The 57,671-nt window shown below is 43.0% G+C and carries 45 protein-coding genes and 3 pseudogenes (2 of these 48 running past the window's edge); 35 read left to right on the top strand and 13 right to left on the bottom strand.

The window, feature by feature from the left end; translation table 11 throughout:
- The 5 genes from MHI01_RS26205 to MHI01_RS26225 all read left to right on the top strand — a co-directional run.
- On the top strand, window positions 1-292 hold the end of the coding sequence (locus MHI01_RS26205; protein WP_036617174.1) for a carbohydrate ABC transporter permease. 590 nt of this gene lie to the left of the window's left edge; only the last 292 of its 882 coding nucleotides appear in the window; its start codon lies beyond the left edge, outside the window; it ends in the stop codon at window positions 290-292.
- A gap of 55 nt (window positions 293-347) precedes the next feature.
- On the top strand, window positions 348-1,955 hold the full coding sequence (locus MHI01_RS26210) for an ABC transporter substrate-binding protein (RefSeq protein ID WP_340984448.1): 1,608 nt from the start codon (window positions 348-350) through the stop codon (window positions 1,953-1,955).
- Between the two features lie 25 nt (window positions 1,956-1,980).
- Complete coding sequence (locus MHI01_RS26215; RefSeq protein WP_340984449.1) at window positions 1,981-3,453, top strand: glycoside hydrolase family 32 protein; 1,473 nt, start codon at window positions 1,981-1,983, stop codon at window positions 3,451-3,453.
- 28 nt (window positions 3,454-3,481) lie between these two features.
- Window positions 3,482-4,381, top strand: a complete 900-nt coding sequence (locus tag MHI01_RS26220) for an ROK family protein (protein ID WP_340984910.1) — start codon at window positions 3,482-3,484, stop codon at window positions 4,379-4,381.
- A 244-nt stretch (window positions 4,382-4,625) separates the two neighbouring features.
- Window positions 4,626-5,069: a GNAT family N-acetyltransferase gene (locus MHI01_RS26225; protein WP_339283939.1), complete on the top strand. Its 444-nt coding sequence runs from the start codon at window positions 4,626-4,628 to the stop codon at window positions 5,067-5,069.
- 241 nt (window positions 5,070-5,310) lie between these two features.
- Here the strand turns inward: MHI01_RS26225 and MHI01_RS26230 are convergent, their stop codons facing one another.
- Both MHI01_RS26230 and MHI01_RS26235 read right to left on the bottom strand, forming a co-directional pair.
- On the bottom strand, window positions 5,311-6,561 hold the full coding sequence (locus tag MHI01_RS26230) for an MFS transporter (protein ID WP_340984451.1): 1,251 nt from the start codon (window positions 6,559-6,561) through the stop codon (window positions 5,311-5,313).
- A 56-nt stretch (window positions 6,562-6,617) separates the two neighbouring features.
- Window positions 6,618-7,457: an ArsR/SmtB family transcription factor gene (locus MHI01_RS26235; protein WP_340984452.1), complete on the bottom strand. Its 840-nt coding sequence runs from the start codon at window positions 7,455-7,457 to the stop codon at window positions 6,618-6,620.
- A 320-nt stretch (window positions 7,458-7,777) separates the two neighbouring features.
- Here MHI01_RS26235 and MHI01_RS26240 point away from each other — a divergent pair, with 320 nt between their 5' ends.
- From MHI01_RS26240 to MHI01_RS26320, 18 genes and pseudogenes are all read left to right on the top strand, one after another.
- Entirely contained in the window at window positions 7,778-8,974 is a 1,197-nt protein-coding gene (locus tag MHI01_RS26240) for an MFS transporter (RefSeq protein WP_340984453.1), read from the top strand.
- Complete coding sequence (locus MHI01_RS26245) at window positions 8,956-10,278, top strand: LLM class flavin-dependent oxidoreductase (RefSeq protein ID WP_340984454.1); 1,323 nt, start codon at window positions 8,956-8,958, stop codon at window positions 10,276-10,278. The genes MHI01_RS26240 and MHI01_RS26245 overlap by 19 nt, the downstream gene beginning before the upstream one ends.
- A gap of 146 nt (window positions 10,279-10,424) precedes the next feature.
- Window positions 10,425-11,252: a sugar phosphate isomerase/epimerase family protein gene (locus tag MHI01_RS26250; RefSeq protein WP_340984455.1), complete on the top strand. Its 828-nt coding sequence runs from the start codon at window positions 10,425-10,427 to the stop codon at window positions 11,250-11,252.
- Window positions 11,253-11,411: 159 nt separating this feature from the next.
- Window positions 11,412-13,550 (top strand): RCC1 domain-containing protein, encoded by a 2,139-nt coding sequence (locus MHI01_RS26255; RefSeq protein WP_340984456.1) that lies wholly within the window; start codon window positions 11,412-11,414, stop codon window positions 13,548-13,550.
- Window positions 13,551-14,573: 1,023 nt separating this feature from the next.
- Window positions 14,574-15,035: a helix-turn-helix transcriptional regulator gene (locus MHI01_RS26260; protein ID WP_340984458.1), complete on the top strand. Its 462-nt coding sequence runs from the start codon at window positions 14,574-14,576 to the stop codon at window positions 15,033-15,035.
- 301 nt (window positions 15,036-15,336) lie between these two features.
- Window positions 15,337-16,284, top strand: coding sequence for a helix-turn-helix transcriptional regulator (locus MHI01_RS26265; protein ID WP_340984459.1), 948 nt, complete (start codon window positions 15,337-15,339; stop codon window positions 16,282-16,284).
- A 67-nt stretch (window positions 16,285-16,351) separates the two neighbouring features.
- On the top strand, window positions 16,352-16,888 hold the full coding sequence (locus MHI01_RS26270) for a DinB family protein (protein WP_340984460.1): 537 nt from the start codon (window positions 16,352-16,354) through the stop codon (window positions 16,886-16,888).
- Between the two features lie 26 nt (window positions 16,889-16,914).
- Window positions 16,915-17,391 carry an EVE domain-containing protein gene (locus MHI01_RS26275; RefSeq protein ID WP_340984461.1) on the top strand — a complete coding sequence of 159 codons (477 nt, stop codon included), beginning with the start codon at window positions 16,915-16,917 and terminating at the stop codon, window positions 17,389-17,391.
- Window positions 17,392-18,149: 758 nt separating this feature from the next.
- On the top strand, window positions 18,150-18,890 hold the full coding sequence (locus MHI01_RS26280) for a hypothetical protein (RefSeq protein WP_340031025.1): 741 nt from the start codon (window positions 18,150-18,152) through the stop codon (window positions 18,888-18,890).
- 497 nt (window positions 18,891-19,387) lie between these two features.
- A complete protein-coding gene (locus MHI01_RS26285; protein ID WP_340984462.1) occupies window positions 19,388-19,981 on the top strand; it encodes a YdeI/OmpD-associated family protein in 594 nt (197 codons plus the stop codon).
- A gap of 280 nt (window positions 19,982-20,261) precedes the next feature.
- Window positions 20,262-20,891 carry a hypothetical protein gene (locus MHI01_RS26290; RefSeq protein ID WP_282320521.1) on the top strand — a complete coding sequence of 210 codons (630 nt, stop codon included), beginning with the start codon at window positions 20,262-20,264 and terminating at the stop codon, window positions 20,889-20,891.
- 154 nt (window positions 20,892-21,045) lie between these two features.
- Window positions 21,046-21,183, top strand: a pseudogene (locus tag MHI01_RS31035) (RHS repeat-associated core domain-containing protein); the annotation flags it as partial.
- Between the two features lie 12 nt (window positions 21,184-21,195).
- The gene (locus tag MHI01_RS26295; RefSeq protein ID WP_445744933.1) at window positions 21,196-21,750 is read left to right on the top strand and encodes a PGAP1-like alpha/beta domain-containing protein; all 555 of its coding nucleotides are present in this window, start codon (window positions 21,196-21,198) and stop codon (window positions 21,748-21,750) included.
- A gap of 32 nt (window positions 21,751-21,782) precedes the next feature.
- A complete protein-coding gene (locus tag MHI01_RS26300; RefSeq protein ID WP_340984463.1) occupies window positions 21,783-22,307 on the top strand; it encodes a hypothetical protein in 525 nt (174 codons plus the stop codon).
- A 129-nt stretch (window positions 22,308-22,436) separates the two neighbouring features.
- Window positions 22,437-22,559 (top strand): hypothetical protein, encoded by a 123-nt coding sequence (locus tag MHI01_RS31040; protein WP_445744912.1) that lies wholly within the window; start codon window positions 22,437-22,439, stop codon window positions 22,557-22,559.
- 199 nt (window positions 22,560-22,758) lie between these two features.
- Window positions 22,759-23,796, top strand: a complete 1,038-nt coding sequence (locus MHI01_RS26310; protein WP_036674363.1) for an ROK family protein — start codon at window positions 22,759-22,761, stop codon at window positions 23,794-23,796.
- Window positions 23,797-24,103: 307 nt separating this feature from the next.
- Window positions 24,104-25,303, top strand: a complete 1,200-nt coding sequence (locus MHI01_RS26315) for an MFS transporter (protein ID WP_340984912.1) — start codon at window positions 24,104-24,106, stop codon at window positions 25,301-25,303.
- Window positions 25,304-25,576: 273 nt separating this feature from the next.
- Window positions 25,577-26,596 carry a hypothetical protein gene (locus MHI01_RS26320; RefSeq protein WP_340984464.1) on the top strand — a complete coding sequence of 340 codons (1,020 nt, stop codon included), beginning with the start codon at window positions 25,577-25,579 and terminating at the stop codon, window positions 26,594-26,596.
- A 302-nt stretch (window positions 26,597-26,898) separates the two neighbouring features.
- Here the strand turns inward: MHI01_RS26320 and MHI01_RS26325 are convergent, their stop codons facing one another.
- On the bottom strand, window positions 26,899-27,504 hold the full coding sequence (locus MHI01_RS26325) for a DedA family protein (RefSeq protein WP_340984465.1): 606 nt from the start codon (window positions 27,502-27,504) through the stop codon (window positions 26,899-26,901).
- 288 nt (window positions 27,505-27,792) lie between these two features.
- On the opposite strand from MHI01_RS26325, the gene MHI01_RS26330 reads away from it, so the two are divergent.
- Together MHI01_RS26330 and MHI01_RS26335 are read left to right on the top strand one after the other, a co-directional pair.
- Window positions 27,793-30,960 carry a GNAT family N-acetyltransferase gene (locus MHI01_RS26330; protein ID WP_340984466.1) on the top strand — a complete coding sequence of 1,056 codons (3,168 nt, stop codon included), beginning with the start codon at window positions 27,793-27,795 and terminating at the stop codon, window positions 30,958-30,960.
- Window positions 30,947-31,825: an amidohydrolase family protein gene (locus MHI01_RS26335; protein ID WP_340984467.1), complete on the top strand. Its 879-nt coding sequence runs from the start codon at window positions 30,947-30,949 to the stop codon at window positions 31,823-31,825. The genes MHI01_RS26330 and MHI01_RS26335 overlap by 14 nt, the downstream gene beginning before the upstream one ends.
- A 177-nt stretch (window positions 31,826-32,002) precedes the next feature.
- Here MHI01_RS26335 and MHI01_RS26340 read toward each other — a convergent pair whose 3' ends face one another.
- On the bottom strand, window positions 32,003-32,959 hold the full coding sequence (locus MHI01_RS26340) for a phosphotransferase family protein (protein WP_339186193.1): 957 nt from the start codon (window positions 32,957-32,959) through the stop codon (window positions 32,003-32,005).
- 97 nt (window positions 32,960-33,056) lie between these two features.
- Here MHI01_RS26340 and MHI01_RS26345 point away from each other — a divergent pair, with 97 nt between their 5' ends.
- Window positions 33,057-34,220, top strand: coding sequence for an iron-containing alcohol dehydrogenase (locus MHI01_RS26345; RefSeq protein ID WP_340984468.1), 1,164 nt, complete (start codon window positions 33,057-33,059; stop codon window positions 34,218-34,220).
- 154 nt (window positions 34,221-34,374) lie between these two features.
- Here MHI01_RS26345 and MHI01_RS26350 read toward each other — a convergent pair whose 3' ends face one another.
- Complete coding sequence (locus MHI01_RS26350) at window positions 34,375-34,800, bottom strand: hypothetical protein (RefSeq protein WP_340934921.1); 426 nt, start codon at window positions 34,798-34,800, stop codon at window positions 34,375-34,377.
- Between the two features lie 276 nt (window positions 34,801-35,076).
- On the opposite strand from MHI01_RS26350, the gene MHI01_RS26355 reads away from it, so the two are divergent.
- On the top strand, window positions 35,077-37,134 hold the full coding sequence (locus MHI01_RS26355) for a methyl-accepting chemotaxis protein (protein WP_340984469.1): 2,058 nt from the start codon (window positions 35,077-35,079) through the stop codon (window positions 37,132-37,134).
- A gap of 100 nt (window positions 37,135-37,234) precedes the next feature.
- Here the strand turns inward: MHI01_RS26355 and MHI01_RS26360 are convergent, their stop codons facing one another.
- The 6 genes from MHI01_RS26360 to MHI01_RS26385 all read right to left on the bottom strand — a co-directional run bounded on the left by MHI01_RS26360 (window position 37,235) and on the right by MHI01_RS26385 (window position 43,847).
- Entirely contained in the window at window positions 37,235-37,621 is a 387-nt protein-coding gene (locus MHI01_RS26360; protein ID WP_340984470.1) for a RidA family protein, read from the bottom strand.
- Between the two features lie 19 nt (window positions 37,622-37,640).
- Window positions 37,641-39,017, bottom strand: coding sequence for an amidase (locus tag MHI01_RS26365; protein ID WP_340984471.1), 1,377 nt, complete (start codon window positions 39,015-39,017; stop codon window positions 37,641-37,643).
- A gap of 193 nt (window positions 39,018-39,210) precedes the next feature.
- Window positions 39,211-40,242: an ABC transporter substrate-binding protein gene (locus tag MHI01_RS26370; RefSeq protein WP_101314486.1), complete on the bottom strand. Its 1,032-nt coding sequence runs from the start codon at window positions 40,240-40,242 to the stop codon at window positions 39,211-39,213.
- 34 nt (window positions 40,243-40,276) lie between these two features.
- Window positions 40,277-41,149 carry an ABC transporter permease gene (locus MHI01_RS26375; protein ID WP_340984472.1) on the bottom strand — a complete coding sequence of 291 codons (873 nt, stop codon included), beginning with the start codon at window positions 41,147-41,149 and terminating at the stop codon, window positions 40,277-40,279.
- Window positions 41,149-41,925 carry an ABC transporter ATP-binding protein gene (locus MHI01_RS26380; protein ID WP_036617567.1) on the bottom strand — a complete coding sequence of 259 codons (777 nt, stop codon included), beginning with the start codon at window positions 41,923-41,925 and terminating at the stop codon, window positions 41,149-41,151. The genes MHI01_RS26375 and MHI01_RS26380 overlap by 1 nt, the downstream gene beginning before the upstream one ends.
- A gap of 242 nt (window positions 41,926-42,167) precedes the next feature.
- The gene (locus tag MHI01_RS26385; RefSeq protein WP_340984473.1) at window positions 42,168-43,847 is read right to left on the bottom strand and encodes a PucR family transcriptional regulator; all 1,680 of its coding nucleotides are present in this window, start codon (window positions 43,845-43,847) and stop codon (window positions 42,168-42,170) included.
- A 353-nt stretch (window positions 43,848-44,200) separates the two neighbouring features.
- Between MHI01_RS26385 and MHI01_RS26390 the strand changes: the two genes are divergently transcribed.
- Entirely contained in the window at window positions 44,201-45,223 is a 1,023-nt protein-coding gene (locus MHI01_RS26390) for a hypothetical protein (protein WP_340984474.1), read from the top strand.
- Window positions 45,224-45,293: 70 nt separating this feature from the next.
- Here MHI01_RS26390 and MHI01_RS26395 read toward each other — a convergent pair whose 3' ends face one another.
- Window positions 45,294-45,557 carry an acyl carrier protein gene (locus MHI01_RS26395; protein WP_340984476.1) on the bottom strand — a complete coding sequence of 88 codons (264 nt, stop codon included), beginning with the start codon at window positions 45,555-45,557 and terminating at the stop codon, window positions 45,294-45,296.
- Window positions 45,554-46,357, bottom strand: a complete 804-nt coding sequence (locus MHI01_RS26400; RefSeq protein ID WP_340984477.1) for a helix-turn-helix transcriptional regulator — start codon at window positions 46,355-46,357, stop codon at window positions 45,554-45,556. Before MHI01_RS26400 ends, MHI01_RS26395 begins: the two co-directional genes overlap by 4 nt.
- 326 nt (window positions 46,358-46,683) lie before the next feature.
- Here MHI01_RS26400 and MHI01_RS26405 point away from each other — a divergent pair, with 326 nt between their 5' ends.
- From MHI01_RS26405 to MHI01_RS31055, 7 genes and pseudogenes are all read left to right on the top strand, one after another.
- Complete coding sequence (locus MHI01_RS26405; protein WP_340984478.1) at window positions 46,684-51,135, top strand: amino acid adenylation domain-containing protein; 4,452 nt, start codon at window positions 46,684-46,686, stop codon at window positions 51,133-51,135.
- A gap of 30 nt (window positions 51,136-51,165) precedes the next feature.
- Window positions 51,166-52,635 carry a serine hydrolase domain-containing protein gene (locus tag MHI01_RS26410; protein ID WP_340984480.1) on the top strand — a complete coding sequence of 490 codons (1,470 nt, stop codon included), beginning with the start codon at window positions 51,166-51,168 and terminating at the stop codon, window positions 52,633-52,635.
- A gap of 38 nt (window positions 52,636-52,673) precedes the next feature.
- Complete coding sequence (locus tag MHI01_RS26415; RefSeq protein WP_340984482.1) at window positions 52,674-53,636, top strand: TauD/TfdA family dioxygenase; 963 nt, start codon at window positions 52,674-52,676, stop codon at window positions 53,634-53,636.
- 33 nt (window positions 53,637-53,669) lie between these two features.
- Window positions 53,670-54,713, top strand: a complete 1,044-nt coding sequence (gntD, locus tag MHI01_RS26420) for a guanitoxin biosynthesis L-enduracididine beta-hydroxylase GntD (RefSeq protein ID WP_340984484.1) — start codon at window positions 53,670-53,672, stop codon at window positions 54,711-54,713.
- Window positions 54,710-56,038 (top strand): annotated as a pseudogene (locus MHI01_RS31045) (condensation domain-containing protein); the annotation flags it as partial. The gene gntD and the pseudogene MHI01_RS31045, both read left to right, overlap by 4 nt.
- A gap of 93 nt (window positions 56,039-56,131) precedes the next feature.
- Window positions 56,132-56,680: pseudogene (locus MHI01_RS31050) on the top strand (AMP-binding protein); the annotation flags it as partial.
- A gap of 15 nt (window positions 56,681-56,695) precedes the next feature.
- Window positions 56,696-57,671: the 5' portion of a MupA/Atu3671 family FMN-dependent luciferase-like monooxygenase gene (locus MHI01_RS31055; protein WP_445744934.1), read on the top strand. The gene runs 1,400 nt beyond the window's last position; 976 of the gene's 2,376 nt are visible here — the first part of the coding sequence; the start codon lies at window positions 56,696-56,698; its stop codon lies beyond the right edge, outside the window.

Here is a 57,671-nt window from a genome sequence, read left to right on the forward strand (position 1 = left end):
TGTACTCGCACTTTATGCGTTCGTTGGGCAATGGAATTCCTATTTTGATGCAATGATCTATCTCGATAATCCGAACCTGCATCCGTTACAGCTCGTTCTGCGTTCCATTTTGATTCAGAATCAGGCTGCACCGGGCATGATCAGTGATCAGCTCGCGATGGCAGAACTGAAACGGCTCTCCGAGATGATTAAATACTCAGCGATTGTCATTTCGAGTCTGCCACTCATCATCATGTATCCGTTCTTCCAGAAGTATTTCGAAAAAGGTGTCATGGTCGGTTCCCTCAAATAGTGAACAGCCTGCGATACAGTAAGTTGATCCAATCCAACTCATGGAGGTCATTATTATGAAAAAAGTAAACAAATCCAGAAAAGCCGTTACAACGGCATCCATTTCCATGTTATCTGCAATGCTCTTTTTAACCGCCTGTGGCGGAGGTGGAGGCGGCGCGGCAAGTGAGGCGCAATCCCCTGATGGTAAGGTGACATTGAATTTTATAACACAGAGCTCTCCGCTGGCTCCCGCTGATCCAAACGACAAGCTGATTAACAAGCGACTCGAAGAGAAAACCAATGTGCATATCAACTGGAAGAACTATACGAGTGATGTGTTTGCAGAAAAAAGAAACCTGGCGGTTGCCAGCGGTGATTTGCCGGATGCCATTTTTGATGCAGGTTACGGGGATTATGATCTCCTGAAACTGGCGAAGGACGGGGCGATCATTCCACTTGAGGACATGATCGAACAACACATGCCCAATCTGAAAAAGGTGCTGGAGGAAGCTCCCGAATACAAGAGCATGATCACGGCTCCAGACGGACATATTTACTCATTCCCATGGATTGAAGAACTCGGAAGTGGCAAACAACGGATTCAGGCAGTGGATAACTTGCCCTGGATTAATGTGGAATGGTTGAACAAGCTTGGACTGAAGATGCCAACGACAACCGAAGAGCTGAAAGAAGTATTGATCGCGTTCAAAACTCAAGATCCAAACGGCAACGGTAAGGCCGACGAAATTCCGTTATCTTTCATTAACAAACCGGGCGGAGAAGATCTGACATTTCTCTTTGCGGCATTTGGACTCGGAGAGAACTGGGATCATACCGTGGTAACCAATGAAGGGAAAGTGGTCTTCACGGCAGCTGATGAAGGCTACAAGGAAGCGGTTAAATACATTCATGAGCTGGTTAAAGAAGGCCTCGTGGATGTCGAATCGTATCAGCAGGATTGGAACACGTATCTTGCGAAAGGCAAGGATAATAAGTACGGCATGTACTTCACATGGGATAAGGCTAACATTACAGGCATGAATGATACGTATGATGTTCTGCCTCCGGTTGCCGGGCCTAACGGAGAGGTCAATGTCACAAGAACAAACGGGATTGGGCTTGATCGTGGTCGCATGGTCATTACCAGCAGCAATAAAAACCTGGAATCCACAGCGAAGTGGGTAGACCAACTGTACGATCCGCTCCAATCTGTGCAGAACAACTGGGGTACCTATGGAGACGAGAGTCAGCAAAATATTTTTGAATTCGATGAAGCCAAAGGGATGCTGAAACATCTTCCGCTGGAGGGCTCTGCACCAGTTGAACTCAGACAAAAAACCAGTATCGCCGGACCATTGGCCATACTCGACAGTTATTATGACAAATACACAACCAAACCGGAAGATGCGGCTTGGCGGATGGAACTTCTCGACAAGGTTATGGTTCCACATATGAAAGCGGAGAACGTATATCCAAGTGTGTTCTTCTCCATTGATGAACTGGATCGCTTGTCCACGATTGAGACCGATCTCTTCGCCTACGTGTTACGTCTGCGTACAGAATGGTATCAGAATGGGAAAATAGATCAGGAATGGGATGCTTATTTGAAAGAGCTGGATCGCCTTGGATTGCAAGAATGGCTACAGATTAAACAAGCGGGATATGACCGTAATAACAAATAAAGAAAAGTACGGAGGAGAAACCATAATGTCGACAATTCTTAAACAAGATTACAGAAATGAATACCATTTTTCACCAAAAGAGAAGTGGATGAACGACCCAAACGGCATGGTGTTTTTCAATGGGGAGTATCACTTGTTCTATCAGCATCACCCACATGGAACTACATGGGGCCCCATGCATTGGGGCCATGCAGTGAGCAGGGACCTGATCTCCTGGGAGGAACTACCAATAGCTTTACTCCCCGATGAGAATGGCACTATATTCTCGGGAAGTGCCGTAGTGGATTGGAATAATACGACCGGATTCTTTGAGGGTGAGCCAGGATTGGTTGCTATTTTCACCCATCATCTTGAAGTTAAAAACCAAGATGCCATACAAACCCAGAGTCTGGCGTATAGCAAAGACAACGGCAGAACCTGGACTAAGTACGAGGGTAATCCGGTATTAAAGCATGAGTCCTTTGTTGATTTCCGTGATCCCAAAGTGTTCTGGCATGAGCAGACCAAGGAGTGGGTTATGATTATCGCTTGTGGTCAAACGGTATGTCTGTATCGTTCTCCCAATCTGAAGGATTGGACGCTAGGAAGTGAATTTGGAGCCGGGATTGGTTCACACGATGGCGTGTGGGAATGCCCCGACCTGTTCCCGCTTGCAGTAGATGGAGATTCAGGGCAGGAGAAATGGGTGATGCTCGTTAGCATCGGTGCAGATCCTGCTTTTATTGAAGGCTCAAGAACACAATATTTTACCGGAGATTTTGATGGAACTACATTTGTCCCAGACGAGGCATCCCAGACGATTCGCTGGATTGATTATGGTCGGGATAACTACGCAGGAGTTAGTTGGTCTGACGTTCCTGAGGAAGATGGAAGACGCCTCATTATCGGCTGGATGAGCAACTGGATGTATGCCAACCAGACGCCAACCAATGATTACCGTGGAGCAATGACCATTGCCCGGGAGTTGACACTGGAGACAAGAGCGGGAGAAGTTATATTGATTCAACGTCCTGCACGTGAACTTGAGCAAGCCCGTACGCCAGTATTGTCCCTACAGGATGCTTCGATTCAGCAAGTGAGTGAGCAGTTGAACGCATTGCAACTCGTGAACTATGAGATCCATGCAGAGTGGGCTCAGGATCAGACGTTCCATTTTGCACTAAGAAGCGGCGCAGATCACGAAACGGTCGTTGGTGTAGACTCGATCCGAAGTGAAGTGTACGTTGATCGTAGTCGATCGGGCATCGGCAATTTTCATGAACTTTTCCTGAGCCGTCATACAGCTGAGTTAAAAGAAGTGAACGGAAATCAAAGTTTGCGTATCTTTGTAGATCATTCATCTGTGGAGGTATTTGCAAATGATGGTCAGGCGGTTATTACGGATCTGATCTATCCGGATGCGGATTGCCAAGGCATCTCTGCTCATGCGGAAAATACAGATCTGGTCTTCTCTTCACTTCATATCTATGAGATATCATCAACCAAGGCTAAAGGTTAATTGTAATGAAGGAAAGGAGCCCAGAATGATGCGCATTGGAGCCATAGAAGCGGGCGGAACAAAGTTTGTATGTGGTGTAGGGAATGAACATGGACAGATTGAAGATCGGATCAGCTTTCCAACAGAACATCCGGAGACCACTCTTGCCAAGGTGATCGACTATTTCAGGGATAAAGATGTGGAAGCCATAGGGGTCGGCTCCTTTGGTCCGATTGATCTGCAACCGGATAGTCCCACCTATGGTTATATTACGACCACACCTAAGCCTGGGTGGGGAAACTGTAATGTGGTTGGAACCTTGAAGCATGAATTTTCGGTTCCTTTTGGATGGGATACGGATGTGAATGCTGCCGCGCTCGGTGAAGTGACGTGGGGAGCGGCGGAAGGACTGGACAACTGTGTATATTACACGATTGGTACAGGCGTTGGTGTTGGACTTGTGGCAGGGGGCCAACGAGTACACGGATTGTTACATCCCGAGGGTGGACATATTCGGACAAGACGCCATCCAGACGATCACTTTGCCGGATTATGCCCGTATCATGGCGATTGTCTGGAGGGGATGGCTGCAGGACCAGCCATTGAAGCTCGCTGGCAGATCCCTGGCAGTGAACTGCCGGCAGATCATCTGGCGTGGGAGATCGAATCCTTTTACATTGCGGAGTCGATTACTACGGCCATCTTGCTTCATTCGCCGCAGAAGATCATCTTGGGCGGTGGAGTGATGCAGCAAGATCATCTGTTTCCTATGATCCGGGAGCAGGTAGTGCGGAATCTCAATGGTTATGTAAATGCTGCCCCAATCACGCAACATATCGACCAATATATTGTGCAGCCCGGATTGGGCCAGCATGCAGGCCTATGTGGTGCGTTAGCACTGGGTCTGGAAGCATTACAACATGCGGCACAAGCTTCACATGTTTCATAGTTTTCTATAATAATCTACATCCCAGAAGGGATGGCTGCAGGTTCGCTTATTGGTATAAGCAAGACTGCACCGTCCTTTGTGGGCTTTTTTATTTTTTTGAGGAGTTCAGTATGTTTGAAAAATATAGTGCGTTCTAAAATCCGATGTTGCTCAAGTGAGCTGCCAAAGGTATGATTTTTAGTGTTCTATAGTGCGATATGACATTCAAAAATTAACGTGTCTCCACTGGAAAGGAATTCAACAAATGAACCCAATAACAATGCGTCAAGCTGTACAGGCAGACCAAGAGCAACTCGCTGATTTGCGAGCCTTGGTATTATACGATGATCTAACCAGACTGGGAAGGTACGATGATGTGAAGGTGCGTGAACGTTTCCGGAATACATTCAATCCTGCCCAGACACAGATTATTGAAGTGGAGGGTTCAATGGTAGGTTGTGTAGCGTTAAAGCCCAAGGCTGAGGCATATCTATTGGAACATTTCTACATACATCCCGATTATCAAGGCCTGAGAATAGGAACTCAGGTACTGAACATGCTGCTGGAACAGGATGAAGTTCAGGGGAAATGTGTTATTTTAAATGTTTTGCAGGGAAGCCCTGCTCGTCGATTGTATGAACGATTTGGATTTATATTGGACAGTGAAGATGAGGTCGATGTATTTATGTCGGTCCAAGTGCCGGAATAGTATGATTACCATACGTAATCAAGTTCACTTCATATTTACACGTTAATGGAGAGTATAGAAAAAAATATTAAGAAGCGAAGAGTTGGCTTTTATCTCACAATTACCTATGTCGGGATACCGATCCCGCATGTTTGGAAAGTGGGGATAGATGTTGTATCACGGCATGTTTGAAGTAAACTGCTATCGTTGTCACACGTCAAAAGCGTCGTTCCAATAAAAAGGGACGGCGCCTTTAGTGTTATTAACTACTTGTAATATGAACTTTATTGGATGGCTTATGTAGTAGAGTATCGAGGTCACCATTCAAATCTTTCAGATTCGGGAGAAATGAAGCAGCTATCGAACAGATGAAAGGAAGAAGACCTAAAGACAGAAAGAGGAAGGGAAGGCCAAAGACTTCTGCAACCACTGCACCTGCAAAAGCGCCTACGGGTTGTAACCCTCCACCAATCAGAAAACGGATCGAATTAACCCGGCCTTGTAGAGAACTGGGCACAAGCGTACCGTGTAACGAAGAGCTTAGAGAACCGAAGAAAGGTCCGGCTGCTCCTGCAGCACATAAGGCAATAAGTGCAAATGGGTAACTCGGAAATAGTCCCAACAAAGCGTTGAAAAGCCCAATCACAGCTAAACTGCACAGCATGACCGTGCGTCGTCTCTTGATTTCACCCATCCACGAGATAATAGCTAGTCCTGCTAGTGTGCCAAATGCAGAAGCGGTGGTCAGAGTGCCCATGGCGGCGGCATCCCGGTGCAGCACTTCGCGGACAAAAGGAATCATCATGGTCCAGATGGCTACAGAGGACATATTGCTGATCGAAACCATTACCATAATCGAGAGCATGGCTGGGAATCGCCGATAAAAAGAGAAACCCTCTCCAATATCTCGGATATAAGCTTTGAGAGAAAAAGATGCTTGAGCTGCTGGTTTCTGCATTGTGGGCAGATAGAGCAGTGCGGTGATGGCTGCAATGTAGCAAATAGCGTTGATGCCAAGTGTTGGTAACGCTCCGGATGCAGCCGTTAGAGCTCCGGCAAAGGCAGGTCCCAGCAAGGCAGCGGCATTTCGACAACCATCGATCACTGCGAATGCCCGCAGAAGTTTGTGTTCGCCAGCTACACCTGGTACAACAGCCATGGCCGTTGGCATGAAGAGGGCGGAGCAGGCTCCGCTGAGTGCTGCGGCGAGAAACAGGTGCCAAAGTTGTAATTGGCCCGCAATACCCATACTCAGTGGCAACAAAAGAGCCAACAGTCGTACTGCAGCCAATCCGGCCATGAACCGTCCACGATGCAGTCTGTCGGACAACGGTGATCCAAGTAGCCGGAAGACTACTTCAGGAATGCTGAAGCTTAGTGCCATAGCACCCATGGCTAGCTTAGAGGCAGTTAATTCATAAACAAGCCATTCCATGGCCAAAAGACCAAACACATCACCTAGAGAACTAAGAGTAACAGTAGCCAATAAACCGTAGTAACTTCGCTTCAGCATTAAGGTTCCTCCATATGATAGAATAGTGCAATTTGTGGAGAAGGAAATGCTTGAACTCAACCTTCAATATAAGCTCCAATCTGCCGTGGAAGGTTGTTTAGAGCTTCCAAGCGCAGGCTATATTCGGTGTTTTTGTAATCATAATGCACGATAATTAGCCCGGCTGCTCGCAAGGCTATTAGATGGTAATGCACCGTGCTCTTGGACAGTCCAACCTCACGGACAATTTCAGTGAAGGTCAGCTGTTTACCAGCCAGTAGTCTTAAGATGAACAGTCTGTTTTCATCGGACAGTGCCCGGGTTAGACGCAGTAACCCAGGGTCTGGTCGTCCCGGTTCTGTTGGAAGAATATCGCAAGAATAATTAGTGAAGATCATCTCGTCAAAGATCACTGAGGTGACAAATGGACGTGCATGATATTGAGGGATGAGGATTATTTTTTTTAGCGTATGGTTGGGATATATCCTCATGCCCTGTGTAGCTTGTTCATAGACCTCTTGGTCATTCGTCCCGTTCAGACTGGAACGTCTCGATTCAGCTTCCAAAGAGAGTCCCTCAATAATTGCCGGATTGATGTGCCCAAAATACTGAGTATCCCATTCTCGGAGCACTTCGGATGTCCGACTGCGCAATTCGGACAGATTGGAGGGGACAGATAACTTGAAGCGAGCGGCGATGTCATACAATTGTCCTGAGGACAACTCTTCAAGCCAATTCAAAAAGCCATTCACCGAACGTTCCCCTGAACAGCTCCATATATATGGCGCAAGGCTGAAATTGTCTGTGGCTTTCATCGTATCTCGCATTTGTTGAAGTTTGGCTGGAGAGAATCGATCCTGTACATCACGAACCCACCGTTTCCCGGCATCCAGGTTAGTATGATTTTGTTTACTCATAAAAGCGCTCAGGGTGCTTACACATTCATAAATTGGCGCAAAATCAACTTCTACTGTGTAGTTCATAAGAGTATAGTTCCTTTCTGGATTAGTTCTATATTTATAGAACAAGTAATTAGTTTTATATTATACGAACCTATTTGTTGTTTCAACATAAATTTTCCATGTTCGTACCAAATATCCTCATTCCACAAAACCCATTCATTTAATTCTTGAATGGGTCTATTGAACTTTTCTATTATACTTTCTGATGACGTTACCCTAATATGGATAATAACCTACTTTTTATATAGGAATTATATAGTATGGAGAATGCCAAGATGCCACAATGGAAGCGAAATCTGTATATTCTGTGGTTCGGCCTGTTTTTCAATCATATGGCGTACTCGCTGTCCGTTCCGTTCTTTCCTATATTTCTGCAAAATGATCTTGGTATACAGAGCGGTCTGGAGGCTTGGTCCGGTATTTCGATCTCCATCAGCTTTCTGATCAGCGGATTATGCGCACCCTTCTGGGGATCACTGGCTGATCAATATGGCAGCAAACTGATGCTAGTCCGTTCCGGAGTAGGGCTAGGCATTGCACATCTGGCTAACTTCTTTGTGTATGATCCGTATACGTTTATCGCGGTGAGGGTCTTTCAGGGACTCATGGCTGGTTTTTATCCCGCCTCGATTACACTGATTGGCACCAATACTCCGGATAAACAGGTGGGTTATGCACTTGGCGTGATCTCCACGGCCAGCGCTGCGGGCGGGATTCTTGGTCCTCTTGCCGGTGGTGTGTTGAGTCACTGGATCGGACTGCGGGGATGTTTCATTGCATCCGCTGTCATTACATTACTCGCGGCACTGATGGTCCTCGGTGTTAAGGAGTCACGACAAGCTCGTACGATAGTACCAACAAGGATCATAGGGGATTTGAAAAGAGCGGCTTCCACGCCGGGTTTGATTCGAATCTACAGTTTGATTCTCCTAGTCTCGACCTCCGTGCTCATCATCGAACCGGTGCTGACGCTCTATGTGGTCCAGATTGGTGGAGATGTTGGCAGTGCAACACTTAGTGCAGGGATTGTCTTCTCGGCGATTGGTGTGGCAACGGTCATTATGGGGCCGCGATGGGGGAAGATTGGTGGAAGGATCGGATACGAGAAAACCCTGTTTATTGGTCTGATTGGCGGCGGAATTGGCAGTCTGCTGCAAATGACAGCAAATAATCTGATTTATTTTGGCAGCCTGCGATTTGTTTATGGTTTGTTCTTTGCCGCAGTCTATCCCGCGCTTAATGCGCTGATCATCAAGTATGCTGATCACGATTTTCGTGGGAGGGCTGTCAGTTTGAGCCAGACGGCGAGTCAGTTCGGTATTGTACTTGGACCGTTAATCGGTGGTTTTCTCGGTGGATGGATCGGCATTCCGTTTATTTTTCTCTTCACAGGAATTGTATTACTTGGAGCGGCTTGGGCAGTGTCATCACCACAACATAGGGAGGAATATATATGTCGCAACGACAATTGAAGTTGGGAGCTAATCTGAACGGAGTGGGTAACAGCATTTCCTTTTGGCGTCACCCGGATATTCCCATTAACGCGAGCGTTAGTCTGGAGTTCTACAAGAAGCAGGTGCGTATCGCGGAAAAAGGGAAGTTTGATCTGCTCTTTATTGCAGATGGTCTCTTCATCAACGAGAAGTCCAATCCTCATTTTCTCAATCGCTTCGAACCTTTGACGCTTCTGTCCGCACTCGCCGGGGTAACTTCCCACATCGGGCTGGTTGCTACATTATCTACTTCCTATAGTGAACCCTTCACGGTTGCGCGGCAATTTGCCTCGTTGGATCAATTAAGCGGTGGGAGAGCCGGATGGAATGTGGTTACTTCACCTCTGGAAGGTTCGGCACTGAACTTTGGCAAAGGCGAACATCCGAACCATGCGCTACGCTACGAAATTGCGGAAGAACATCTAAATGTGGTCAAAGGACTTTGGGATTCCTGGGAGGACGATGCCTTTGTCGGAGACAAAGAACAGGGCGTATTCTTCGATCCTGCCAAGCTACATACGCTAAATCACAAGGGAGCGTACTTCTCGGTACAGGGTCCGCTTAATGTGGGGCGTTCGAAGCAGGGTCATCCGGTCATTTTCCAAGCGGGCTCATCTGAATCTGGTAAAGATCTGGCCGCCCGATCGGCGGATGCCGTGTACACAGGACATGAGACGTTGGAGGAAGCAAGGGAGTTCTACCGGGATGTGAAGGCAAGAGCGGTGGCATATGGACGTCAGGGAGCGGATATCCTGATCTTCCCTGGCATCGGTCCCATTGTGGGTAGAACAGCGGAAGAGGCTGAGCAGAAATATCAGGAAATTGCCGAACTGGTGAGTATTGATCAGGCGCTGAATTATCTGGGACGTTACTTCGATCATTACGACTTCTCCCAGTTCCCGCTGGACGAACCTTTTCCCGAGATTGGGGAGATCGGTAGCAACAGTTTCCGCAGTACAACAGACAAGATCAAGCAACAGGCACGGGAACAGGGGCTGACCTTGCGCCAAGTGGCATTGCTGGCATCTACCCCGCGTACATCGTTTATTGGTACACCGGATCAGATCGCAGATCAGATTCAGGAATGGTTTGAAGGTGAAGCGGCAGACGGATTCAATGTTCGTACCGTGGTGCCCAATGGCTTGGAAGATTTTGTGGAGTTAGTTGTTCCGGTTCTGCAAGAACGAGGGCTGTTCCGTACGGAGTATGAACATGAGACGCTTCGGGAGAATCTGGGTCTTAAGATCCCGCGTAATCGATATACATTAGAGCGTGTGAGATAGAGAAGCTAGAGCAGTAATGACGTTAATATAACGTTGTTGCGGCTCTTTTTTGATGGTTTCTTTTTCGGAGAGTACTGCTATTATAAAATGACAAAGAAAATGATACACAAGTTGCAATTCCAGACGAGTCACAGGAGGAGATTGGGATGATTAAAGGGTTAACGAATGCGGGACTGGGCAATATCGAGTCTGATGAACAATATATCATAGATGCGGCTAAGCACGGATTCGGATCTGTAGATTTGAATCCGCTCTCATTGATTGAAACGTATGGCAAAGAACAGGCACAACATCTGCTGGAAAGCAATAAGGTGATCATCGGTTCATCGGGTCTGACGGTAGAGTGGCGGACGACAGATGAGCAATTTCGTGAGGGGTTGCAATCTTTGGTCGCTATGGCAGAAGCTTCTGCTTCGCTGGACTGTTACAGCTGTTGCACGTATATTTTACCCTCAACGGATCAACCGGCAGCGCAATTTATGGCAGCGGCTACGAAACGCTTGAGACTCTGCGCAGATATCTTGGATACTTACGGGATTAAGTTAGGGCTGGAGTTTGTTGGTTGCCATCACTTGCGGACGCAATGGAAGAACCCGTTTATCTGGCGTGTGGAGGATACCCTGGACTGGATCGAAACGATCCATGCGCCAAATGTTGGCCTGCTCGTAGATTCCTATCACTGGCATACGAATGGTTTGCCGATGGAAGATCTTTTGAAGTTGAAGAAAGAGCAGATTGTTCATGTGCATATCAACGATGCCTATGATTTGCCGATCGAGGAATTACTGGATTATGAGCGTTTGTATCCCGGCGAAGGGGTCATTGATCTGGGTGGATTTCTGAGAAATCTGCAGGCGATTGGCTACAATGGTGTGGTGGCTCAGGAAGTACTGGCCCCGGCATCGAATCTTGGTACGAATGAACTATTTGCCAAGTCGAAGGCTGGGTTCGATCAGGTGTTTGCCACACTTTAGTGTTAACAACTTCTGTTATCAGTGCACAAGCCATTCATATGTGTGCTGAATGACTTTTTGTTACTTTTGTAGGGGTGACAGAAATTTATGGATAGTAAAAATTACCTAGGACTGCTAGACTTGCATTATTAGTAATTTAGTACATATAAGGAGGGTATAATGAAAAAGTTTTTAAAGGTTTGGTTAGTCTTAGTTCTAATTATTCTCACTGCAGCACCATCGTACACCCATGCAGCAACCTCTACTAATAAAATTCCAAAACTCCAAAAAATCAGCTCATCGTCGGGTACTCAAGTGCTAACAGAAGAAGGAATTTTGATATCATGGGGTGGTTTTGGTAGTGACGAAGGTAGCAAGACGAACTATGCACAATACGTGTTACAAGGAATTAGTCATATTGTAGACGTTTCTGTAGTGTACGGAGTGGCTATTGTGGTGACCCAGGACGGAACGGTATGGAAAGGAAGGGGAGTCGGGGAACTAACAGAGTATACTAAGGTGTATTCAGGAGATAAAACTCACTTCAGTGAAGATGAGAAGATTGTGCAAGTGGAGGCTACTCAAAATTATATCTATGCATTACGAAAAGATGGGCAGGTTCTGGCCTGGAAAAATTCGTATTCTGAACCAGCGTTACCCACACTTATCCCTGGACTAGATCAGGTTAAAGATATCTTCGGGTCGTATTTCATTCGACAAGACGGTACGGTGTGGCATGTTATGCCTGGAACTTCTGTAGCAAGACAATACATAACAATAACGGATGTCAAAAAGGTAGATCAGTATGGATCTGTGTTCCTTAAAGAAGATGGCACTGTATGGACCAAGAGCGGGGACTCTGCTGTACAAATACAGCAGCTACCCAAAATTATGGACATCTCGAATTCATCTGATGCGAGTTTTGCTTTGGATGAATCTGGAAATATGTATGGTTGGGGGGACAATCGAACAGGTACATTAGGAGATGGGACAGCCAATCAAGCCACGGTCCCCAAGATTATCCTCAAGAATGTACGTCTGGTAAGTGAAGCAGACGGTGGACACATGGTTGTTCAAAAAGAGGATCTAAGTGTATGGGCTTGGGGATTTAATTATAGAGGTGGCCTTGGAATGGAGCTGCCCAACAAAAAGAAGAACTCACCTATCCCTGTTAAGGTTCCATTTCAGTGGCCAACTCTCAATGTATGGGATCAAAGCGTTCGTTTGAATTTAAATGGTAAAAATCTCTACTTTACGTCGAACAAACCTTATCTAACGATAAAACAGGAAGTTATGATCCCGTCGCTCGCTTTTGCCAAACAAGCAAAATGGGCTGCTTCTATCTCCAACGGTAAATTAAACATGAACGATTCTACCCATTCGTTATCTGTGACCAAAAGCAGTATGGTCGATGGCAAAGGGAATGTCCTTTCGTCAAATACCTCAGCGCAGTTCCGAAATGGGGAAGTCTATGTCCCCCTAAGGGTACTTTCTGAAGCATTCAATCTAACATTCAATTACTACTCATTCGACAGATCATATGGGATATATACTGCAGATTTTACTCAAAAGGATAATCTGGATGACTACGGTAAACTAATTAGAACAAAAGCTTTGCCTGCTAAAGCGTCAAAATATCCTTATGTTCTCGCGGGTATCCCTAATCAGTATTATGAGAAAGAATTTCCTAAGGCGAATTCTCTCAAAGGTTTGTCTTTGAATGCAGCGCAGCTCTACCGGTCAAAAGCCGTGGGACTTCCCATTGAGTTAACCAGTGATGACTTTGGGCGTTATGCCAATCATATTTCAAAGTACTATGAGCTATTGCTGAATACAGATTACCGCACCATCAATATGAATTGGGCACCAGCATTGGAAAGCCATGCTGGTGGTTCTACCAGCAAGATGGGTGATAAGACAGCCAGAGAGCTTCAGATGGAAGGGTATGTGAAATGGATTAAGAACAAGAAAGTGATTATTCAGGGAGATGTTCGTCCTGAACCAAGTATGGTGACATATCGTAATGGGGTATTGTATATGCGTACCTATATTCAATATGAGATTGTGCATGCCAATGCACCGAATGATTTGAAGCTTCGTAAGGATCGTGTTGTACAACTCATTTCTGCTCCTAAAGACAAGAAAATTGTAGGTAGCTATGCGATGTATATAGATGTTCCTTTAACTTCGGACCCTGTATTTAGCAATGGGAGTGCATGGGGCTCTTGGTCGAGTGGCTTGAAAGTGGACACGAGGTATAACGACATTATAAAAACGCCTTGGGAGAGTGTGTTCACGTTAACTATGTCTCCTGATTGATGAAGCATTAATTTCTAAGATTCTACAAGTACCTACGGACCCAGGACAACATTATCTTGGATGTTTCGTAGGTATTTCTCAATAACAGATACAAGTGGGAATCGCAAAGTTAACGGCTAAGGTAAGTGATAGGTGATTTATAGTTTCCAAGGGAGGTGTGGGAACTTATATCGGAAACCCTGTTGGTTTTCTTTTCTCACATATATCCAAGGTGGTGGGACAGGGGTGCCTAGTGCTTTATACAAGATCGTTCCTTCATCGCTTACGGAATATACTTCGATACTATTCTGTATATCCTCCCACTTAACCTTACCTTGGTAAGACAGTGTCTGCCCTTGAACGACAACATGAGGTGCACCTGAAATGACTCTCTGCGTTATGTTGAGAACTCCAACCTTTTCTGAGGACAACATCACCCATTCACTTATGAAAAGTATGATAATCAAAATGACTATGCTCACAATCCATCGCTTTTTTCTCATTTTGTGACCTCCACTACCTAGGGATCATTCCCTCGTAGTTACTGTCTTTTAATGACGTAATCTCGTCAGAGGATGTTATCATCAGCAGTAAGATATTGTACGTTTAACCATAGCGTAATATCCTTTCCTTTTCCATGATAATGTACCATTAATCCACGAGCAAAACTCGAAATGGCTGACAAATGATGAAGGCCATTATGCGAAGGGATTTCTGATCTTATTACTTGTCTCAATCTTTTTGATAAGCATGAAAACTCAGTATCAATAACTAGGTATAATAGAGTGGAGTAATTTTGTTGTTGTAACTTTAACATTGCCGTTGGTTTCCTGTTTTTGTATGGGAACCCAGCGGCAATGTTATTTTAGGAAAGCAAAACGTGTATGTATTGTGTAATAGTATGGATTAATCCTTAAAAGGCACCCAAAGAGTTGAGGAATTTTAGAAAAATAGAATTCTATTTTTCTAAAATTCCTTTATATGGACCCTATATTTGGTTTTAATTAACTTAGAAGTAAACAACAAAACAATGGTGGTGAGCAAATGACGAAGAATATATTGAGTGAAAAGTTAAAACAGTATCGTGAACAAAAAGAAATCACACAACAGGAACTTGCAGAGTTATTAGATGTTAGCGATAAATCCATCTCAAAATGGGAATTAGGAAATGGATATCCAAGCAAAAAAAACATGATGAAAATTGCTGATCTACTTGATGTTTCTTTGGAGGTTATGTTAATTGAGGAGAAGCAAGAGGAAAATAAATTCAAAAAAAGTTTGAAATATGGATTATTTAGTTACTGCATTATATTTGCCGTGACAATATTGATTAAAGGGTGGAGAGAGCAAGAGCGCTATCAAGATTTGTGGAGTGAGAATTTAAGTGAAGTGGTTAAATTAGTATTTATTACGTTCGGGCAAAACATATTTACTGCGTTAATTCCATCTATGATAATTGGTTTAGTTTTTTATTTTTATATCATTCCACGACAGGAAGTTGATTAAATGGATTGATGTTGAAAATGTAAGTGTAGTTGCAATCAATTGAGTAAAAGCAAGAGCTATCCGGGATAGGGGTGGCCTTGCTTTTATTTAAGGTTTAAATTAAGTAAGACAAGTAAATTGGGGTAAGTGGTTCTATATAATCCTTTGTAAACCAGAACAATCGACGGTTGGTACGCTCAAGGAGAAGGAGTCAACTTTTTATGACCGTATATCCAGATGGGATGATAAGGAACTGGAGCGTTTCACCACCATGTTAGGGTAGTTTAACGGTTTGGATGATGAAACGATGGGGGCTTAGAGAATGAACAAAACGGAGCGGCAGCTTGCGATTACGCTTGAATTGCAGCGAAGAAAGATGTTACGAGCAGAAGATTTAGCAGCTCAATTTGAGACAAGTGTACGTACGATATATCGAGATATTCAGGCATTAAGCGAAGCTGGCGTTCCGATCATGGGTGCTCCGGGTCATGGGTATTCTCTCATGGAAGGATATTTTCTGCCCCCGGTAAGCTTCACCGCAGAAGAAGCCGTATCCCTGCTCATGGGAGCTGATTTTATCGAACAGAGAATGGATACAGAATACGCGATGGAGGCTAAGTCGGCTCAACGAAAAATTGAAGCAATCTTACCAGAATCCGTTCGTAATGAATCCACACGTGTTCGGGAAACGATGCGACTGCTTCATACGGTTGAACCTTTAACCCGAGCGCGGGTGAAAACATACCTCAACCAGATACGTAGTGCCATTCTGGATCAACGTAAAATCAGCTTTATGTATCTGAAAAAAATGCCAGGAACGGATGGAAATCGGTATAACATGCGAGAGGTTTCACCCTATGGCCTCTCACTTGTTCAGGAGAATTGGATGTTAATTGCACGTTGTGATATGCGACAAGACATTCGTCATTTTCGTTTATCACGGATGACTGAACTTTCCGTGCTGGAGGATCATTTCCTTTTGCCGCCGGATTTTGATTTAAACAGTTATCGACCTCCTGCCGACCGTAACGAACAAGTATTAATCAGGGCTAAACCTGAAATTGCTGACAAAGTTATGGAGGCCCTGCATTTTTATATGGATGCATTTGAGGAGCGAGAGGAGGGTGTCATTTTTCATTTTCGTGTCCGCTACCTGGAAGAAATCTTGCATTATTTACTTGGCTGGGGTGGAGATATCGAGGTCTTGGAGCCGGAGTCTTTGCGCTTCCGAATGCAGGAGGTGGCCAAAAACATCTTAAAACACTACTGACATACACCTGTCAGTAGTGTTTTTTTATACTTTGGTATATCACAGATCAAGAGGAGTGGGTTGAAGGATGAGAAGTACAACGGAAGTATTGAAATCATTTGAAACGGCAGTAGAACGATATTTGGCAGAACTGAAAAATTTGAATATGTCTAGCTTACTTAAAAAACAAAGTGAAGAGGTATGGTCCATTGGACAGATGTATGTACATTTGATTCAATCAGCGCTTTTCTTGCAACTGCATAATATTGAGCAGTGTTTGAGCAGTGGGGATTCAACATTAAACTCGGGTGAGGAAAAAACAGAACTGGGTAGGCAAGTGTTTGAATTAGGACAATTCCCTCCCGTGCCTGTTAAAGTCCCTGCTTCCCCGCAGTACACCCCGCAACCACCCGAGAGTATGGGATCCTTGATCGATGGGCTTCACGAGGTAGTGGATCGGATGAGAAGCACGGCATCTGTTTTACACCAAGCGTCCGTAAACAACAAAATACGTCATCCAAGGCTTGGCGCTCTAAATGCTCAGGAGTGGTTTTTGTTGATAGAGATGCACTACAGACATCATTTTTTGCAATTGGATCGATTGAAATCGAATCTGGAAATGTAAACGAGAGAAGGGAATGAGATGTATCCATGAAACCAAATCAGGACAGCAGATATTGGATTGGTGTTGTATCTGCTTCTCATGTGAATGTAGCCGTAGAGGGAGGGTTTGCGCAGTTGTGCCATGGCAAGTCAGCGCTGTTGCGACAGATGTCCGCGGGTGATTGGCTGATATACTATTCTCCACGCACAGACATATCAACAGGCAAGCCACTTCAGGCTTTTACCGCTATTGGTCAAATTATCGACGACAGGATATACCAATATCAGATGTCGGAATCATTTGTACCCTTTCGCCGAGATCTCCGTTATCTTCCGTGTCGAGAAGTAAAGATCGCAACGTTGTTAGACCAACTCACTTTTACACGCGGGAATCGCAATTGGGGGTTTCCATTTCGTAAAGGTCACTTTGAGATTGGGGCTGAAGACTTCATGATGATAGCTTCCTCCATGTTGGAAGATGAGACACAGTCACTACTGGATATTAGCTTAAGCCAGGGATGTTAACCAAACCAAAAGGCCCATAGATTGTCTATGGACCTTTTTGATTTATGGATAATCATAAAAAGCTCTGATGATCATTACGGATGTGTGAGACTTCCATGAGTAACCGTTGTATACATGTTATAAATAGTCGGTCAATAGACCAATAGTGAGCGTAGGATAATTTAAGAATGCACGATGAGCCGCTAATCATACGGCTTTTTTTCGATTTTCAATTGAAGAACCATAACTCTAAAGATGAAACTAAAACCATATCGGGCTTCTTATGGGAATTATCTACGTAAGAACATATTATTTAATATTTCATTACAAAGAGTAATAATTTTTTTGGTTGGATATGGTAGATAGTTTTAATAAAATATGGAGGGGAATTATATTTGTGGTAAAATTGAGTAGTGTAAACAGTAAGTATTTTGTCTTATTCGTATTTGCGATCGTATTATTCTATATCCCGACAGGAAGATCTTTAATTATTATTACACATCGGTTGCTTAAAACAAGTAGAGCGACTCCAATGTATTCTAGCTCTTGTAATAATTTGTCTGGTGTAATGAAAGGGCTACAGTCTGACTATTATATGCATTCTTTTGATGCTGAATTGAAGGCTTCTACATGTATCCAAATGCGTGTAGGTTGCAGGATCACCAAGCATGATCTAACTCAACAGGATATTTTGATAGTGGATATGTAAATGGCTGGACCTAAAAAGCAGAATAAAGCGTTAGGAATATATACCCACTAAATAAGAGGAGGGTCTACCTGTGAAGAAAAAAACATTGGTTTCAATCCTCACCATACCACTGGTAGCTGCATCTGTGAGTGGCTACATGTACTTGAATGAACCATCTGTAGTTAGTGCTCAAAGCGATGTTGAAAGCGCAGCACTGAAGGCGACTCAGGGTAAGGTCGATTACATTAAAGAATCGTTTGAAGACGGGTCATACATCGTTCGCTACCGGGACCGTGTGAATTTGACAGAAATCACTGAGGAATACCGTGATAACCAGCTTCATAATAAATTGATTGTTGAAGATGGTGGTAAGAAAATCACTTCGTATGGTCGAGATTTCGAGACAGGGAAATTGGTGGGGAATACCTGGACCATGCCGGACAACATAGCTGCTGAAAATGAGAAGTTGCTACAGATCTCGCTCTTGGAGAATGCAAAAGAAGAATTACGGAGTCAGGATTGGACAGTACTGGAAGCAGCGGGCACACAATCCCGTTCTGCTACACAGAGTAACGAGCAAAAAGCTGTTTCGGAGGATAACCTCCACAAGGAAGTTGTAACCATTGATGTAAATACGGGTTTACCGACAAAACGTGTGATTTATCAGAAAGACAAAAACGGTGAAATTGTAACTAGCTCTACCAAGACCGAAGAGTACAAGTACCTGGATTCCATGCCGATGAAGATCCAGAGTTTTGCTCCGGAAGAATCCGTAGAGATTAAAGAAATACCGGCGCCTGTAATTGAAGATAAGGTGCTTGGAGGTTCTTAAGACTTTCTGTTCCATCAACAAGTAGAATTAAATAAGACAGCCAGCCCCCGTACTTGGGAGCTGGCTGTCTTATTTCTTATCCGTAGCCGGAATTAACTTGATGGGATTTCAGATTGTTCTACGAGTTTATCAAACAGTTGTGGGTCCGTCTTTTTAAAGAATTGAAGTTGATCATCAGTTAGTTTGCACATAGTTCCTTTTTGCTGAGTCATTATAAACATTGAAAAGAATAGTTGTTTAGTTGGGGAAAAGGGTTTTAGAATCAGGTCCGTTGCTCTCCATAAATAAGTAATCCCAAATAATTCAAACCAATTAATACGTCTTCTTAAATCACTTTCTTTAATTATAGGCCATCTAACAGGATGGTCCTTGTTGCTATTAAGGTTTGAATTCAAGTGGAAAAGTCAATAAAAGCTCTGTAAGCAACGCTGTACAATCCACTGAAAACCAGTACAATTGATCCTATAAGAACATGAGATAAAGAGAGGTATTTCTCCATGACGGATACAAGTGGGAATCGCAAAGTTGATGGCTATCTAAAAAAACTCAAAACGTGGAAGGAAGAGTCCACAAAGCTGAGAGAAGTTATTCGGGATTTTGAACTGACAGAGGATATGAAGTGGATGCATCCTTGTTACATGCTGGATGGGAAAAACATCGTTTTAATTCATGGGTTCAAAGAGTACTTAGCCATTCTATTCTTCAAAGGTGCTCTACTGAAGGATACACACGGTATTTTGGTCCAGCAAACGGAGAATGTACAGGCAGAACGCCAGCTTCGCTTCACCAGTCTGGAGCAGATTGTGGAGCAGGAGGCTATGATCAAAGCCTATATCCAGCAAGCGATTGAAGTGGAACAGGCAGGATTGCAGGTGGAAATGAAAAAGACTACCGAATATAGCGTTCCTGAGGAACTTCAACAGCAATTCGATGAAAATCCTGCTTTCCGAGATGCATTTGAAGCACTGACACCCGGACGGCAGCGGGCATATCTCTATTATTTCTCACAACCGAAGCAATCCAAAACAAAAGTGTCACGAATCGAGAAGTACATGCAGCCGATCCTGGAGGGCAAAGGATTGAATGATTAATCTTATAACAATATATTTGAGGGAAATTAAGAGTGAAAACGAGTTGAAAGCCTTTCAGATATAACTTAATTTCTAACATGAATCAAAAATTTGAAAGACACTGAGGTGCCGAAAATGTGAGGGCCAAAGATGCTGAAAAGCCAGGCGTCTTTAGTCCGAACGGTGGACCTATTGATTCTCATTCGAGTATGCATAGCAACAAATCTATATGGGATAAATATATTAAACCGAAGTTGAAAAAGTAGAACTGAGCTGTCAATAATCAAAGAGGAGGGCGTGTATGGCAATATGGTTAAGGCTTTTAATCATAGTAATAATAATATTTAATGTTTCATCATTTGTATGGTTACTACTTGGTTCAACAGCCTATTTTCAACGAGAAATGGATATTGTTGGTACATTTTATTTATTAATCGTTGGTATTCCCGTTCTTTTGTTGGCTATATTATTTACTGTATTTCTCATTAAAGGAACTGTTCCAACAAGTGGAGTACACTACATTGGAATTTGTCTGGGGCTGATACTGTCATTAATACTCTCTGCCATCCTGATTCATGGTGTTAACTCCAGTGGGTGGGCAAAAGAGAAGTTAGAAAGCGATTCACCAAAGATTACGGCTGATGGTAAGTATGAATATCACATTGACTTAATTAATTTGTTTCAAAGGAACAGTAAAGCGCGTCTTTATCTAAGGAATGTAAGCACCGGAGAGGAAAAGTTTATCCCTATTAATATCCAGACACGCAAAATTAAAACTCTTGCGGTTGGTAAGGTTAACCATTGGGTATTACTTGAACCAACGGACATTGACTCTCAATATATTCTGTACACGACAAAAGACCTTGGTCGCTTGCCCGAAGAAAAATTCAAAATAGACATTTTAGCAGGAACATCAAGTGGAGTTAAATAAATTTCATCAACCACAATGCGAATAGATTTCGTGTTGTGGTTTTTCTTTCATCGGGGGGGCATGTATTTCCCACCTAGTGCCGAATGAGTTAGGTGGCAATCTTAATAACCTATAACCTTAGAATACCAGTGCCACCGATGCTTCAATTTGTTGTACGCGCTGGTACAAAACGGCCGTAGGGCGGTTCATTAACGAGGATACGTATGAAGGGAAGATTACGAATCCGTTGAGTTTGAATTTGGATACGTATGTGCAAAATAATCCGCTGATTTATGTAGACCCTAGTGGGCATAAAGTTTGGCTGATTCACGGTACTTTCTCAACCGGGGATACATGGACTCCGGATTTTGTGAAATATGTGGAAGGTCTATTTAATGAATCAAGTGAAAAGTTAAATTGGACAGGAAAGAACAGTACTGGTGCTCGTTCAAATGCGGCGGAAGAATCCATAAATAAAGTGTATGAATGGCACAGTAAAAATCCTGACGAACCTATTAGATTGGTAGGGCATAGTCACGGGGGGAATGTAGCTATCTTGTTAGCTAATCTTCTTGAGAAAAAGGGAAAGAAGGTCGAGATATTAATAACTGTAGCGAATCCAGTTAGGGAATATAAGCTTGATACAAAGGTTGGGCAACACATTCAAATGTATAACAACAGAGATTCCGTCCAAATGGATATGGGAGGAAAATGGTGGCGATTAGGGTTTGGTTCTACATCTACGAGGAAGTTTAAGGGTGCAGATAATGTGCGTGCGAAAGACGGAGAGACTGGCTCGAAAATTGAAGCACATTCTACGATGCATAGTAATGTAGACATATGGAAGAAGTGCATCGAGCCAATATTAAAATTAAAATGAAAAAGATGTTTACATGAGAGAGGAGGGTTATTTTGGCGATCTGGTTAAAATTTCTATTGATATTACTAATGATTTTTAATCTGTCATCATTCGTATGGTTTCTCCTCGGTTCTACAGCGTATTTCCAAAGAGGAATGGATATTATGGGAACAACCTATTTGTGGGGAGCTGGTATTCCTGTACTATTAATTACGATTGTATTTATTATATTTCTTTTTAAAGGATGGATTCCAACGAGCAGGGGAGATTATATTGGAATTTGTGTGTGGATGGTATTATCCACTTTACTCTCTTTCGTATTGATTCAAAGTGTGAGTACTCACGGTTGGGCAAACGAAAAGATCAGTAGTGACTCATTGAAGATTACGTCGGACGGAAAGTATGAATATCGAGTAGACTTAATCAACTTATTTCAAAAAAACAGTCATGCTAGACTTTATCTTAAAGATGTCCATTCGGGGGAGGAAATATATATATCGACTGGGATTCAGACTCGTAAGATTGTAGGACTCGTGACATCCCTTCTTCCTCCGAAAGAGTCTTGTAATGGGAAATAATTTCACATTTAGAAGAATGTCTTTTTTGATTAACGAAACATAGACGATTATATCGATTAGCTAGTAACATGCAACAAACTCATCCTAGACGCAATGGACATTATCGCGAAGCGAGCAGGAGTGCTACACATGGACACAGTAAAACAAGCAGCATATCACCTTCATTCCATGGAACAGGATCTGAACCGAAAGTTATTTGAAGTCCGACTGGAGAAGAGCATCTTGGCAAATCAAATGAGCCAGTCTACATAAAACCACCCTAACTAAAGGACAGTGCAGGATCACACAAGATGATCTTGAACTGTCTTTTTGCCTGTCCATTCATACGTTTTTCGCTCTCAATTTAGCATTGACTTTCCTCCCAAATCCCCCTAAAATTCAATTATTAAAATACTTTTAAAAACATTCATTGAATGGTTCGAAATGAACGAAAGGAGGCATATAACTTACCATGTTACCCACATCACACAACACTCAGCAGGTCAAACGTATTAACGTTGAACTGGTGAAGAATACGCTCCGGTCCATGGGCGTCGGCACGAAAGCTTCCATTGCTAACCTGACGAAACTCAGCGTAGCGACATGCGGCACGATCCTGAACGAATTACTCCAAACGGGTGAAATTATCGATCTGGGTCCAGACGAATCGAGTGGGGGAAGACCGGCGAGTCGATATCAATTCAATGCGGACTACGCCAGCGTACTGTGCCTGATTATTCGAACAGAGGGCGGAATTCACTCGATCACACATACATATGCCAATCTGAACGGAGAGATGGCGGACGAACAGACGCTCATTTTGGAAGAGATTAATGTAACGGTGGTAGAGGATCTAATTGCAAACCTGATTGAACAACACCACAATGTGCAGGCGATTGGTATCGGCATACCCGGTGTGGCACACAACGGCGTGATTGGGATTTGCGACGTACCGGAGCTGATGTATCAGCCACTCGGGCCAAGGCTTAAGGAGCAGTATGAAGACGTGGAAGTGGTCATTGGCAACGACATGAACCTGACGGTCTATGGACTGTATAACCAGCAGCAATTTGAGGAAGAGAAGAACTTTGCGGTGGTGACTTTCCCAGAGAACCATTTTCCGGGTGCAGGCTTTATCATTGATGGTCGTCCGCTGACCGGGAACACACAATTTGGGGGCGAGGTATCTTTTCTACCGTTTGGCGTGTCACGGGAAGAGCAATTGCGCATGTTGAAAACGACAGAGGGTTTGCAGGAACTCGTCGTACAGACGCTTGTGTCCATTATCGCGATCATTAACCCGGCTACGATTGTGGTTACAGGGGATACGATGGACCCGGCGATGCGGGATGACCTGACGCAAGGTTGTTTGGATCGAATGATTCCATTGGAGCACATGCCGGAGTTAATCATCCAAAGAGACACTCGGCGCGAATATGTAACTGGGCTGGTCGCGGTGACGCTGGAGAGCCTGACCTACCGCATTCAGGTGGTTGAGAAGCAGTGGTAAAGGAAAAAGGAGCTTTTACGAGTATTCTATTTTTAGGAATAAAGCTTAACCATGTTTCCTGCCTCGAATGTACAAATTATTGACACGGTAACGTAGAGGGCAGAACCAATCTGAAGAACGCCTTTATCACTGTATTTTCACCTTTAGAAAAGATTCAAAAAAATACAGGGATAACAGCGGTCGGAAGATGGTACTGCAATCGTAGTTATAACGTGCAATCATTTTCCTGAACACACTGGAGGAACTTATTTTGAATCAGCAAGCAGGTAAGCAAGGGAACAAACGAAAGTTCAACAAGCTGTACGCCATGCAACTGGCAACGATCTTTTTGGGATTTATCGTATTTGGCATATCGGAAAATATTAAGGGACCAGCCATCCCGCGCATTCAATTCGACTTCAATCTGGATGAGAAACAGCTCGGGACTTTATTGTCCCTGAACGCACTGGGGTACCTGATCGCCTGCTCCTTTACGGCTATTCTGGTTCGCAAATGGGGCATCAAGGCGGTTAGCATCATATCATTTGCATCGATGATCCTCTCGGGTGTGTTCATTTATGTGTCGCATACCTATCCACTCTTTGCTTCATCGTACTTCTTCATGTACATTGGTAACGGTATGCTGGAGATTGCTTTGGCGATTCTGGGTGCGCGGATCTTTGTGAAAAACACAGGTACGATGATGAACCTGTCCCACTTCTTCTATGGACTGAGTTCAACGGTGGCTCCTTTGCTGGCGACGGGTGTCATGTCCTTGAAAGTGTTTGGACACGAACTGGACTGGCGCGGTATGTATCTGGTGATGTTGTCACTCTGTCTGCTACCGATCATTGCGGCGCTGCGCAGCAAATTCCCGGGGGACGATCTTCCCCATGAAGATCGGACTTCACTGAAGACGTTAACACGTGATCCTGCCCTTTGGCTGATGGTGCTCATTCTTTCTTTTGGCGTGGTGTCGGAACTGGCGGTTGGGGGTTGGCTGGTTAATTTCCTGGAAAAAGCCTACACGTGGGACACGGTCAAAGCTTCCGGGTTATTATCTGCATTCTTCCTCACGTTCTCGCTGGGACGCTTGCTGCTTGGACCATTGACGGACCGGATCGGATTTGTATTGTCACTGATTATGTTCTCGGCTTTCTCGGGAGTATGTACGTTCGTGGCGCTTGCAGGGGGAGAGCGTCTTGCGATTTTCTTTGCGATATCTGGCGCGGGCATAGCGATGATCTATCCAACAGTGATGGCGTTTATCGCACGCAGATATCCGAATGGCAGTGACACCGCGATTACATTTACGGTTACCTTGATGGGGGTTGGTAGTGTCATTGGTAACTATGTGATTGGCTGGGTGATTGAAGGTGTGAAGAATTTGTACGGTTCAACGACTCAGTTGGGACTGCTGCGCGGACTTCAGGCGGGGTATGGGTTCATTGGTTTATGTGCTGTGATCTGTGCGGCATCTGGCGTAGTGTTGTATGTGTATTTGAAAAGAAGGCAGGAACTGATTTAGAAATCACGTGTTAATTTGGGAAATGAACTGCATACTCAAACCTTACTTTTTGGTTCAAGAAATAAATAGATTTAGCCCTAAGCGTTTATGCGATTAGGGCTTGATCTAAGGATCTTAATAAGTCGTTTCAATGTTTAATCGTACTTTAAGTGTCATGAGAGAGGTTCTAATACATATTTCATTATAAATTCATATTTTTATTATAGGAAATTGACAAATAATCATTTAAGGATACATGATAAGGGTATGTTAATTATAAAGGAGAGTGAACACGTGGAGAAAAAATTGGAGATTCATCCCCCCTCAATTCAAACTTTTTTAAATCATGCATACCCACTGGCGATATTAGAGAAAGATAAGGCTTTCTTAGGCTGGTTTTTCACGAACTATACTCAACTCTACACTTATAATAATAGAAAAGATCCGATAGATGACTTTAAAATAGATTTCTTCTCCCACAATGGAAAATACCCTAATATCCCTTTTTTAGAGTATTCAAACGTAAATAAAAATACAATTAATACGCTCAATAAAAATATTTTGGATATAGTTTTAGAAAATATTGACTTGAATTATTATGTAGAAGTTGGTATTGATGAATATTACTGGTCTAACAAATCAAGTTATAAGCGAAGACATTTCCATCATGATAATTTAATATATGGTTATAATAAAAACGAAAAGAAGCTGTATTATCTTGGTTACAATAAACAAATGATATTTGGTCAATACGCCATACCATTTGCAGAATTTGTTTTATCATTCACAGAAAATTCGGAATCCACTATTAAATTCATAAGAAATTTCACTTCTGAATTAACAAGTAACACTACTAGGTATGTTTATCATTTTAATTTAGAGTTTGATTTGGATATTTTTATATTGTATTTAGAAGATTTCCTAAAATCCAAAAACTCTTTCCTTACGCATAAAGGTACTAGAAACTCTGTTTTCGGACTAGCTGTATATGATGAACTACTACTTAAATTTTCTGATGACATAGAATTAAGTAAAGATATGAGATTATACAGGATAATCTGGGAACACAAGAAGATCATGAATAGAAGGATAGATTATTTAAAATCAAAAGGATATTTGAATGCTGAAGATTTTGAAGACTTATCAAAAAAATCTCTATTTCTGTGCAAAGAATGTTTGTTGTTGAAAAATTTATCATTGAAATATGCCATTACAAATAATATGAAAACTTTCTCAGCTATATTAGTAAAACTAAAGGAAATACAGTTACTTGAAAAAGAACTGGTAACCGATCTATTATTAGCTGTTACATAGTTCACTAAGATGTATTATTTCAATTGAAGAAAAATAAACCCATTGGCTCAGTTCAAGGTGTTTTGCTTTCGAATGAAAGAAGAATACATGAGGGCTACTTTCATGACATCCATAAAGTTAGGTTACTAAAATCAAGACTTTAAGTCCATAATGGCTAAAAAGGAATCCGCATATAGTGGATTTTTCTTTTTTCCCAGAACAAAAGCCCCGCTGATTCTCACGATCGGCGGGGCTTTGACATGTATTCTCATCAGTCAGTCAATGAGTAACAAGCACCTCTGACTTCCGATCTTTAAACAAGCCTATGACTCGCTTTGAGTCGTTCTTCTTTTCCAACGTTTCAAAAGCACGTACAATCCAAAAGCACCTAAGAAAACCACCGCTGCCGGAACGATATAAGGCATAACAATCTCGTCCACATGCTCCCATTGAGAGCCTAATTTGAAGCCTAAGTAGATGTACAATGAGGTGATCGGAAGCATAGCCAAAAATGTAAAGATACTGAACTTAAACACATTCATTTTCGCCATTCCACATGGGATGGAGATCACGGTCCGAATGCCGGGGACAAAACGTCCATAGAAAGCTACCCCGCTGCCATATTTCTCGAAGAATTTATCGGAAGCGTCCAGATGGTGGGGGCGAATCAAGAAATACTTGCCGAATTTTTCGACCATCGGTCTGCCGCCGTATCGTCCCAAGGCATACAACGTCAGAGGTCCAAACGTTCCGCCTACGGTACCAGCGAGTATAGCCAACCAAAGCTTCATATCCCCAAGATACACCCAATATCCCGCCATGGGCAGCACAAGTTCAGCAGGTACGAATTCAAACGACAAGGCAATGACCAGACCTGCGTATGACAAATCTTTAAAAAAGAGTATAAATTGCGTGATCCATTCTGTCATGCTTTCCCTCCATGAATCTATCTTTTTTATATATAAAAGAAACACTCCTGTACAAAGAGTAACAATAGCGAATAGAGCTTGTCAAAGTTCACATGGATGTCCATTTCAGGGCACACTGCGGCAATATGTTTACCCGTACATAAGGGTTGCATGGATTCATTGACACTTCATACGGAAGTGGATACCGAAGCAATGATATAATGCTCTGAAAATGCTTCCAATTATAGTATGATAAGACTATCACTAGCTTCTTCACCATCCTGTACATAAAGAGAAGGAGATCAGAACATGACCGTAACTTCGATTATTGATCAAATCCATATTATTGAATACGACCCCTCTTACGCTGCCGCACTCGCGGATATGTGGAACCGTAGTAATGAAAGCTGGGGTGGCGGCACCAACCTTAGAACAGAGGAAACCGTTCGCCGGGAGATGGAGAGTTCGTCCAATCTTTATGCATTTCTAGCTGTTCATGAGAAAGAGGTTGTTGGCTTCTGTAGTTTTGCTCATTACCGCTATGACGAGAGAGCGCTATATGTACCGCTGCTTAACGTACGCCCCGACTATCACGGTTATAAAGTTGGACGTAATCTGATCTTGAATGCTGTGCGCAAGACCGTGGAGGCCGGATGGCCTCGCCTGGATCTGTTCACATGGGCAGGCAACACAAAGGCTGTACCGATGTACAAGAAATGCGGATTCTTCTGGGAGAAAAAAGATGATAATGTGCATCTGATGAATTTCATCCCTACCATTTTGCAGACCGAAGCAATCGCTCCTTATTTTGAGGAGTTGGATTGGTATGCAGACAGCACGCGTGAACTCGTGGTCGAGCCGGATGGCCGACGGGAGCGCGGTTTTGATTTCTTTGACTACACGTGGAAAAAGGGAGATGTTTCCCTGCGGGCTGAATTTGAAAAGTCGGGTCGCGGGCTGACTGCCCTCGAAACACCAGATTACGAAATCTCAACAGAAGTTGATGATCATGATCTGGTATTCGGTTCCAGCTATAAGGTTCGCTATCGCATTAAGAACAATTCTGCGTCCGAACTGGCGGTTGAGATCAAGGGTGAGGATAACAAAAACATTCGATTTGCGCTGGACATTGCACAAGCAGTCGCTCCGGGAGAAACCATCATCGTGGAAGGTGAGTTTCACCTTGATCCAATTACAGAGGAACAGAATAACAATAAGACTCATCCCGTGGTTGTCAGCACATGGTTGATCGGCGGTAAGAAAGCGGAGTTCAGGTTAGGTATTGCCCCGAAATTCCCGGCCAAAATCAAGACCGTTTTGCCTGTGAAGGAGCTCTATCCAGGCGTCTCGGCTGAGTTGGTTCTGAACGTGGAAAATAATGTGGATGCAGAAACGGAGTTCAGCTTGGACCTGCCTGAGGATGAATTCCTGGAATGGGCGGAGCGTTCGGTGCGCTTTACGGTGCCAGCCAAAGGTAAGATGTCTGTGCCAGTGCCTTTCACCTTGCGTTCGTATGGTCTCTATTCCCAAGAAGTTGAAGTGACGGCTGTCCCAGTGGGGAACCATGCGATCTCTTTTACAAGTAAACTTTCTGTACTGATGAAGGGAATCGAAGGGAAATATGGCGGGCAGATTGAGGATCAATGGGTGGCTGTGAATGGCGCATTCTCGCTCCATATGAACAAACATGATAATGTCATGTGGATTGAATATCCGGGCTCCCGTCATTCGTTCTGGTGGACTTATCCGAAGCTGGGTAAGCCGTTTGCCGAAGAGTTATCCAAGAAACAAGCAAAAGAAGTGAATATTTATCCCGAAGGGGAACGTCAGGTTCTTGAAGCACTGTATGACTCGGAGGATTTCCCTGGCTTGCAGATTAAGTCTGTGGTCAAGTTGTCTGCGAATGGAATCGCCGAATTCCACCATGAGGTTGAAAATACACGAGGTACCGCTTGGGAAGAAGACCTGTTTCTAATGAACAACTTTGGGTTCTATGGTAGCAGGTTAATCCTTCCTTATCAGGGGCGCTTCGTGGATATGGGGGATTCTTACGCTGGCGATCCGAGCCATTGGGACAGCGCCCAAATCACGGAGAACTGGCTGTTCTGTAAGGAGGAGTATGGTGCCAGCGGTATCTATTGGGACCCTTCTCTGAAGTTGCTTCGCCCGGAATACACGCTGGGGTTTCAGCATGAGCTTGGCCGTATTCCCGCAGGAGCCGTTGTGCGGACAAAAGCAACTGTATATGCTTTGAACACGTTTGCCAAATGGTCGGATTTTCGTGCGTTTGCACGAAAGCAGCGTAATCGGATCATTCCGTTGCTGGACAGTCATCTGGATCTGACACTGAGTGAGGGGAATCCATTTGCCCCGGATGTGCTGCAAGCAACGTTGACTGAACATAAACTGGTTCCGCTTGCGGGCAAGCTGGAGCTGTATGTACAGCAGGGTGGTAAACCGGAGGTTAGGGCCAATGCGAAGGAATTCAATCCGGAGCAGAATCTAAACTCCGCCAAGCTGACATTTTCACCAGACGAAGCTGACCGCCACCAGCACGTGAGAGGTTGGAAAGTTCATGGGCTATACCGGGGCGAAGATCGGATTCAGGAGCGAACTGCCCTTTGGTTCCCGCAGAGCGGAACAGAGGTGAAGCAGATGATTGAAGAAGGTTCATCTGGACCTTTGTACAGCGTAGACAATGGGGTGTTGTCGATCGCTGTTGCTCCTGAATTCGGGAGTGTAGTACACTCCCTGAAATATGCAGGAGAAGAATGGCTGGATAGCTCGTACCCTGAACCGGCTCCACGCTCGTGGTGGAATCCGTGGTACGGCGGACTGGGTGTTGGGGTTCCAGGCATGAATGGTTTCAGCCGCCAGTTGGAACAAAGAGCCGCTTCCTGGACAGAGCAGAAGGATCAATACGGCAACGTCTGGAAGGGTATAAAGCTGACCACCCGGATTGAGAAGCATGAAGCGAATCGGGGACTCACGATCCACCAGCATTATCTGATGCTGCCGGGTGTTCCTGTACTCTGCACGTTACTTGCCGTGACAAACGAAAGCGGCCTGACGCTGACGGATTACTCGCTTGCGGAGGAGCGTTTCCTCCAGCCTTCATCTGTATTTGCGGAAGGTTGGATAGAGCAACCGGGTAAAGATCGATTCCCGCTGGGCAAGGTGGATGTGGGCCTGCCACTTGAAGACCTTTTGCGAGTAGGATCGGTTTCGCGTGAAAACATGCTACATGCGGTCCATCGTTACCCGAATCAGAGTGCGTGGGGGTTTGCTAATAATCAGGTGACGGGTCTGAACGTGAATCATCATCTGACAATCCAGCAGGGGGAGACGATCTGGACGGAGCCAACATATCTGGTTCTGGGACAGATCCCGCTGAGTTCAGCGGATGTGCATGACCTTCTCAAACTGAATTTTGTAACTTCTACCGATGAAAAGGAGGCTGCACATGTCGATCATTGATATTCACATTCATCTGTCGGACATCGACAGCTTTCACCGAACAGCGATCGATCTGTCTAAAGTGGATTACTCTGCCGCTGGTCTTAAAGCGGAGTTTGATAAAAACGACGTCATTATGGGTATCGGAATGGGGGTTACGGAGCAGACGAAGGGAGCGTTCCCGGATTCCAGTTCCCCTAACCCGATGGGACTTGATCTGGAAGAGAAGGTCCCATCATTCCTCATGGAATGTGTGGGGATCAATCCCAATGCGCTAGATGGTAAAAACGCTCAGGACGAGCTTGATCGGATTGAAGCAAGACTGCAATCCCCTGAAGTAGCCGGAATCAAACTCTATGCCGGATACTATCATCACTATGTGTATGACAAAATCTATACTCCGGTCTATGAACTCGCAGCCAAGTACAACCTGCCTGTCGTGATTCATACGGGTGACACGTACTCCATGAATGGATTACTCAAATATTCGCATCCGTTGACGGTGGATGAATTAGCCTTGCAGCAGCGTGGTGTGAACTTCATGATCTGTCATCTGGGTGATCCCTGGGTGATGGATGCAGCTGAAGTGGTGGCGAAGAATCCTAACGTGTATGCGGATTTGTCTGGTCTTGTGGTGGGGGATCGGCCCCATTTTGAACGGTTCATGAACGAGCCTTTGTTCATGGATCATTTCCGCCGGGCCTTGGTCTATTCGGATCATTACGAGAAAATGCTGTTTGGCACCGACTGGCCGCTTGCACCAATCGATCTGTATGCCGAATTTGTCCGCCGACTTGTACCGGAACAGCATCATGATAAAGTCTTCTATGAGAATGCCTTCGGGCTGTTTCCGCGTATTGGACAGCGGATTGTCGATCTGGGGTAGAACCTAAGTACCGAATTATTAATATCTGAGGGGACGTATAGCATGCCTGTCATGAAAGCATGAATCATGTGATGTTCATGCTTAATCCCTGTCACGTAAGCTCCTGCCACTTTGCTGGCAGGAGCTTTTTTGTCCAGGAGAACAAGGCATTCATCGTACGTCTAATCTGATGAGGGATTAGGAGAACAAAGGTTGAGTCACCATTTTTATATACCTTTTTAAGTCGTTTTCTGCATGTGGGTATTGTTCCCAAACCCCAAGGTTCCAACTCATATAACGGATGCCGAGATATCGGGATGCCAGAGAGAAGTACTTCTCGAATTGATGTTGTGAAATATCGTATCCGTGAGAACTTAGGGACTCCCGATAGATATCAACTTGTTTCAAATGTGTACAGCGCAGAGGGATATCAAAGAACAGGGAGCCATACCTTGCTTCCTCCCAATCGATAAAATAAACATCCTCATTGTTGTGTACCAATACATTGCCAGGATTCAGATCATTATGAATCATCGTATGTGTGTGCTCATCTTCGATGAGAATTTCAAGATCATCTACAATATGATCTGCTACAGCTTCAATTTCCGAAATGAGCGGTGATCCGAATTCCTCAATGAATGATGGACGTTCTATGGCGGTGTTCCACAACGGTCTCCAGCGTCTTTCCATCATTTCGATGATATGAGATCGATCCACAATAGGTATCCATGGCAGTTCTTTTTTCGACCCCATATTCGTTCCATGTATGTAGGCCAGTGCTTGTAATTCTTTATTCTGAAGCAGGTCTATATCCAGATGACTATAATTGGTTTGGTAGTCCACATCCTGAATGCAGATCAGACTGCGATCTTGAGTATGAGGTTCATTCGAAAGATGATAGGGTACATTGGCTCCCTGTAAAAATAATCTGGACAAGGCGGAGCGTTCAATGAATGTGGCCTTCTTTGTTACGAAAGAAATATCCCTTTTCACACCATTTATAAGGAATTCAATATGATGTCGAAGCAATTCAACGGCTTGAGATCCGGCACCGATTGGGTTACTTTTGATACTTAGAATGTGAATATCCGAGGATACATATTGATTAATGGTTTGTTTTATTAATTGTTGTAATTTGACAGACTCCATACTCATCTGTTGTCTCCTTCTTGCCTGTATTTGTTTTTACGAATAAAGAGAACTATAATGGTGGATGCACAAAATTTCAGATTTCTTTGGAGGAACATACGTTATGAGATCTTTTCAGTTTTATAATCCGACCCGGCTGATTTTTGGCAAAGGGCAACTTCAAGCACTACAAACCGAAGTTCCAAAATACGGAAAACGTATTTTGCTTGTATATGGTGGTGGAAGCATCAAACGTAGCGGGCTGTACGATCAGGTAATCAGCCAGTTGAATGAGATCGGAGCAGAGGTTACGGAACTGGCTGGTGTGGAACCGAACCCTCGTCTGTCTACGGTTCATAAGGGTGTAGAACTATGCAGAACACATAACATTGATCTGGTTCTTGCGGTTGGCGGCGGCAGTGTGCTTGACTGCGGGAAAGCCATCGCAGTAGGAGCCAAATACGATGGAGACATGTGGGATGTTGTTGTGCGCGAAGCAACCCCAGAAGGCGGCCTTCCACTGGGGACAATTCTAACGATGGCAGCGACAGGCTCCGAGATGAACAACGGTTCAGTAATAACCAATCAGGACACGCAGGAAAAATGGGCATGGTTCAGCGAGTATTCTTTCCCGGCGTTCTCCATTCTTGATCCGGAGTACACATACACCGTACCACTGGATCAGACTGTATACGGCATGGTGGACATGATGTCTCATGTGTTTGAACATTATTTCCATCTGGATACGAATACACCAGTTCAGCTTGGATTCTGTGAGACGATTCTTCGTACCGTCATCGGTACAGCCCCTCGCCTGATCAAAGATCCGGAAAACTATGAACTGCGCGAAACCATTCTCTACTGTGGAACAATGGCGCTTAACGATGTCCTGAATATGGGTCTTGCCGGAGATTGGGCTTCTCACAATATAGAACATGCCGTATCGGCTGTGTATGACATTCCTCATGGGGGAGGTCTTGCAATCCTCTTCCCACACTGGATGAAGCATAATCTGGATGTGGATGTAGATCGATTCAAACGTATGGCCATTAATGTATTTGATATTAATCCTACTGGAAAGTCGGACAAACAAGTTGCTGAAGAAGGCATTGAAGCGCTGCGTACATTCTGGACTTCGATTGGTGCCCCTAGCCGTCTGGCGGACTATGACATCGACGACAGTCAGATTGATGTAATGGCTGATAAAGCGATGCGATTTGGTCCGTTCGGATTCTTCAAAAACTTGCAGCGTGAAGATGTAGTACAAATTTATCAAGCTGCACTGTAATTGTAAATCTCACAATCACTTTGTATAATGAGTCACATTAAACAAGGACCTTCCTGTAATACATAGGAACGTCCTTGTTTTTTTATTATGACATCATATCTTATGCGCTCCACCGTGTATCTGGACTTCAATATCATGTGATCTCCTTTTCGAATTAATTCTTCGGTTCAACTACGGCTTCATTGACAGGAGTATCCTTTCGTTTCAGATACATCTTGCTTGGACGATGCAAGAGCACGATGAGCAGGGCGAAGAGATGAATCAGGGTGAAGAGGTTACTCTCATTCGGAATGGCAACGAATAGCGCCAGACTCAGAAACGTCACGGTGAGCTTGAACTTTCTTTTGGTGATGAATATAACAGCAAGCAGGCTGGGACCGATGATAAACAACATTCTGGCTAAGATTACGCCAGAGGCGTAAGCCAGATCATCTCCTTTGCGTAAGAAACCCAGATAGGCCTCCATGTTCTGGTTGAAGTCAATGAGGAACACGATAAAGGACACAATCACGTAGATCAGTTTTACACTCAATAAAATGCGCACGACATTTAATAGCGTAGGTAATGCTGTTTTTGCCATATCACTTCTCCTATTCGACATTTAATAAAGTAGGCATTTTTGGATTCAATGCGTTGTCCCTCTTCCTGCACGATATGTATTTCATATATTATACGATGTTGATGTCATATTTTGTATTAACCCAAAGTCTTCATTTTCCAATCGTTTGCAGTGGCCTTTGACCTAGTATAACTGGCGAAACAGCTTACAGATTATTTGATATCGACCGATATAAAGTAGATACATAGAATTTGGACTTCATAATGATGAAAATGAAAATGGATGGTGAATGTAATCATGGTATTTAGCAAGGCAAGAGAACGCATGCGCAACATGTCGTTCAGAGTCAAACTGCCACTTATGATCAGTCTGCTGGTGTGTATCGTACTGGCGGTAACTGCAGTAGTATCCTACACTGTAGCGGCTGTCATCACACTCGACAAAAGCAAAGATGAGATTAAAGCAACCTCGGACCGGGTGGGGGCAGGTCTGTATGCTTCACTAAGTTTGGAAGAACAATCCACCTTTCTGATCACAACACATCGGACCTTCCAGGATCTGCTGGAGATTCGGAATACGGATGGACAGGAAGGGGAGAATTTTTTCTCGGAAAACAATGAACTGCTGGATAAGGCAAGTGGTATTCTCGCGGACAGTCTGGCAGGTATGGAAGGTAACAACAGTCTGATTTTGTTGGATCGAAATGGCATTATTATTGCAGCGAATGATCCGGCAGTTATCAAGGCAGAACGCGGAGATCGGGCATATTTCCAAGAAGCAATTCAGGGTAAAAACGTGATTAGTGAAGGGATTGTAGCCAAGTCCTCAGGACAACTAGGTACGGCTTTTGCCATGCCAATCTACAATGAGAGTCAAGAAGTACAGGGAGTGCTCGTATCAGCGGCATCCACCTCGTTCTTCGTTAATCAGCTACAAAATATCAATATAAATGATGAGGGAAAAGTGATCATTCTGGACCGTGTAGGTACGGTTATCTACGATTCAGCGGATGAGAAGTTGGCAGGCCAGAAGATGGAGTCCGGCGAATACCAATCATTGATAGATCTGGCTCCTGGCGCTGAACTACAGCAAGGGGATATTAGCACAGATGAGAAAGTGGCGTATTACTCCAAAATACCAAGATCAGACTGGACCGTCGTTGTTGAAGATAAACTGAGTGATGTGCAGAAACCTTTGCGTGCGATGGCAAAACAGATGTATATTGTTCTGTTTAGTGCTATTGCGGTTTCCGTCGTAGCGGGTATTCTGATCTCTTTGCTGGTAACCAGACCAATTACCAGACTAACTGTGTTGTTCAGACAGCTTGCTGACGGCGATCTGACGGTGCAGGCTCAAGGTAAATATAGCGGAGAATTCAAACAATTGGTGGACAGCTTCAATACCATGGCAGCAGGCAATAAACAGCTGATCTCCAGCATGAACCATTCCATCGGCATCCTGAAAACAAGTACATCCGAGCTGGAACAGTCCACTCAGCAAACTTCGACCACGATTGCCGAAACAACGACAACAGCATTTGAGATTTCACGAGCGATGGAGTCCCAGGCGAACGATACGGAAGCCATTGTGGACAAATTCATGAATGTTGGTAACAAGATTGCCAATGTGAATGGAATGTCGCAGGCAGTGAAGTTCAAGGCAGATGAAATTACGGATGCATTCAAAAATAATCATGAAGTTATTGATGCACTCATTGCGGTGAACGGCCAGAACGAGATTGAAGTTGGCAACATCTCCAAAATTACAGTGCAACTCGCCGAAAGCTCCTCGGGCATTCACCAGATTACAGGTACGATTGCCGAAATCGCAAATCAGACGAAATTACTTGCGTTGAATGCTTCGATCGAGGCGGCGAGAGCTGGTGATCAGGGACGTGGCTTCGCAGTCGTTGCTTCTGAGATTCGCAAGCTGGCAGAGCAGACGACAGCTCAATCGGAGGATATCAACCGAATTGTGATGCAGACCATTGATCACGTGGAGCAGAATAACCGAAGTGTTCAGGCTATTGAAGCGATTGCGGAACAGCATAAGAGCAGTGTTAGCCAGACCAAGGAGACATTCAATTTTGTCACCGAGAATATGAATGAGATGATGAGCCAGGTTCAGGCTATTGCCACGGAGATCGAATCCATTGAACGTGATAAGGATGACGTCATTGGAGCTGCACAGAACTTGTCCGCTTCGGGTGAAGAGGTGTCGGCTTCTGTTGAGGAAGTCACAGCAACAATGCAGGAACAGTCCGGCATGACGGAACATTTGACAGATATGGTGCAGAGAATCGATGGACTGACCAAACAACTGGCCGAAGAAGCATCTCGCTTTAAAACAAAATAGGAATACGAAAAGAAACCCGTTTTTCAAAAGAAAACCGGGTTTCTAGAACAAAAAGAGCACCTGTACCCATCTATGGCTACAGGTGCTCTTTGGTGATGTGTTACTCTCCTCGAATGGAAGGCGCATACGCCAGCACTTCCATTTCAATTAAATAAGGGCCTAACCCGCTGAATACGGTAATACGGGCGGGATAGGGCTGTTTAATCATCTGCGCATACACTTCGTTGTATTCGGGCTGATCCTCGACTCTGGCCAGATGAGTGGTTACCTTCACAATATGATCAAGTGTAAGTCCGGCTTCTTGCAGGATCACCTCAATATTACGAATGCACTGCTCAGTCTGCTCCTTAATGCCGCCGATAGGCTCAAGCGTCTGTGGATCAACGCCTACCTGACCTGCGACGTAGAGGAAATCTCCTGCGCGGACAGCATGGGAGAAAGGAAGCGGGAACTTGGGTGCTGCACTTGCATGTATGATGGTAGACATCGTAGCTGTCATTCCTTTCCTAATGAGTGTGTATGATTGGTGTTAACTGATGCCAGTTCGTAGCCTGCTGATAATGATGAGCAATGGACAACAAGCGGTCTTCTCTCATGAGTGGACCGGCAAGTTGCATGCCGATAGGCAATGGCTTCCCTGAGGTGGTATCAAACCCGATGGGTACGGTGATGGACGGTAGTCCTGTATTAGTAAACGGTCCGTTAAAAATCGGGCTCCCCGTCTTATAGCCATGTGGGGCCACATAGGGTGTTGATGGAGTCAATAACACATCCACTTCATCGAAAAGCATCATCATCTCGCTCCGGAATATCGTTCGGATGCGTTGTGCCTGCAAATAATCAACGGCACTCGTCTGGTAACCGAGTTCAAGCTGCTCCCGCATCGTGTGGCCGTAACGATCAGAGGCTTCCGCGAAGCGTTCCTGATGGAAGGCGGCAGCTTCTGCCCGCATAACCGTACGATGAGCAGCCATGGTCTCTTCCATATAAGAAGGCAGGTCAACTTTCTTCCATTGCATGCCCAGCTTCTCAAGCACAGCGATGGCCGACTCTACCGCTAACAAGATCGCCGGTTCATCGGTTTGGAAGAAGCTGCTCGGTAGCCCGACCATCATTTCTGAAATAGGATGCTCAAGAGCATTTGTTAAATCTGGCTTGCCATGAGGGAGCGTGAAGGGGTCAAGCTCATCTTGCCCGGCCATTGCTTCCAGAACGATTGCGTTATCTTGTGCCGATCGAGTGAAGGCGCCAATATGATCCAGGCTCCAACTGGCTGTGATGACACCATTACGGCTAACCCTGCCGTAAGTGGGTTTCATACAGGTTAATCCGTTGTAAGCTGCGGGTCTAAGCAGAGATCCAAAGGTCTGTGTTCCGAGTGTGAAGGAAGCCATGCCAGCCGCTACTGCAGCGGCAGAGCCGGAGCTGGAACCGCCTGGGGTATGTTCTAAATTCCATGGGTTGCGGGTTGGCGGTTCTCCTCCCTGAAAGGCGTATTCCGTCGTTGTTGTCTTGCCGAGCAGGATAGCACCTGCAGCTTGCAACTTATTAATTACAGTTGCATTCGTTCCAGGTACGAAGTCTGGAAAGGTACTTGATCCAGCCGAGGTGCGTATGCCAGCGGTATGGATAATGTCTTTGGCTCCATAGGGAATACCATGCAGAGGACCGAGATATTCGCCATTCATCAGTTTTTGTTCAGACTCTCTTGCGGCCTGCAAAGCCTGTTCGGCGGTGACTGTAACGAAGGCTTGCACAGCAGGCTCTACTTTCTCAATGCGATTCAAATAGGATTTTGTAAGCTCGACAGGCGATATCAACTTATTTTTAATCAGTGTTGCGGCTTCAGCAATCGTCAGCTCGTTAAGTGGTTTCGTAATCATCGCAGAGGCACGCTCCTATGCGGGGGATTGGGCCCTACTTCTTCTGGCAACTTGAAGTTTCGAATCAGCTCCAAGTCTGTTGTAAATAGGGCAAGCTCCTCGCTTGTAATAACTCCGTCCGCATATTTGGCGCTTTCTGTACGGCGGTGTGTGAGATAGTCATCCTGGTTCAGAGTAATCACCCTTTCTCTCTCTATTTGGTGGTGAAGCTTGAATCGATAATCTCCTCGTAAGCGAGGTCTTCCTTCAGATTGCCGATGAAGCGTTGCATATCGATTGCGGTCTCGAATGCTGATTCATTGATGAGTCCTTCCGCAGGATATACCTTGCTGTCGATCATGCGTTGTACCGCTTGCTCCACGACGTTTTTGTCCAAATTCGGGAATTCCTTCACGGCAACTGCTTTTGCGCCTTCAGGATTCGATTGAATGTAGTCCAGGGCTTGTTCAATAGAGGTGACAAAGCGCTGGGTGAGATCAGGATTCTTTTCAATGAAACTTGCGGTTGTATTCATCGTTGCAAAGGCAAAGTCAGGGTAATCCTTTGTGAAATCATGGACAATATGCAGTCCTTCTGCAATGCCTTGATCCAGCTGAGGTTCGTAAACGATAGCAATATCGGCTTTGCCAGCTAATACAGCACCAAGCTCGGAGCCATTCTGAACCTCGGTGATCGTCACATCCTTGTCGATATCGATGTTATTGTCAGCGAACAGCTTCCGCAGTAAGCTGTTCGAACTTGTAGGTGCCAAACCCACCACGATGGTTTTACCTTTGAAATCCGCTGTCGAGTTCACGGTTACTCCTTCTCGCGCAACTGCCCATACTGGAGCGCTGCCCGATAGAAGGACCAGTGAGCGAGCATCTCCGCCCTTTGCATTAGCAAATGCGACATGTTCAGGACCGTGGAAGGAGAACGCAGACTCGCCTGAGATCACCGAAGACAATGCCGTTGGACCACTTCCGGCAGCACGGATGGAAGATAGCTCAATACGATTCTCCTTTAGAAAACCTTGGTTGTTCGCTACATACAAGGGAAGGTAGAGCAGGTTGTGATAAACTTCGGACACCATAATTTTGTCTACCTGCGTATTTGCTTGCCCCCCGCTATTAGATGCACCTGCACCACTCGCGGGTGTTGTGGAATTGCTTCCGCATGCACTGAGCAGTGTAGTCAAAATAACCGTCATCGCTGTTAGAAAAGCTATCTTTTTGAATGTACGCATTAGTCATCAGTCCCCTTTAATCGTTGTAGGTCAGCTATACAGATGTGGATTTGCTGCTGGTCTTGTTGTCATTCCATGGAAGGAGACGGGATTCGATATAACCGACACAGGTGTAGAGGAGCATGGCGACCAGCATAAGCATGAACACGCCGACCCATACGGCCGGAAGGTTGAACAGGTTACCTTCGACGAATACCATGTGTCCAAGTCCTTTGTCAGAAGAGATGAATTCTCCACCTACGACAGACACCAATGCCAAACCGATATTGATCCGGAAGGCCGAGATGATCCATGGCAGAGAGGAAGGAACGATAATTTTGCGGAAAATTTGTGATTTCTTCGCACCGAAGGATTTCATCAGATTAATCTGGGATTCGTCGATTTGATGAGTCGCTTGGTAGGCGGATAATAGCGCTACGATAAATGTTGCTACGGAGGCCAGAGCAATCTTGGAGAAGATGCCTGAACCAAACCAGATGATAATCATGGGAGCAAGTGCGATCTTCGGAATACCGTTCATCGCTACAATGAATGGATCGAGCACACGGGCAACGGACTTGGAATACCACATGAGTAGTCCTGCCAATGAGCCAATTAAGCTTCCGGCTACAAAGCCGATAACGGTGGCATTTACCGTTGCAAACGCGTCTGTAAGCAGTTGTCCTGAGCTAGCCATGGTGATGGCGGCATCAAGAATGGCGCTTGGTGATCCCATGAGGAATCCGTTAACGAGTTTCAAGCGAACAGCGGATTCCCAGATCACCAGGATGACCGCTACAATAATGAACCGCCACAGCATCGTCATCAGCCATTCTTTGGAGAAGGTGGACTGTCTGCGTTTACTCTTACTCTTCGTAACTCCAGCAGGCTTTCCAGCAAGAGTAACTTCAGGTGATGTGCCCTTCATTAGCTGATCCTCCCCATTTGGATATCAAGCTCTGACCAGATCGATTCAAAATACTGTTTGAACTTCTGGTCGGAGCGGGCTTTCAGTGCTGAGCCATATTGCGAGGCGAGACCAATGTCATACACCTGCTTCACAGTTGTTGGTCGTTTACTCATAACGGCAATGCGGTCGGAGATGGCGATGGCTTCCTCAATGTCATGCGTGATCAGGACGCCTGTCTTGCCCTCGGATTTCAGGATAGACAAGATCTCATCTTCCAGAATGAGTCTGGTCTGATAATCAAGTGCGGAGAAGGGTTCATCCAGTAATATAATATCGGGCTGGGTAACGAGGGTACGAATGAGGGCTACACGTTGGCGCATACCACCTGATAGTGTGGAGGGATAGGCTTCTGCGAATGAGGCCAGGCCATAGCGATCCAGATAATCCATGGCAATATCGCCGCGATCCTTTTTGGACATGCCCTTCACTTCCAAGCCTAACGTGACATTGTCCAGGATGCTTCTCCAAGGAAGTAACAGGTCCTTCTGCATCATATAACCGACATGTCCGGTGGTCTGATCGATCTCTTCGCCACAGACGATAACCTTGCCATTTGTTGGCTTAAGCAGACCTGCGATAATATTGAAAATCGTACTTTTGCCACAACCGCTCGGTCCCACGATACTAAAGAACTCCTGTTTCTTGATTTGCATCGAAACCTCAGCCAGGACCTGAATATCTTCTCCGGTTGCACTGACAAATGATTTGGATACGCCTTGTATCTGTATAGCCATGATAGGTAGCCCCTTTCCTACAGCCTGATGTTTTTTCGTTTCTTGATGTAATTTGATGTTAATTAACATGACATTAATGAATATATTCCTAATCATATAGACTGTTTGCATCATTGTCATTAGTTACTCTGAACATAAAAATAGAATTAAATCAGTTAAAATGCACAAATGAAGATTGAACATGAATTGAATATGAAAAGAAAAATCAAAGAACGTGTCATTAAATATGACACGTTCTCGATTTAAGACGTATGATTAGCTTCACTAGGGGCTGGATTAACATTCAAAAGGGACTCAAGTGCGAAGGCAAGTCGAAAGCGCAGGCTCTCCATCGGGTCTTTAATGTTCCTGCCAGTCAGTTTCTCGCATTTCTCCAATCTGTAGATCACTGTATTGCGATGTACGAAGAGCTCTTTCGCCGTATCAACGATCTGGCAATGATTCTCATAGAAGGAGGACAAGGTTTTCATCAGTTCGTTGCGCTCGTTTGGATCTCGGTCGTTGAAGGGTTTAAAGGTTTCTTGATGGAACTGCAGCATCTCATCGTGGGGAATCATGCGCAGCAGACGGCTTATATCCATGGTTTGATAGGAATGAGCGAAGCGGGTCTTTCGCATCTGATAGCCGGACTGGAGCGCCTTGACTGCTTCTTTATAGGAGAGTCCAATATCCAATACATTGGTGTAGGAATTACCTATGCCGAAGGATAGGCTGAGCTGCGACTCTGTATACAGATTGCTCGCCATCCGCTCAAGCTGCTGAACAACGGTGTGTTCGTCCCAAGACGATTCGGCCAAAAAGACGAGTATGCCGAACTGGTCGTTCTTAGTGAACATGACAAAGGAGAGATCCAATCTGGCGAATTCCTGTTTAATCAGCTCGTAATTAGCGTCTCGTTCCGAGATGAATCGCTCTTCCCCGGAGGAAGTAGAGTTCTGCTTAGGTATGCCCGCTAAGGATTCATCCTTTTTGGCGATGATCAGAACGGAACTTCCTTTGGCTTGTAACCCATATTTCTTGCCGCGATGCAGTGCTTCTTGTTCCGAACGAATGAAACCCTGAATGAGATCGGAGAAATATTCATTTTTGTAACGGCGGGAACGCTCTTTGACGGCTTGCTTCTTGGTTAACTCCAGGCCGATCACATTGACGGCTTGCTCCAGTGCCAGAGTGGAGAGCTTAGAGCTTGCGGAACTGTCATATAGTGCGATTAAATAGCCCTCGTGCCGATCCGTGAAAATGGGATGAAGCTCGGCGTGTCGATATTTATCAGTAGTAAGTAGACAGATCGAGATTGCGGTTTGGAAGGAAGGATGCTCATCTATAAATGTCAGTAAGGGGGCGGCGAGAGACTGGTCATCCAACTGTTGTACATAGTGGGAACTTGCCGTAATCTGTTTCTTCGAGCCAAGTAGAAGTACAGGTGAGGATAGCAACTGAGACAACGTATCTACGATGGATGGTATGCCTTTTCCCTGCATCACCATCGTGGAAAATTGTTTGTGAATAGATAAGGCGTAGTGTAGCTCATGGGTTTTGTTTTGAAGGATGGCACTGATCGAATGTTGAAATATTTCACCAAGTGTATTGTCTATCTCAGACAGTTCGATGATCGGGAAGCCCAGTCTGTCGGCTGTTTCAAGCAATTGCGGAGATAATTCAAGAGAGAAACGCTGTGTCTTGACAGCAAGCGCTGCACAACCAATTGCATGCATGTCTGTAATGAATCCAAGATGAGCATCAGGGCGGTCTTTCAGGATATAACCGTTTGTCAGCAGCATATCTCCCGACTTCAGGAATTGTACAATATCTGGTGCGTCCATAATATTAATCGATTGCACCAAGCGATCAAGGCCACGATGCCCGGCAATAACCTTTGCTTTGGAGAGAATGGGGATAGTCAATAACTGTTGCAGATCCATCTTCAACCCACTCGCTTTCATAATGATATGTTATAAAATCTAACATTAAGTGAGGTGGACGTAAAGAAGAGTTTGGATAAAGCGGCTAAAAGATAACGGATTTTAAGCACATTGTACAAAGTGCTGAGGATATTTTTTTGTAAATAAAATGTACGGTTTCGGTTTGAAAATTCTCTGGTAGTATAACTGCTCGAAATACGATGATGACAGATATCTAATGTGCTACACATGCGTTTTAGTTGTTCCACTATGAAAGCCTTTTCATTATAGAGTGAATTCTGATATGATAGAAAAAATTGGTCTAAATTAACTATTAAGTAATAAATCTAGCGATTTAAGAAAGGAAGATAAGGATGCCAACAGAAAAAGGATTACCGATTAAATATCCAATGATTACTTCACTTCCTGCGTTTGCAAACATGACTGCTATTCTTAGCACTCAAGAAGATGTTTTTTTTCCGTGGTTTTGTCATAATCATGTCCAGCTAGTAGCCTGGGAGACTCCAGAGGTTTACATACAATTTTATACGCCTGTTTTTAGAGAGTACTATCGATTATTTGAATTACACCACTATCATAAGAAGGTTCTAGTAAAGTGGTGTGACGATATAACACAGTTTATTATTGATGCAATTGATGAAGAAAATTATGTATATTTAAGCATAGATCAATACTACATTGCAGCCTATGATAATTTTGGAAAAGTGCATGCTCCGCATGATATGTTGATCTATGGATATAACAAAGAAAATCAAATGTTTTACGTAGCTGATTTTTTTAATTCCAAATATTCCTTCTCGACAGCAAGTTTTGATAGCGTTAATGAAGCATTTGTAAGTCCTCATTCTGAGGGAGAGTGGTTCAGAGGTGTTCAGCTTTTGCAATTCAATGAACGAAAAAGTGAATTCAAGTTAGATCTGGGTTATCTGATTAAACAGTTGCATGACTATATAAATGAAACTAAATCCTCTAACGATTATAAGTTGGTTGAAGAACCTGGCAAAGATACGGACGCTTGGGGAATAGGAGTTTATCGTTTTTTAAGAGAACATATTACAGAGACTGCTTTATTCGAATTTAGTCTGATTAGATCTCTCCATTTGCTCTTTGACCATAAGGAAGTGATGTTGAAAAGTTTGGTTTATCTCGATGAGAAAAAGTATATTACTAGATTGGATATTCATGAAAAGGCTTACAGAGAAATTAAACAGCTGTGCTTAATTCTTAGGAATTGGTGTATAAAGCACAGTATGTCAGAAACGACAAATGATATAGTGAAAATAGTTGAATTGATCGAGAAAATGGAGAAGCAGGAACGGTCGGCAGTTCAGGAACTGTTATCAGATCTTGAGGAAGTGAGATTAACCTATCTATAGTAGATTGAATTAAACGTATACCGATAACTACAAAGAAAGGTGAACTCTGTCATGCAGAGATCACCTTTCTTTATTGTTCATAATCAAACTCATTTAACTTCAACTGAATGATGTTGAGTATATTGGATAACGTGTTAAAGTTTTCGACTAACAACTCTTCATCATTAAAAGTGATATCAAAGTGTTCTTCTAACAGTACAATCAGTCTTATCACTTTAATGGAACATATTCCTAAGTCATTTAAATTATCTTGCACATCAATTACTTTGATGTTAGTAACCTGCAGGCACTGAGCGATCATTTTCGTAATGGTATCTTTGAGATTGTCGGTCAATGAGTTACACTCTCCCCTTCGTTACAGTTCATACGGATGAATCTCCGATATTCGGCTGGAGTACAAGAAAAGTGCTTCTTAAAAATACTCGAAAACTGAGAATTTGAAATATACCCGATGGCAGTCGTGAGTTCTTTGATATTCAGATTGGACGTTTTGAGAAGATCACAGGCACGTTTCATCCGGACTTGTTGTAAGTACCTCATAGGTGATACATCGAATATTTTAGAGAAACTATTGCTTAAATAAACTGGATTGCAATAGATTAATTCAGCAAGTAATTGTAACGTAAGTGGTTCTGCATAATGTTTGCGGATATAGCGATGTACCATAATCAAACGATTATCAATTGTTCCTGTCTGTGCTTTGGTATTCGCCTCATGAGAGCGCTTACTGAAATTGTCATGATTTGCTCGAAGAAGGGTTTCAATTTGCTCTTCTGTTTCAGCAATGTAGCGTCCGATTAACGGCCCGCATATTAATTTGGACAATTTGTTTATACTTCTCATTGTCTTAGAAGAAGCTTGGATGACCAAAGGATATTCTTCTAGGTCAGTAAACGAATGATTAAAAGTGATCTTGCGAATCTCTACATAAGAAGAACCTAAGTTCCGCAAACTGAAATTATTACCTATTAGTATGCTCATTTTATTTATAAGTAGCTCATTACCATCGTAAGATACGAAAGTCGAAGAAGGAACAATAATTGCGTAAGCTTGATGGTGTATAGAGGAACAAAATATTTCGGTCTTAGGCAAAAGATGTTCGACACTATATGCAGAAACCGTAACAAACTTCATACATGGGTACTCCTTTGCAAGTTTAATAGACCTAAGAATCCGCAACATTATTCAAATTACATCTACATAATTTCAAATAATAATGGTAATTAATTGCCAAACATAGCGTGATATATAGATTAAAATAACATATCTTAAATTATGTATCCAATTTTACATAAAAGAAAAAAAAGCATTTTTTTTGAAAAAAGTTGGTTTATAATATCTCCTATAGAAGAAAAATGGGAGTTATTATTCCATTATAATCAATTTTACGACAAATAACACCATTATCTGATTATAATAACAAGTTATAATTAACAATCGTTTATAAATAAGGGGTGTTTATGTTGCTATATCCATTGTCTCATCCACAAAAAAGAGTATGGATCATAGAGAATATATATTCAAAGAGTTCTCTGTATAACTTGGGCGGCGCATTTTATTTCAAACAAGCGATGGATCTGACTTTACTGAAAGATAGCATTAAGGAACTGATTGATAACAATGCTAACTTGCGTATTCGTCTGAAGCGAAGTTCTAATAACGTATATCAATATGTTGATGAAACAGAACATGAAGTCTCCTTCATCGATTTTAGAGAGATGCAGATAGATTCTGAAACGTGGTTCACCAATCACTTTAACGAACCTTTTGAATTGATTGAAAGTTCACTCTTTTGTTTTATCGTTTTTATTGATCAGTCTGGAAATGCCGGATGTTATTTTAAAGTGCATCATCTGATTGGCGATGGTTGGTCTGTGAAGCTAATCGCAGAGTCAGTCGTTGATATATATCAAAGCAAATTTTCTGGGAAAGAAGTTAAATCAGATCAATTATTATTTACTGATTATCTACATAGGGAAGAAAAATACAAGAACTCTTCGAGATTTTTAAAGGACAAAACCTTTTGGACGAAACGTTTCGAAGATTTGACCAAGGTTGCTCAAACGAAAAGTAGCGAGAACACGCAAGCTCGTAGGTTAACAACGATCATTGATGCTAACCGTTCAAACAGCATTAAGAACTATATCCAAAATCAAGCTATAACAAATGCAGCATTTTTCACTGGTGTATTGTTTCTTCACTTGTCCAAAATGGATAAGACAGAGGAACTCATATTGGGGACTCCTGTGTTTAATCGTTCTGGACGCAAGGAGAGGGCAAGCTTTGGGATGTATACCAGCACAATGCCCTTAAAAATGAACATTGATCCAGAAATTCAAAATTCGACATTTATGATTCAGGCCCACAAAGAACTAAATGATTGTTATTTTCATCAGAAATATCCTTACGATATTTTAATTGAAGATATTTTGCTCAAGCAACAAGGTAAGGATCAACTATTTCAACATTGTATCAATTACAGCAATGCAGCACTTCCTGAGCATTGTGACGGAATTGACATTAAAACGTTGGACTTTTTCTCCGGTCATCAGATTTATTCACTTCAAGTTTTTGTTAAAGACTGGTACCAGGATGGGCATATCCGACTCGACTTTGAGTATAAGACGGACGACTATACAGACGCTCAGATTCAACACTTCTCATCTGTCTATCTATATTTGATAGAGCAGATCATCTTAGATAATGGAGCAAAGGTAAAAGATTTAAGAATTATGGAGCCAGAGCTTGAAAAAGAGATTATTCATCAATGGAATGATACTGAGGATCACCAGATAGAAGGAAATAGTATTGTTGAATTATTCTACAAGCAAGCGGCACTTCATCCAGGACGAATTGCGCTTGAGTACGGTGAGACCAGGTTGACATATGAGGAGCTTAATCTAAAATCCAATGCATTAGCACGTAACCTTTCAAGATATGGCATTGGATCAGAGAAGGTTGTAGCTATTATCTCAGAACATTCTCTGGAAGCCATTATAGCGATATGGGCTGTATTGAAGGCTGGAGCGGCATTTTTACCCATCGATCCTAAACTTCCTTCAAAAAGAAAAAGATATATGCTTGAAGATAGTAATGTTAGCGCTATCTTAACTAATTTAGGTGGAATTGATGAATATTGTAATAATATCAATGTGATTGATATTTCTTTAGAAACAACATATGAGGGAACAACAACAAATAATTTAACGGTTATTCCAGCCAAAAACCAACTTGCTTACATTATATATACTTCTGGCTCAACGGGTATTCCTAAAGGAGTCATGGTAGAACATGGTGGATTGTTTAATTACACGACGTGGGCTTGCTCAACATATGTGGACGAAATTGAAGTGTTTCCGGTCTATTCGTCATTTTCTTTTGATTTAACTTTAACTTCGATTTTTACACCGTTAATTTGCGGAAGCAAAGCTGTTATTTACAGTGAATCTAATAGTGGGTTTGTGTTGGATAAAGTCATAACGGATAACCAATCCACCGTAATTAAGCTTACTCCATCTCACCTAAGACTGCTGATTGAACATGGGCGATATGGAAATTCACTCAGAACGTTAATCGTTGGAGGGGAAGATTTAAAAGTACAGCTTGCCGAAAATGTGCTTGAAATGTTTGGCCAGGATATCAATATATTTAATGAATATGGGCCGACAGAGACTGTAGTGGGATGTATGATTTACCGATACGATAGTGCTACGGTTAGAGGCGGATCCGTAAGTATTGGTAAACCTATACAAAACACTCAAATTTATATTCTGGATGGTGAGTTACAACCGGTTCCTTTGTATACAAAAGGTGAAATGTTTGTTTCGGGAGCTGGTGTTGCTAGGGGGTATTTAAATCAAGGTGATTTAACAAATGAAAAGTTTCTACCTAATCCATTCGTACTCGGTCAAAGGATGTATAAAACGGGGGATATAGGTTATTACGTCGAAGACGGAAACTTATTTTATGTAGGCCGGGCAGACGATCAAGTGAAAATTAATGGTTATCGGATCGAAGTGTTAGAAATTGAAAATATCATGTGTGGACTTGAAGGCGTTAAAGAAGCGGTAGTAACGAAACATTCATTACCCAATGGCTCAGATATGCTGATTGCACATTTGGAGTTGCTAGAATCCATTTCTACTAATCAGTTAAAGAGATCGTTATCGCTTCTCTTGCCAAGTTATATGATTCCTTCGCATTTTGAGATAATGGAACGTTTACCTGTCACGACAAATGGAAAGATAAATCGTTCACAACTACCAATGCCTAAGTTATCACAGGGTGTTGAGAATCGCAGTGGCCCATCTGAAATCGCAAAACAGGTATTGAGCGCATTGGAAGAAATCTTAAAAACAGAAAATATATCTCTGGATGACAATTTCTTTTTTATCGGAGGGGACTCCATCAAAGCCATACAGGTTTCCTCTCTGCTTAACACGCAAGGAATTGAATTGAAGGCCAAAGATATACTTTTATTTCCAATTGTTGGAGAGCATGCTGAGATGGCAGAGAAGCGTGTTACTGAACAAACAACTCAACCAGCCCAGTGTAAGGGAAGTATTCCTCCTTCGCCGATCAATCAATGGTTTCTTAAAGGTAGTATAAGTAACAAGGATTATTACTTGCAATCCGTCCATATCAATCTTAAGGAAGATATTTCTTACAACCAATTTTGCCATGCTATTTCTCAATTGGTTGATGTTCATGATTCTTTGAGAATTACGATGGCCAAAGAAACAATGCAGTTAAAATATCAAGATGTTTTTCCCTTGACATCCGTAATGAAATACATGGATATACGCTTAGAAGAAGAGGGAGATTATCTGGAAAGTATGATCAAATACGATAAGGAGATCAAAGAGAGTATTTCAATGGATTCACCCTCCTTATTTTATTGCGTGTTTTACGATACTCCGCATGGTATTAAGGTATCGTTCATTGCACATCATCTGATTGTAGACGGAATATCGTGGAGAATTCTACTGGAGGATCTGGATTCATTGATTAGGGAGGGGGAACAATCTCATATTTCTCGGATATCCAAAGGAAGCTCTTATCAAGAATGGGCTGGTAAACTATTGGAATACGCTGAGAGTCCTGCTGCCAGGAAAGATAGAGAGTATTGGAGCAAAGTTGTTTCCCGAATTCACTATATAGATTTAAAAGATAAGCTACAGACCGAACGATCTCACTCACCAAGTGTTCAGGAACAAAGGATAGTTCAAGAAAGTATAACAAAACTCATTATGTCCACGGTGAACAAAAATCTGCAAACAACATCAAAAGATTTAATTGTTGCAGCTGTTGTTCTCAGCATATGGGAGCTAACGAAGGAGAGCAACATCTCTGTAATGCTGGAAGGCCATGGCAGGGAAATGTTCGATCATACGCTCGACATTAATCGTACAGTCGGATGGTTCACCAGTTTGTTTCCCGTTAACTTCTTTGTTGAATCGGGAGATTTAACAGATCAGATTATTGCTATTTCCAATGAACTGAACAGTATACCTCTCAATGGAATGGGTTACGGAATACATTATTACTTAAAAGATGTATCAGGGGTGGAAGAGAGACGATTAGTCCGACTGAACTATCTTGGTGAAATGGACAATGGCCTTGCTGGTACGTGGTTTACACCCTCAGATACAAATACTAGCGCCGATGTTTGTCCCTACAATGATTTAAACTGTTTGCTGGACATCAATATTTATGTCATGAGTGGACAATTGTATATTCAAATCAACTATAAAGAAGATGATTTTTCTGTAAATACCATTCAACTATGGATGAATAAAATACAAAATAAACTAACAGAGATTTCTCTCATCCGTTCAGTTGTAAGCGACCCTATTGTAGATCTTACAGAACATAAATTAAACCAGGAGGACTTGGATGCATTATTTTCTTGATGAGCCAATAAAAAGAGAGAGGTTCTATATATGAAATTCCGTCGTATGTTTACCTTACTAATTCTAGTTGTATTTTTGAGTAATAACTATGTTGGGTATGCTGAATCCTCAACACATAATCTTGAAAAATCTATTGATATGTTTATTAATATGGAAATGGGAAAAATGAAAATTCCTGGATTAGCAGCTTCTATTGTTCAAGATAAGTTTGAATATAGTGCAGGTTATGGATTTCGTAGTTCTGGGAACAAAGCCGTTGATGAAAGGACGCTTTTTGAACTTGGTTCCAATTCCAAAGCTTTTACCGGGCTTGCATTACTCCACATGGTTAAACAGGGCAAGCTCAGCCTGGATGATAACGTAACAGCACATTTGCCTTGGTTCACGGCCGTTTTGGATGGCACCGAATCAGACATTAACATTCGGCAATTGTTACACCATACAAGCGGAATTCCTACTGATTCCATAACTCTAATCCCTGAAAGCAATGATGCTGATGCCTTGAAGCAAATGCTGATGGAAATGGTACCTGTACAACTTGTCAACAAGCCAGGACAAATGTTCGAATACGCAACCTTGAATTACGATATTATCGGTCTCGTTGTTGCAGAAGTTTCGGGGATGAGTTACGAAGAATACATGATAGAAAATATATTCAATCCGTTGGGATTATTGAATACTTTTCCTAAGGCACAAGTTCAGTCAGAGGAAAATATGGCTTCTGGACATAAGTTAGGTTTTTTCGGCGCAGCATCCTATGACGGACCATCCTATCGCGGGAATACGCCAGCTGGATACATTGTGTCCAATGCTGAGGATATGCTTCAGTGGATGAAGATCCAATTGGGGATGGTCAATGTACCTGGTTTTGGTGAAGTCATTTTGGAATCACACATGAAGGATAGCACTCTGGAGGGGATACAAGAAGGAGCGCCATATGCCGCTGGATGGGAGATTTATTCATTTGTAGGTGAGCAACTTGAACATTCAGGAGCAAATCCGGGATTTTCATCTTACATGTTATTGAATAAAGGAAAAAAAATAGGGGTAACCGTGATGGCCAACCTGAATTCAGAGGCTGTATTTTCAATAGCTATGGGAATTGAGCAAATTTTATTAGGGAACACGCCGACTCCATCCGAAGTAGATCTATTTCTGATATTGAATAATGTGATGAGAGTGCTTCTTGTATTGAGCTTGCTTGTGATCGCGCTATCATTATTCTTCTGTTCTCGAATGTATAAGGACAAGCATAGATCTTTCCAAAAACCATCCTTGAATGCGAGAATTAAACTGGCGTTGTTATCTGTTGGATATGCAATTTTCACTGTGGCTATCTACTTATCTCCTACTGTTTTATATCACGGGTATCCCTGGAGTTTCCTGAGCGTTTGGGCTCCTTCAAGCTTGGTTGTGGGTGCAATCTTCATGGTCGTAGCTACAGGGGGATGTTTCCTTTGCGGGGGATATAGCATTCTATTTCCAAAAAGAAAAGATTAAGTTCTCCAAAAACGTATGAAATCAGGAGGTTTATCATTATGAAAAACATTGGTAATTCCATATTAAATTACACTGCAGGATCGCTCTACACATATACTCCCATTGATAAAGAAATCAAATTGAATCAATGGGTTACAGAGAACAAGAAGGAATTAGAAGAGGTATTGCTACAAAGAGGAGGCGTTTTGTTTCGGAATTTCCCCAAAGCATCGATCTCAGAGTTTAGTGAAATCACGCAAATCTTCAGTTCAGAATTGTTAGAGTATAAGGAACGATCTACACCACGAACTGAGGTTCAGGATAATATCTATACTTCCACTGAATATCCTAAGGACCAGTGTATACCTATGCATAATGAAAGCTCTTATTCAAAAGTATGGCCTATGAAGATATGGTTTTCTTGCCAGATCAATGCCGAGGTAGGTGGGGAAACGCCGATTGCAGACAGTAGAGAGTTATTGCAGAAGCTAGATGCATCCATAAAAAAACAATTTATCGAAAAGAAAGTAATGTATGTAAGGAATTTCGACGGTATCTTGGATTTGTCTTGGCAAAATGTTTTCCAGACAGAAGACCAAAAGATCGTAGAACAGTATTGTCAAAAAAATGGGATTGCATTCGAATGGATATCTAAAGATCATTTGCGGACGCGAACCGTTCGTGATTCAGTAGCCATTCACCCCCTCACTAAGGAAAAGGTTTGGTTCAATCAAGCTAATTTATTTCATGTCTCTAGTCTGCCTTTAGAAGCCAGAGAATGGCTTATAGAAGAACGGGGTTATGACAATCTTCCTCGCAATACGTATTTCGGAGATGGTAGCACAATTCCGGACTCTTTAATAGATGAAATCCAAGGACTGTACGAGGAGATCAGTATAGTCTTTCCATGGCAAGAGGGAGATGTCCTCATGTTGGACAATATGCTCATGGCGCACGGCAGAAAAACATTTAAGGGAGATAGAAAAATTGTCGTTGCGATGGCTGAACCCTATAACGTATAAATCCAGGACCTAATCAAAGGAGAGATGATAACAATGAACAGGTATGTTCTTTCGGCTAGTGAGCTCAATGAGATCTATGAACTCGTTGAATCTATTCCCGCAGACACGGATCTTGAGACGGATCGTTACTTAATGGAGGCAGCTCTATGGGGATATAATTTACCTTCTGAACTAAAGAAGAAATTAATTGATTTTAAACAATCGGAACAAGAATCTCATCTCGTTATATCCGGATTCCCAGTTAATGATGATGATATCGGTCTGACACCCTCCCATTGGAGAGAACGGCCAGATCCTAAATTGACACGAAAGGTAGAAATCTTTTTTTCGTTATGTGGGTCAATTCTAGGAGATTTGTTTGGATGGGGGACCCAGCAACAAGGATATTACATTCACAATATACTTCCTGTAAAGGGAGATGAGAATGAGCAGTTGGGCTCAGGGAGTAATTCGTTACTTTGGTGGCATACAGAAGAAGCCTTTCATGAATATCGGGCTGATTATCTCGGTTTGTTTTGTTTACGGAATCCGGATTCAGTTGCAACAACTTATGCATCTATAGATATGTTAAATCTGGAAAAGAAGTACAAGGATGTTTTGTTTGAGCCTAGATTTTATATTTTGCCTGATGAATCTCACTTTAGCAAAAATAATGTGGGACAAGATTCATCAGAGATTTTTGATCAATTTGAAGCTAATTATTCATCGAAGCAGCCTTTATCTATTTTATTCGGTAACTACGACTCTCCCTATATAAGGCTAGACCCGTTTTTTATGGGAGTTATAGATGAGAAAGATGACTTAGCCAGAGAAGCTATGGCACATATCGTATCCCAGATAGAAGATTCAATTATGGATATTACACTGAAACCGGGAGACATGTTGTTTGTTGATAATTATCGTGCTGTCCATGGAAGAAAACCATTCAGCCCCAAATATGCGGGCAGAGATCGTTGGCTCAAACGAATCAATATTACACGAGACCTTCGAAAGTCGAGAGATAGTAGAAAGAGTGCTGAATCTAGGTTGATACAGCCTAAAATGAAAAATAATGTAGGTGTTTCGACATGGACATGAAGATTTCCAAGCAAAATGTGGAAGCGGTCACAGATCTATCCCCTCTGCAAGAAGGGATGCTTTTTGAGCATATGATTAATCCACAGCAGCATCATGTAATATACCATTATCACATCAAAGCTACATTCCTAGACGAAGAGATTCTTCGCAGGGCATTAGATCATGTAACAGTTCAAAATGACACGTTGAGAACAGTTTTTCGGTGGGAAAAAATAGAAAGACCTATACGTATAGTGTTAAAGGAGTATCATGTGCCGTTCCATTTCACCAATTTATGGAGTGATCAACTCGGTTCTCAAGATCCACAAGGTGTTGATGAACTATTAGGGTCATTGCGCGAAAAAATTGATATTATGCATGCTCCTCTTCATATAGGTCTGTTAAAAACCTGTGAGGAAGAATGGCATATCGTCGTCGCATTTCATCATATTCTGATGGATGGTTGGTCCAATATGCTCTTTATGGAGCAATGGTTAGAAATATATAAACATCTGTTAAAAGACGACACCTATTCCGTAGTTCAAGAAAAAGCAAAATACAGCCAGTTCATTGAAGCCTTAAGACATACGAGCAGTCATTCGGAAAGCGTTTACTGGACGAGCTATTTAGATGGAGCAGTTAAGACCTCCTTATTTAAGAAACATAATCAGAATATAGATTCCTTCACAAACTACAAAATCAATCTTGGCGAAAATAATAAAGATTCGATTATGCATAACATTTCTACCATTCAAAGTACACTGGCCATGGCTGTTTATTCTACATGGGGAATCTTGCTTCAGAAATATGCACAAAGTGAAGATGTGCTGTTTGGGGTGGCTGTTTCCGGAAGAAATATGGAAGTCGAAGCTATTGATGAAACAATAGGACTTTTTATCAATACAATTCCTTTTAGGTTCAAACACAGTTCTGATGCTAATGTACAGCAGGTATTACAGGAGTGTGCCGGACGCTTCCATGATGGCATTGCATTTGAACACACACCTTTGACTCGAATTCATGAATGGTCAGGTTTTGGGAAGATAAATCGTTTGTTTGACACCGTTGTGGTCATTGAAAACTACCCTATGAATATAGAAAGTATGGAGAAAAATCATAACATTTCTATCCTGAATTATGAGGTTCATGAGACTAATCCATACGATATTACACTAACGGTTACGCCATCGGAAAGAGATGTTGAGTTTAATTTCAGCTATAATAGAGAGATTTTTGAAGATGAATTCATAAAAGGATTATCAGATCAGTTTATCCATATATTAAACCGAATGTTGAGCAACCCTCAGATGAAGTTGGAGCAGCTCTGGTATTTACCTGATGTGACAGCAGAGAATCTGGATCAGAAACCTTTATCAGACCTAGAGTCGATTCGTGCTTACAAGGAGAAAACACTAGATTTAATCTTCGATGAGATTTGCGTGGAGAAATCAGGGGATGTAGCGTTGGTATATAAGAACCATATTCTTACCTACGCAGAATTAAAAGTAAGGGTCGATTCATTTGCTAACTTCCTTCACAATCAATTGGATATTAGAGCAGATGACAGGGTAGGAATATGTTTACCACGTTCGGCTGAGTTAATTATTGCTATTTTGGGTGTGTTAAGAGTCGGTGCAGCTTATGTACCAATTGACCCGACATTGCCCGAAGAGCGCATTCAATACCTTGTTGAGGATAGTGGTATGATCGCCTTGGTAACGGATACAATCCCTGAAAATTATGACTTCCCCATGAGGCTTATTACATTAGAAGACTGGCATTCTTCTTCGAGTTCTATAATCATGGATTCAAGAATCCATGATGTCAGCTCACTAGCTTATGTCATCTATACGTCTGGTTCAACAGGAAAACCAAAAGGCGTTATGGTCGAGCACCGAAACGTTATTCAGTTTTTTGAGAGTTTAAATGATTACTTTAAACCGAGTACGAAGGATGCTTTACTATCGGTTACGACCGTTTCATTTGACATTTCCGTTCTGGAGTTGTTATGGACTTTATGTAACGGGATACAGGTTGTATTAAAAGTAGATGACCATGAACAATTTGAAAGCTACGACGCTTACTTAAATACGTCCCGCAAACTAGATTTCAGCCTCTACTTTTTTGGTAATGCGAATCGGGATAAGCAGCCTGAAAACGAGTATCAATTGTTACTTGAATCTTCCATTTTTGCAGATAAACATGATTTTGAAGCAGTATGGACGCCTGAACGTCACTTTCATGAGTTCGGTGGGAAGTTTCCTAATCCTGCGATAACCAGTGCTGCTATAGCAGCTGTCACTCAAAAAATCCATATTCGAGCGGGCAGCATTGTCTCCCCTTTACAAGACAGTTTGCATATCGCTGAAGACTGGGCCATGATTGACCAGCTTTCCTCTGGTCGAGTAGGAGTATCTTTTGCATCAGGATGGCATGTAGACGATTTTAGCTTGGCACCGGAACGATTTGAGAACAAAGAGGAACACATGTACAAACAAATAAAAGAAGTAAAAACATTATGGTGTGGTGGAGAGATTAGTAGAATCAATGGATTAGGTCAAACCACATCACTGCGTGTATATCCCAAGCCTGTTCAGGAAAACTTGCCGATCTGGATCACATCTGCAGGAAACCCAGATACATTTCAGAAGGCTGGGCAAATAGGTGCTAACGTACTTACACATCTACTAGGACAAGACTTGGAAACGTTAAGGAGTAATATCGATATTTACAGGAAATCCCTGTTGGAATCGGGATTTTCTCCAGATACAGGCAAGGTAACTCTGATGATCCATACTTACTTGGGTGATGAACTTGAGGAAGTAAAGAAAATAGTTAAAGAGCCTTTTTGTAACTATTTGCGTTCTAGTGCCGGACTTGTTCAAAGATTGATTGATAAACTCCACGAGGATTTTAACATTGAGTCAGAAGATGAAATGTATGAATTTGCTTTTGAACGATATTGGAATAAAGCAGCAT

This window comes from Paenibacillus sp. FSL M7-0656, assembly GCF_038003225.1.
Classification (GTDB): domain Bacteria; phylum Bacillota; class Bacilli; order Paenibacillales; family Paenibacillaceae; genus Paenibacillus; species Paenibacillus amylolyticus.

What these genes read in the sequence shown, in the direction of transcription:
- MHI01_RS26210 (WP_340984448.1), top strand. Translation starts at nt 348, where the DNA reads ATGAAAAAAGTAAACAAATCCAGAAAAGCCGTTACAACGGCATCCATT.
- MHI01_RS26215 (WP_340984449.1), top strand. Translation starts at nt 1,981, where the DNA reads ATGTCGACAATTCTTAAACAAGATTACAGAAATGAATACCATTTTTCA.
- MHI01_RS26220 (WP_340984910.1), top strand. Translation starts at nt 3,482, where the DNA reads ATGCGCATTGGAGCCATAGAAGCGGGCGGAACAAAGTTTGTATGTGGT.
- MHI01_RS26225 (WP_339283939.1), top strand. Translation starts at nt 4,626, where the DNA reads ATGAACCCAATAACAATGCGTCAAGCTGTACAGGCAGACCAAGAGCAA.
- MHI01_RS26230 (WP_340984451.1), bottom strand. Translation starts at nt 6,561, where the DNA reads ATGCTGAAGCGAAGTTACTACGGTTTATTGGCTACTGTTACTCTTAGT.
- MHI01_RS26235 (WP_340984452.1), bottom strand. Translation starts at nt 7,457, where the DNA reads ATGAGTAAACAAAATCATACTAACCTGGATGCCGGGAAACGGTGGGTT.
- MHI01_RS26240 (WP_340984453.1), top strand. Translation starts at nt 7,778, where the DNA reads ATGCCACAATGGAAGCGAAATCTGTATATTCTGTGGTTCGGCCTGTTT.
- MHI01_RS26245 (WP_340984454.1), top strand. Translation starts at nt 8,956, where the DNA reads ATGTCGCAACGACAATTGAAGTTGGGAGCTAATCTGAACGGAGTGGGT.
- MHI01_RS26250 (WP_340984455.1), top strand. Translation starts at nt 10,425, where the DNA reads ATGATTAAAGGGTTAACGAATGCGGGACTGGGCAATATCGAGTCTGAT.
- MHI01_RS26255 (WP_340984456.1), top strand. Translation starts at nt 11,412, where the DNA reads ATGAAAAAGTTTTTAAAGGTTTGGTTAGTCTTAGTTCTAATTATTCTC.
- MHI01_RS26260 (WP_340984458.1), top strand. Translation starts at nt 14,574, where the DNA reads ATGACGAAGAATATATTGAGTGAAAAGTTAAAACAGTATCGTGAACAA.
- MHI01_RS26265 (WP_340984459.1), top strand. Translation starts at nt 15,337, where the DNA reads ATGAACAAAACGGAGCGGCAGCTTGCGATTACGCTTGAATTGCAGCGA.
- MHI01_RS26270 (WP_340984460.1), top strand. Translation starts at nt 16,352, where the DNA reads ATGAGAAGTACAACGGAAGTATTGAAATCATTTGAAACGGCAGTAGAA.
- MHI01_RS26275 (WP_340984461.1), top strand. Translation starts at nt 16,915, where the DNA reads ATGAAACCAAATCAGGACAGCAGATATTGGATTGGTGTTGTATCTGCT.
- MHI01_RS26285 (WP_340984462.1), top strand. Translation starts at nt 19,388, where the DNA reads ATGACGGATACAAGTGGGAATCGCAAAGTTGATGGCTATCTAAAAAAA.
- MHI01_RS26290 (WP_282320521.1), top strand. Translation starts at nt 20,262, where the DNA reads ATGGCAATATGGTTAAGGCTTTTAATCATAGTAATAATAATATTTAAT.
- MHI01_RS31040 (WP_445744912.1), top strand. Translation starts at nt 22,437, where the DNA reads ATGGACACAGTAAAACAAGCAGCATATCACCTTCATTCCATGGAACAG.
- MHI01_RS26310 (WP_036674363.1), top strand. Translation starts at nt 22,759, where the DNA reads ATGTTACCCACATCACACAACACTCAGCAGGTCAAACGTATTAACGTT.
- MHI01_RS26315 (WP_340984912.1), top strand. Translation starts at nt 24,104, where the DNA reads ATGCAACTGGCAACGATCTTTTTGGGATTTATCGTATTTGGCATATCG.
- MHI01_RS26325 (WP_340984465.1), bottom strand. Translation starts at nt 27,504, where the DNA reads ATGACAGAATGGATCACGCAATTTATACTCTTTTTTAAAGATTTGTCA.
- MHI01_RS26330 (WP_340984466.1), top strand. Translation starts at nt 27,793, where the DNA reads ATGACCGTAACTTCGATTATTGATCAAATCCATATTATTGAATACGAC.
- MHI01_RS26335 (WP_340984467.1), top strand. Translation starts at nt 30,947, where the DNA reads ATGTCGATCATTGATATTCACATTCATCTGTCGGACATCGACAGCTTT.
- MHI01_RS26340 (WP_339186193.1), bottom strand. Translation starts at nt 32,959, where the DNA reads ATGAGTATGGAGTCTGTCAAATTACAACAATTAATAAAACAAACCATT.
- MHI01_RS26345 (WP_340984468.1), top strand. Translation starts at nt 33,057, where the DNA reads ATGAGATCTTTTCAGTTTTATAATCCGACCCGGCTGATTTTTGGCAAA.
- MHI01_RS26350 (WP_340934921.1), bottom strand. Translation starts at nt 34,800, where the DNA reads ATGGCAAAAACAGCATTACCTACGCTATTAAATGTCGTGCGCATTTTA.
- MHI01_RS26355 (WP_340984469.1), top strand. Translation starts at nt 35,077, where the DNA reads ATGGTATTTAGCAAGGCAAGAGAACGCATGCGCAACATGTCGTTCAGA.
- MHI01_RS26360 (WP_340984470.1), bottom strand. Translation starts at nt 37,621, where the DNA reads ATGTCTACCATCATACATGCAAGTGCAGCACCCAAGTTCCCGCTTCCT.
- MHI01_RS26365 (WP_340984471.1), bottom strand. Translation starts at nt 39,017, where the DNA reads ATGATTACGAAACCACTTAACGAGCTGACGATTGCTGAAGCCGCAACA.
- MHI01_RS26370 (WP_101314486.1), bottom strand. Translation starts at nt 40,242, where the DNA reads ATGCGTACATTCAAAAAGATAGCTTTTCTAACAGCGATGACGGTTATT.
- MHI01_RS26375 (WP_340984472.1), bottom strand. Translation starts at nt 41,149, where the DNA reads ATGAAGGGCACATCACCTGAAGTTACTCTTGCTGGAAAGCCTGCTGGA.
- MHI01_RS26380 (WP_036617567.1), bottom strand. Translation starts at nt 41,925, where the DNA reads ATGGCTATACAGATACAAGGCGTATCCAAATCATTTGTCAGTGCAACC.
- MHI01_RS26385 (WP_340984473.1), bottom strand. Translation starts at nt 43,847, where the DNA reads ATGGATCTGCAACAGTTATTGACTATCCCCATTCTCTCCAAAGCAAAG.
- MHI01_RS26390 (WP_340984474.1), top strand. Translation starts at nt 44,201, where the DNA reads ATGCCAACAGAAAAAGGATTACCGATTAAATATCCAATGATTACTTCA.
- MHI01_RS26400 (WP_340984477.1), bottom strand. Translation starts at nt 46,357, where the DNA reads ATGAAGTTTGTTACGGTTTCTGCATATAGTGTCGAACATCTTTTGCCT.
- MHI01_RS26405 (WP_340984478.1), top strand. Translation starts at nt 46,684, where the DNA reads ATGTTGCTATATCCATTGTCTCATCCACAAAAAAGAGTATGGATCATA.
- MHI01_RS26410 (WP_340984480.1), top strand. Translation starts at nt 51,166, where the DNA reads ATGAAATTCCGTCGTATGTTTACCTTACTAATTCTAGTTGTATTTTTG.
- MHI01_RS26415 (WP_340984482.1), top strand. Translation starts at nt 52,674, where the DNA reads ATGAAAAACATTGGTAATTCCATATTAAATTACACTGCAGGATCGCTC.
- gntD (WP_340984484.1), top strand. Translation starts at nt 53,670, where the DNA reads ATGAACAGGTATGTTCTTTCGGCTAGTGAGCTCAATGAGATCTATGAA.